This window comes from Paenisporosarcina sp. FSL H8-0542, from assembly GCF_038632915.1.
Lineage (GTDB): Bacteria > Bacillota > Bacilli > Bacillales_A > Planococcaceae > Paenisporosarcina.
Map to the genome: position 1 here is coordinate 3,578,187 of NZ_CP152050.1, position 51,046 is coordinate 3,629,232.

Here is a 51,046-nt window from a genome sequence, read left to right on the forward strand (position 1 = left end):
CTTATAATAATAAATTATCCGACAGAATACAAATGTATTTTTCAGGAAAACACTGGTATAATCAGTATCTTTCGACTATATTTAAAACAGTAACTATGTTAGAAATAAAATAATTTTTATTTCTAAATAGTAATAATATTATACAGATTCTTTCTATTGTATTCTTTCCCTCGATAAATATCTTTTCTTTATTGGATAAAAAATCAAACTTAAAAAATATATTGAATTTCACTTTCAGTAAACAGACATAGCTCCAGAGTTGTCGGAATCATTGTAGTTATTTTAGCTAAAATAAAAAAGGGGAAGGCTTAGTATATCAAGCCTTCCCCTTTTTTATTGTTTTTAAATGCTATGTTAAAGAAAGTATGAAAATTCCATATCCAAAATTAACTTTAGACTTGTTCTTTTTCACTTAGACCAAGCTTCTCTGCTATTGAAATATTTATTTCGTGCAGAAGCTCTGGATTTTCCATTAGTGACACGCCATAAGAAGGAATCATTTCTTTGATTTTTGGTTCCCATTCTTCCATATGTTGCGGGAAGCATTTTTTAATTACTTCGAGCATAACGTGAACTGCCGTAGAAGCACCGGGAGAAGCCCCTAGTAATGCTGCAATCGAGCCATCAGCAGCACTAACAACTTCCGTACCAAATTGAAGCGTTCCTTTGCCTTCAGAAGTATCTTTGATCACTTGTACACGTTGACCAGCTACAACTAAATCCCAATCCTCGCTCTTGGCGTTCGGGATAAACTCTCGTAACTCATCCATACGCTGTTCTTTCGATAACATAACTTGCTGAATCAGGTATTTTGTCAATGACATCTCTTTTGCGCCTGCCGCCAACATGGTTAAGATATTATTCGGTTTTACAGAGGTCACTAGATCCAAATTTGAACCGGTTTTTAAGAACTTAGGTGAGAAGCCGGCAAATGGTCCAAATAACAACGATTTTTTATTGTCAATAAATCGTGTATCAAGATGCGGAACAGACATTGGTGGAGCACCAACTTTAGCTTTTCCGTATACTTTTGCATGATTTTGAGCAATAACTTCTGGATTATTACACACCATGAAGATTCCGCTTACTGGGAATCCTCCAATTTGTCTACCTTCAGGAATGCCGGATTTTTGCAGTAAATGCACGCTTCCGCCTCCGCCTCCGATAAAGACGAATTTTGCAGTATGGTGTTCCACGATACCGCTGTAGACATTACTCACTTTTAATTCCCATGAACCATCGCCATTCTGGTACAAATTATCTACATTGTGGTTATATTTGATACGGACGTTCTTATTCTGTAAGTGGTCAAACAACATGCGCGTTAAAGCACCAAAGTTAACATCCGTTCCAGAGTCGATTTTTGTTGCCGCTATGACTTCATCCGAAGGACGATCTTGCATAATGAGCGGAATCCATTCCATCAGTTTTGCTGGGTCATCAGAAAATTCCATTCCTTGGAACAGCGGATTTTTTGATAGCGCTTCAAAACGTTTCTTTAAGAACGCCACATTTTGTTCCCCTTGTACCATACTCATATGAGGCAATGGCATGATAAAGTCTTCTGGATTATTTATCAACCCGTTTTTTACAAGATGTGACCAAAACTGCGTGGACAGCCGAAACTGTTCATTTATTTTAATCGCTTTGCTAATATCAATAGATCCGTCTGGTTTTTCAGTTGTATAGTTAAGCTCACACAGGGCCGCATGACCTGTTCCTGCATTATTCCATTCGTTTGAGCTTTCCTCTCCTGCATTGTCGAGCTTCTCAATCACTGTAATTTTCAATTCCGGCGCTAATTCTTTCAAAAGTGTCCCTAAAGTGGCACTCATGACTCCGGCACCAATTAAGATAACGTCTGTATTAGTTTCTCTCATGTTCATTTTTACCATCCTTAGTCCCTAAAATTGCAGAAAGGATCTAGGCGCTCTTGCTTAGAAAGCATAATAAGCCAAGGCGAGACCTAGTCACACACCTTTTCTGTTTAAAATATATCCATATTATAGTGTAATACAATTATTTAAACATTAATATATATTTACTATTACCTAATAATTATAAGCTAAATAAAAGCAGGTTAACAGTGAGAAGTCCTTCCATAAGGCTATGGAACATCCCAGTGTGTGCTGCACTGAAAAAATTCTATTTTATATAGTTAATTATAGTGATTTACAGTTTGACTTAAATCGATTCATTCTATATGACACAAAAAAGGGAGAACGCTTCGTATAACAAGCATTCTCCTTCTTTTTTGATTTAACTTCAAGTTTAAATTACCTCTTTGAAAGATTACCTTGCTCATTCAATGAAGTATTAATTCACACCATCTGTTGCTAGTTTGCACAAAACCATCAAGATAAGTTAATTATTTTGCTCAAGACTTTGATAAACGGAAATCATGTCTTGTTTATCCAGCTCACGAATACGATTGAAAATAGGTATATCTTCCACACCATCTGTAAGTAATCTTTCAGCCACTACATCCCTTACTTTACCGGTCAGCCAGGTTTGTACGTCGAAGCCTTCGATGATTTCCTTCCGACCTTCATTATTGATACCACTAGCATGACAACTCACACAGGGCACCGACAATTTATACACGCCGTCATGAAGACCATCTTCGGAAATGACTTTCTTCCCTGCACAGAATGGACATTTATGACTTGCTTTAACTTTATTGATTTGGGTAACAATTTTTTTGTATCCAAACGCTTCGTACACATAAGTTAGCTTTTTATATTTTCCATTGGTGAAATACTTATCGATAATGGTTTCTCTCGTTTCGGTAATGTTGGCGAAATCACAGATTGTGATCTGGTTTTTACAGCTTATTGCTTCGATTTTGCTTCCAATACTGTCCCAGAATGGGAAAGCATTCTGTAAAACGATCTCGTAGTCAATAAAGCTTGCCTGCTCCAGTTCCAGCATTTTCAGTGCTACTTGCGTTCCCCTAGAAAGGAGGGAAACATCTTCAGTAAGCACCATATCGCCGCCAACAACCGCTTTTAGATTTTCTAGTTCCGGCAATTTCCCTACTGTTTTTATGACTTGATCGATCGGTTGTTGAATGAGTTCACGAATATCGATGTTACCAAACAATAGTTTTTTATGATGGTTCAGCACGGTTCCTTCACAGACAGGACAAGCAATCATCACTTTTGATTCCTTCATATGATCTTTAATGATGGATTTCGAAATAAACATATAACGGCCAATAATTAAATTAAAGCCTTCCCATGTTCTCGAAGCCTTGCCTGCTTTATCATAAAATGACTTTTCCCAATAACCATATAAAAAGGTGTGCTTTTCCGCTTCAGTCATCTCATTGAAGCTCTTGCTGATATCTTGTCCGAGTTCATTCTTTATCTCATCAAACAGGAATTGCAACTTTGGATATTGATAATATTTCAATACCTCCATCACGTCTGGATGTAATAAGCCATCCCAGAATGGCACAGTTTTTTCCTGAATGACCACATCAAAATTGAATTTCTCAATGACCCGACGCCCGGAACAACATGGACAATGATTTTCTTGATTATAGAAATCGAAGCTTCTTGTATCTTTATTGGTCGGATGGGCAGCAACAATATGGTTGATCAGCCCGCCCATTTCATAGAGGAAGCTATATTGACTATACAAGTGCCTTTCAAGATCAATGGCGATAACGGGTGCGATGATGTCGGATTCATATTCACCATAAATTAACCTTGCCATAGGTGAAAGGCTTTTTAGAATGCCGCCCTTATAGATATTTTCTGCATTTTTAAAGTAGACCAAATGATTTTCTTCTAAGTAGTGAATACCGTTTCGCTGCTTGAGTGTTGAAGAAATGTGCAATGGAGCAACTTCTTCACTATTTTTTTGACGGTAATACTCTTCATGACTGACAACATCAAGATGTTGAACAGGTGCAAGCTTTCTTTTACCAAAATCTACAATAAAATCAGAGCTTTCCAGCATATATGCATTATGTTCAATCATCATGATGGAGACAGATTCATTCTCTAGAATGACCCTAACACTATCAATAAATTGGTTTAAAATATTTTGAGATAACCCTTTTGAAGGCTCGTCAAAAATAAACAACGTATGTGGATTTTTGGCGTTCGTAAACAACTCAGAAACTAAATGAACACATTGAAATTCACCCGTTGATAAAGTTTGTGTTTTTCTTTCTAACGTCAAATAACCAAGTCCAAGTTTGATCAATAAGCTCAAGCGTTTATGAGCGATGTCTTCCTTAGGTAGTTCATCAATAATATCTTCAATCGAACGTAGAAAAATATCATCTATCTCGTCACTATATTTAGTGAGTTTCTTCTTAATATCAAGAAACGTCGCAACGGTTGACCGGCTCGTAATCGATTGATTCCGATCTTGCCCAACCATGACTAGTTTATCTTTTGGATATCGCTTCATAAAATCTTTGGTGATACACTCATTGACGAGAGTGGATTTACCACATCCAGACTCACCGGTAAAAGTGACAAGTCTATTTTTGGGAATTTGGATTTCATCTATTTGAATATTTCGGCAGTAAAGATCCTGGAATTGATAGTATTCTGTTGGCATAGCCTGATTTCGTTTCCAGATGATTGGTTTTGGACGTGGGGATTCTTCTACAATTTTGCCGCCATACTTGCCACTTCCTGGTCCAAAGAACAATTGCTCATCTGTTGCATCGAGTACCGTGTCAGAATGATCGATGAGCCAGATTTGATTCTTATACCCTAATTGTTTTATCTGTTCTAAAATTTTCAATAGTGTTTCGTGATCAAGGCCAACCGAGATTTCATCAATAATAATAACGGTATTTTCACTGGCTGCCATGAACTCGGCCAAGTAAAGCCGTGTTAATTCCCCGCCTGATAAAGTCCCCATTATCCGATTCAATGTTAAATAACCAATATTCATATTGATTATATTTTGGAGAATATGCTGCTTCGCTTCACTAACGTGCAAAACTTCAGCTAATGAGAGAATGGTTTCTATGCTTAAGTCGTTGAGTTCGGAAATACTATGTGGTTTTCCAAATAATTCAATCGTATATTGCTCAACTTCTTGGTTATAACGACTGCCCTTGCACTTTTTACATTCCACATTTTTGGTCGTGCCACGTCCTTTACAATCCCGACACCAGCCTAATTCATTATTAAATGAAAAAACTTCTGGAGAAAGATTAAATTTTTCAGCAAGGCGAACACGAATTTCTTTAAAAACGCCTGTATGGGTGCCAATGGTAGACCGCGGATTAGAAGAAATCGATGCTCTTCCGAGAAAAAGCACTAAAGGCATGTCTTCCATTTTGATGGCACTGAAATTTGTTTCCATAATTTTAGAAAACAAATACTGATATTCTGCCTTTGGCAATAATGAAACGAGACGCTTCTTGGACTCTTCACCAATGGTTTGACTAAAAGTGGTTTTTCCGGACCCAGACAAACCTGCAATTCCTAACGATTGATTTACTGGCAGTAAGGCATCTAATTGATTAATGTTATTAGCAATTAATCGATTTATTTTCATATGTACATCCTCTCTATTTATGTAAACTCAGTCTTTCCACGTTAGAACATCGACAAACTCTTTTGTGATACGGGTTCATCTTAATGGTCCAAAATAGTTTAACCACGTTTTTTATTTGATTTATAAAACCTACTTAAAAATCTCTGGAAAATACAAATGTAAACCACGCTCTATTAATCAGTTACTTCCTTCATTTAAATTTATCACTAATTATGGATTATTAAAATAACATCAGAGTTAAACTATGTGATAGCTATTTTGATAAAGGATGTGTATTATATGGATTTTTTTCAAGGCCAAGTAACTCTTACTACCTTTGAGTGGATTCTTCGAGCTATTGTTGCTTTTTTCTTCTTATTAACTGTTACTAGAGTATTAGGTCAGCGTGTCATCTCTCAATTAAGACCTCTTGATTTCGCTATTGCTTTAGTCATTGGAAACATTATTGCTCATCCACTATCAGATGAACAACTTGGGCTTAAAGGGTCTATCGTTACAACCATTGTATTGGATGTACCATTTACAAAAGGCTAATAACAGTGTAATATTACACTATTAGTGGAATTTAACACTGTTACATGGAGATGATGTTATTTGAATAAAGAAACTGTAATTGATTTGATTTCTAAGAATGTTCGACTAATTCGTCTTGAAAAAGGATATTCTCAAGAAAAAATGGCTACTGTTCTAGGGATTTCCAAAAAGACACTGGTTCAAGTTGAAAAAGAAAGAACATCAATTGGTTGGACGAATGCAGTCGTAGTTTGTGCCTTATTTAAGGATAGTCAAATCCTAGAACACATTTTAGGAGAAGAACCTTTTGAAGTAATTGAAACACTAGCTCACGATGGTATCAATACTCCAAAAGTAAAAACATTAGGAGGAAAAATGTTTTGGAATGAGATTGCGAAAAAAGGAAAATTTCGAGTACAACAAAATGTGATCAGCCAACATTATCGTATTTTAGATGGTAGTGATTATAGGTGGTATAGCACGTTTGAAGAAGAAGAAGTTATGAATCGTTTTTACGAATTAACTAAGGAGTAATTAAATTTTAAAGGAGAAATTACAATGGATAAAAACAAGAGAGTCATTATATTAAACAGTATATTAGTAGGAACTATCGTACTAAATCTGTTTATTTTTACTTCACGTATGCGCTTTTTCCCTTGGTTTATTGAAGATGCATGGGGATATTTAGGATTATTCCTAACTGCACCAATTTTAATAGGTATTTTTTTCATACTAAGACATTTTCACAAGCAACAACTAGTCACAAATATAAATAAGACAATTCCATTGTTTGTCGCAATAACATCATTGATTATTGTGTTTGGGCCGACAACTGACTTTTTAAATATTGTTGCCCTTTTAATTAACGTAGCTTCAGTATTTTTAGCAACAAATTTCCTATTCAATCAAAATGGGGGGAAAAATAATTATGGATTTAGTAGTAAAAAATTAGAGTCGAATCTCTAACAAAGCAGGAAATTAGACTCATTTTATATCGAAATTTGTTTAGCGTATATTTTCGTTAAAATGTGGGCGGGACTCCGTAATGGCACTAAGTGAGGGTATTGATGCTGTAAATTATGTTTAATAAATAGAAGGGCCCCCTTTACCTAATCATAAAATCAGACTATCCCTACGAATTGCTTCTGTACGGCAGACACTCTTTTCCTTGCCTAATGGTTGCTGTACCCTTCGTTGTTGTATAAGGCGGTGTTTTCGGCAAAACGTTCATGACCAATAGCCGGATTGAATGATCTTTATAAAATATTTCATCAAACGAAGGGGTTATGTGTGGATCCGTATTTTCAAATATCCTTTTTTGTAATTCTTCTATGTCTATATCAAATGGAATCCCTATTAAAACATTTTCTATTCCCTGAATTTTGTCGGCCACGCCGAAAACAACGCTGCCCCCGCCGCCATTTGCCATACAAACAGCGTATTTAATCATTTTATTGACGTTTTCCTCCACAGCACTAAAATTCCATTGTTTAAAGTCTAGGTCCTGTGCCTCAAAATCATCTGCAATATGATGATCCAATTGCTGAATGATCTCCATGATTTCGCTTTTATCTTCATAAGAATATCCTCCTTTCCAGCAAAATCGATCTATATACCTTGCAAATACGTTAACCAATGCTTATACAAAAAAGGCAGTCCCTTATTACAAATACACTTGTAAGAACTACCTCTTATTATATTTATATGTTTGTTTCGTCATGGCTGTTTATAAAGCTTTTTGAAATTGCACGCCGGCTCCATACTTGCATAAAGCCCCCGTGGTTCATTGATCCATTCAATCGGCTTCATCATACATTATTCAACACATGCAATTCCCAACTTTCTCCAAACCGACACCTACATTTTTCGCTAAAGTAATACTTTTGAATAGACTAATCCTTTGCTAACGTTATCAGTAAATGTGAAAACGGATTTATTATGTAAGGATTTCAAAGGAAGGCTTACGTGCCACTCCTCAATATCTATAAAAGAAGAAAGTTGATGAACAAACATGGAAACTTAAACATTTATCAATACTCCTTGCACAGGTACCTGAAATTTTGTTAAACAGATTAGAACCTCATTTACTTATGATAAGGTTCTCCGTGACTAATCTATTTGAGGATTATTCAAATTGTTTTTAGAATAGAATTTAACAAAAAAAGTAGTGCCATCTAATCCAGTTTGAATTTCAATTTTCGCATTATGACGGGCAGCAATGGCGTAACAAATGCCTAACCCCAAGCCAGTGCCATTATCTTTGGTTGTATAGAATGGAGTACCCAGTTTCTCTAATATTTCTTGCCTGATACCTTCTCCTTGATCCCGTACTGCAAGAACTACACAATTTTCATCTTCTATGTAGGTACTGATGGATAGCACTTTCCCTGTGCTCATCGCTTCTAAGCCGTTACGGTATAGGTTTATTACTAATTGCCGTATCTCATTACGATTTAAAAGCAATTCTGGGATGTCTTTAGTATCGAATTGAATAAGTTTATTTTGATTAAATGTATCAATCTTTATTAAAGGTGAAATATCATAGATAATTGAATTTAAATCTAACATCTGTAAATCAGATGTCCTTGTATTTCCCATTGAAAGAAATTCAGTAATAATGGCATTGGCACGGTCAAGTTCTTCAATCATTAAATTAAAGTGGTCATTATGTTTTTCAAATTCGTCCTCTTTTTTTAATAACTGTAAGAATCCTCGTACCGTTGTCATTGGATTTCTAATCTCATGGCTGATACCTGCTGCCATTTGCCCTATTAATTCTAAGTTGGAAAACCTTCTCAGTTCATTTTCATATTTCTTTTTTTCCGTTACATTTTTAAATAGGCAACAGATACCCTCGTCATACGGGTAAGCCACTACTTCGTAACAATAATCTTCAGAGGTTGCGGGAATATCGAAATGTACAGGAACTCTCTCTAACATCGCACGATGAAATTCTTTATACATGACGGTATCTATACTTTTCGGGAAGATCTCCCATATATTTTTGCCTAATACATCTTTTGCCGCTTTCTTTTGTGGTAAATATTGATGTTTATTTATGTAAATAAATTCCCATTCTTTATTCAAAGCAAAGAACCCATCCGTAATACTTTCAATAACACTTGTAACTTTTTCATTAGCAGCGGCTAGTTCCCTTGTTCGCTCTTCCACCATGTTTTCAAGTTGGTCCATATCTAACAAGTTTGAAAACGTAGGGGCTGTGGCATCAACTATAGATTGTGCCAGTTGAATTTGGGATTCATCGTAACTGTGAGTTTTTCTCACCAAATCCACAACTGTTATTACCCCTAATACTTCTCCCATTGAAACCAATGGAATCATAAGCAGCCCCTTTGTATCCTCACTTGGGATGTGAATTATATTTTTTGTTATAATAGCCTCTTGGATCATGGCTTCATAGCTATGGACCATTTTTATGTTATTAAGGGTTTCACTCCACTCTGCTTCCGTCCAATCACAGTCTTTACTTAACTTCGTTAATCTAATTGTTTTTTTTTCTAACGGTTCTAGGAGGTGGGCAGCAATATTTTTGCTATCTAAAATCTTTCCTAAGTAGAAAAAGCATTTATCAAGACTTTCCTGTATCGAGGAACACATCGATAAATCACGTGTAACATTAAGCAACAACTGCTTTTCGGCAATAAGGTTTTCCTTTTGTGTTAAATTATTCACGTTTTGAATTGCGACTGCAGCCATATTCACATAAGCTTCAACACTTTGAATTTCCGACTCTGTCAAGTTCATTGGCGTTCCATAATCAAATAAAAAAACTAGACCAAATAACTCTTGCTCAATTGAGATAGGCAGAACTAATAAGGATTTAATTTTGAAGGCTTCAACTGATTTCGGATCCGGCCGATTATCTTTTGAGGTATCCGGGATGTGGATGGTTTTTTTAGTTTCAATCACTTCTTTGGCTAGTAAGTCTATATCAGGATCAATTAGTTGCGTATCGAGCGCCATGCCATTCATGAGTTCAGGTTTTCCTGCAAATCCTCTAAATGTTCCATCTTTTTGAGGTAAATAAATACCAACGGAATTACATTGAACAATCTCTTCAGATATTGCACTCGTTACACGCTGTAATACTTCACGTAGTTCTAACTTTGTATTTATTATTTTTGTTATATTTGCAAGCCTAGAATATCTTGTTTGTTCCATTAACATTCACACAGTCTCCAATCAATTGGGTTAGCGTTTATTATTTACGTCTTAGTGATCTTTCAAAGGAAGGATCCAAATAGAAATAAAGAATACTATATTATTAATAAAAAAGATTCCATACTGAATATCTTTTTACATTGAGTAGGAATTTGGATTACTTATTTGAATCGATTAATGAAAATGTATATGTACTAGCAATATTGGACACAAGTTGGAACTCTTATAACAACTGTTACTTTATTGTACAGGAAGTTGATAGATTTAGGTAAAAAGGAGCATTCCATATACCTTGAACAAGCTCTAAATAGAATAGGCAAATCACCAGAAGATGTTACTCTCATCTTAGCAACCCACGGTCATAAGGATCATGTACAAGAAGCTACTATTTTTAAAAATGCTTCTTTTGAAGAACAAGATGTATACCTCTCCGTCCCTTCCAAACGATAGCCTTATCCTGAAAACATTATCGAATTGCATGAATAATAGCCTTGTTTTTTGTTCCATAAAACTCTTTATTTGAAATTGGTGTTGTTCCCTACGACCACATTAATTGGTAATTTCCAAACCAATATCGATTTCTTTAACATAGTAACTACTTCTTGGAGCCCTCCACATTCTCATTAAATATATATTCTTATTATTTCTTTTGATAAAAAAGTATTTATTAGAACAAGTGTCTACTCAAAACGAAATATATGAGCATATACATATTGAATATCCAATAATTTGTTACGTTTTCGATGTTAAGAAGATAAGTGTAACTTTATTACGCGAGACCATTATTTTCTTCCCTACTGAAGTTTAACCTCTCATTTTTTTGGAGAATAAAATGAATTCGATAAAGGAGGAATAGAAAAATGATGCATCCGAATACCGAAATTCGGTATGTAAATGAGAAAGTAGGAATTGGAGTTTTTGCAACAAAATTAATTCCTAAAGGAACCATTGTCTGGATTAAAGATGATTTAGATATTGTTCTTGATGAGTCATATATTGAAAGTCTTGATGATGTTCGAAAAGAGTATATATATAAATACTCATATTTAGATAATGACGGCGAATATGTTCTCTCTTGTGATCACGCAAAGTATATTAACCATAGCTTCAATCCAAATATAGTAGATACAGTATATGATTTTGAGTTAGCTGCGAGAGACATTCAACCTGGCGAACAAATAACATGTGATTATGCTGCATTGGGTGAAGATGAAGATTTTGAATGTATACCTGAAGAAGGCACTTCAAGAACAAAAGTGACAGCAGATGACTATCTAGTTTTATACGAAGAGTGGGATAAAATGGCAATAGAGGCGTTTAAGTATTTCAACAAGGTGGAACAACCTCTAAAACATATGATCAGTGAGCAATATACTGATAAAGTAAATGCGGTTGCTAATGGAACCGAACCACTAGATTCAATCCTTACTTTATTTATCGATGATGACGAAGACTGAGATTGAATTTTCGAAATTTGAATAACAGTTTTAAAGGCTTTAACAAAACACGACCTAAAACAAATTTTTGAACGCTACTATCGAGGTACAAATACCAAAAACGTTCGCGGCACAGGTCTCGGCATGGCTATTTCTAGAGATATTATTGAGGCACACGGTGGAAATGTTATATTGTCGAGTAAAGTTGGCATCGGCACAACCGTGGAAATTCGTTTAAGTGAGTAAAAGATAAAAGGGCTATCTTAGTTGGAAAAATAACTAGAAAAGCCCTTTCTTATTGAAAAAAACAGTCCAAGTAAAATAATTAAACTGTTTCCTTTATTACTTCCTAAACCTCATTTACTTATGGTAAGGTTCACCGTAGCAGGGCTAAATGAGGTTTATTCTCTTTTCCATTTTAGATAGCCGGCTGAAGGACCACCCAACTCTCTCCTACTCCAACAGCTCTTCCGGAAGCAGCTTAAATCCTTCAATCATCGTGTCTTCTTCCACCTCGATCAATAGACAGCGTTTGCCATTGTAATTGATCTGTTTGACATATCTCAAGTCTTGCGGGCTGATCGCAATATTCGCTACTTTCGTGCTGATTTTGATTGACTTGGACGCGTAGCTTGGAACGACATGGCTTGCTTTCATTTCATAGTTTTTGTCTTCAACCACCTGCTGAAAGGCCATTTCCACTTTTTCCGTACTCACATCTTTTACGCCGCTCGCCTTCAACACACGTGCAACCTCTATAGAATCCAAAGTAGGAGTACTCCCTACTTCGTCCTCACCCTCTTTTTCCACCAATAACATATTATTGATTTCATCATATACACCGGCGAGGGTTTTCGAATTTACTTCATCACCAATTACTGCTTTGACAATTTCTTCAAACACCGCTTTATCTTCCTCGGCAGTCATGATTTCATTGCCGTTCAACACATTCTCGATAAACTGGAAATCTGGTTTATTCGCTTTGCTCGCAGCATAAAGGACGTGATTGATGTCTGCGGCGTTGTCCGTGAAGCTAGGGAACAGAAATCCACCAATTGGAGTGGCAAGTTTAATGACGGGATCAGCCAGCAGACTGGACTTAAACTCTTTCTCGACAAAATCAAACACCAGTGAACGTTTCGGCAGTTCGGTTTGATTCATGCTACTGAGGATAAAAGGAGTGGTATACACTTCATCTCGATCGTCTATTTCCGTTTCATCGGGATGACGTTTCGTCGTTTTATAATAATTTCCACGAATGAATGTGATGACTATGTCCTTTTCATATTGGCTATCCTGAACCATCTTCAAGGCGATACGTTGCATACCCGCTTTCCATTCCCCGACATCATCTGCATGAAGCCCCTCAAATAAAAGTCGCTGCGTATGGTCCGTTTGCCCCTCTCCTTGACGCTGGAACTTCACATCAAACAGCTTCACATCTAGTTTCCCACCTAAAACCTTTTTAAAGTTGGCAAGGAACAGCTCTTGCTGCTCCCGGTCCAGCAAGGAAAATGTGCGGCTCTCTTCATAAAAGATATCACTGCTTTCCTGCTTGATGTAAACGTTATAAATGTCAGCGATTTTCAGTAAATCAGTATCCATCTTAAATTGTTTGCGAATCTCCGCTATATCCTTATTATTCATCTCTAATTCCAACTCCCTGGCAAGTAAGATCCGCGTTATCTACAAAAAAAGAGCATCCAAAGCTACAGTTTAGCTTCTGACACCCCTTTATTATAACAATATTTAAAATGAAGAAAGGAACACAGTCAATTTTGGATCGAGTGACTCCTGTGGGAGCAGCGTAGCGACGTGTCCAGTGAGGCCCGCGCGGAAAGCGTTTGCCTGTTTCTGTCTCTGCATCGCTGTGCTAGCTTCGAGACATGAAAAGGCGTTGCATCGCTGCGCTAGCTTCGAAACCTAACGAGAACCATCCCCTGTTTCATAAGCATTCTTGCTTCATCAAACACAAGAAATGTCCCCGTGTCTCAGTCGTAATAATCTCAATTATTTAAAAGGAATTTTATAGTATATAATGGACATATAATAAAAAAGAGAGAAGTATTGTAAGCACTTCTCCCCATGTAACCTCTACCGTCAGGGTGGTGGTTGTCATTGTGGATTATTTATGAGAACCACCCTTTTGCTTGCGACGGCGCAGGGTGGTTTTCTTGTCTTCTAGAACATTCTTCCGAAAAAAATATGCGCTTACTTCACGCAGAACTCCCTTCAGAACTTCTCTGAAAATTTCAAGAAATGTTTCCGTGATTATCACCTCCTTTCCTAACAAAGGAAAAGAAGATTGACAACCCGGCCACCCCAACAATATACAGCTAACAACTCCATTCTATCGTTTACTACCTATCTAAAAACCTATCAATCTTCGACAAATATCAGGGAGTGCCAGGAACGAATATTAGAACTTTCTAATTTCATCGACTGTCTTTCGATCTAATTGTTTAATAATTTTACGCTCTCCCGTTATACGATACGGAGGCAAAAAGAAAATAAAAAAGTTAGCTTTTTTAGTGATTAACAGTAATTCAATTGAGGCTCATGAGATACACCCTATAGAGCATTTCTTTGTAAAGAGGAATGTTTTTATTTTTGCCTTAATAACTTATTAACAATAAAAACATTATAAAAATAAATAAAAATTTATTGTTTATCGATAAATAAAATGTTAATATCTAAAAAACAATACTTATGAGAGGTGCTTTTCATGAAACCTGAGAAGACAGTCAAAGGTAAGAGAGTTTGATTAATAAACATTATTGAGGAAAGTGTAGGACTTAATATGACAATTATTAAGGGAGGTATAATCATGGACAGTAACAATTTAATTATTGAAAATATTGCTAATCCCCATGAGCTGGAGAGAATGTTTAGAAATGACCCCAAAGCCTTTAAAAAGTCATTCTCAGACGCATGGGAACAAAATCCTGATTCTCAGGTTCTTGGCATTTGGTATGAAAGATTGCATTTCAAGGAGACGGCACATTCAGAAAAATCTTCCTTGCTTCAAAAAGGTTTCTTATTCATGGGCATTTTAGCCATTCTGGCCGGGATAAGCACCAGAATCATTTTCCATTTTGTCGAACAAGAAGCAATTGCTCCAATTAACCTGGCTTTTGGTATTATTCCCTTTATTGCTGCCTATTTTGTTTACAATAATACTCCGAAAAAAAGTGTTATTTATTCCCTTGCAGCGTTGTTCCTAATTTCCGGGTTTTATCTTAATATGCTGCCATTAAATTATAAAGACAGTATTATCCTTGCTTATTTACACCTTCCCATATTCTTATGGGTATTGGTAGGGCTTGCATTTACAGGAAATGAATATTCAAAAGGCAGTACAAGATTAGCCTATATTAAATTTAATTTGGAATATTGTATTCTCTACGCCAGCATGGCAGTTAGCGGAATGGTGCTAGCGGCATTAACCATGCAGTTATTTAGCTTTGTTGGCTTGGATATAGAAGAATTCTATTTTAGTAATATCGTTTTATTTGGTGCTGCCGCTCTCGCTATTGTGGCTGCATACCTGGTATCAATGAATCTTAATCTTGCTAAGAATATTACACCATATATAGCTAAAATTTTTAGTCCTCTTGTTCTGATCACATTGTTGGTCTATCTTATAACGGTTATATGGGTCGGAAAAAATCCATTCTTGGACCGCAATTTCCTGATAGCCTTCAACGGAATACTCCTTGGTGTATTGGCCGTTACCATATTTTCTATTACCGAAAGCGACTCAGACGAGAAAAAGAACATTTCAGATTATATAAATTTTTCCTTAATTGTTCTTGCGCTTATCATTGACAGTGTGGCTTTGTCAGCCATCGTGTTCAGACTTTCTTCTTATGGCATTACACCAAACAGACTTGCTGTTTTAGGTGTAAACATACTTATCTGGGGAAATCTTATTTGGATTATGGTCTCATATATGCGTTTTCTACAAAACAAGACCGGACCTTCACCCATCCAAGATGCGGTCACTAAGTATTTGCCAGTTTACGGACTTTGGGCGGCTTTCGTTACATTTACTTTTCCTTTCTTTTTTAATTAGAAAGGCTATATTAATGTAACGGATGTTGATCTTCCTTATAAACACCAAAAATGAAAAAGTTATACTCATAACTTTTTCATTTTTGGCTTTTTATTTTTCTAAAAAAACCTCATTTACTTATGATACGGTTCCCCTTTAATAATCCGAAAAGCTCGATATACTTGCTCCACCAACACCAATTTCATCAATTGGTGTGGCAAGGTCATTTTTGAGAATGACAGCTTTTCATCAGAGCGCTTCATCACGTCTTCATGCAGACCGAGTGATCCTCCGATGACGAACGCGATTTTGCTGCGACCATATGTCATGAGTGACTGTAAATCATCCGCTAGTTGTTCAGATGATTTCATTTTGCCCTCGATTGCCAATGCGATGACATAAGTGTCCGTTCCGATTTTTGCCAAAATGCGTTCGCCTTCTTTTTTCTTGACGATTTCCATGTCAGCATCACTTAAATTTTCCGGTGCTTTTTCGTCTGCCACTTCAATCAAATCTATTTTTGCGTAACTTCCCAATCGTTTTGTGTATTCTTCAATACCCATTTTTAAGTACTTTTCTTTTAACTTCCCAACGGAAATTATTGCGATATTCACAGGTTATCCACCTTTACACTTTATTTACAAACACGCTATCCACAGAAGTTATACACATATCCACAACCACAAACTATATATAGTAGGCAATCATTCGTTCGCCACTAAATATATTGCAGCGACATCACAGTAATCGCATTTTGTGGATATCTTTTCTTCATCTGTGAGTTCCGTTAAAATCGGGAAGGTATTTTGCTCAGCCACAAACATGTCCAATGCATGTTCTATATGGGTTTGACAGCATTTAATTTTCATTTTTCTTCATCCTTTCGATTTTCGAACAATTCAATTAGTTATACACAATTCACACAACTTTATCCACAATCTATTTTAACAAACAAAAAGCGAGTAGGAAAGGTACGGGTTCGCACCTTCTACTCGCTGTGTAAATGTTTTGTTAATATAAAATTGTTATCCACAATTCTTTTTGGTCATCCACAACATTGACAAACCTTTTTATAGAGCTGAATTGTCTTTCAATTCTAAGGTCGCTTCTATCAGTTGACCTTTACGATACACTTTCAATTTCAAATCGTCACCGATTTCTTTTTCATTGTATAAGTGTTTACGTAAATCGATCATGTTCTCGATTTTTTCTCCATCCATTTCAACGATTACATCATATTGTTTCAATTCCGCTTTTTCCGCTGCTGATCCTTCTATTACTTCGTCAACGACCACCCCTGTTGAAACTTCTTCCGGTAAACGAAGTGTATCTCTCTGGTGGTAAGCAGAAACGTTGGTCACATCGACTAATGTTACACCCATTGAAGGACGTTTCATTTCGCCGAATTTTTCAAGATCTTCAATGACAGGAATGGCAGAGTTAATTGGAATCGCAAGGCCAATCCCTTCGACTGTCGCCTGAGATATTTTCATGGAATTGATTCCTATCAATTGACCAGCTAAATTGACAAGTGCCCCACCACTATTTCCTGGGTTGATGGCTGCATCCGTTTGCAATACTTCAGCCTGCCAATCAATTTGGTTATCTCCATTTAAATCAACCGGAATTGCACGGTCTTTACCGGAAACAACACCTGTCGTTACGGATCCTGAAAAATCCAGACCAAGTGGATTACCGATTGCAATGACCGTTTCCCCTTGTTTCAATGAATCTGAATTTCCAAATTCCGCAACTGTTGTCACTTTGGAAGCATCCATTTCTAAAACAGCTAAGTCTGTCCAAATATCGGCCCCAAGTAATTTGGCATCCACTTTGGCTCCGTCTGCCAATGTCACTTCTATTTGAGTTGCACCTTCAATAACATGATTGTTGGTAACAACGTATGCTTTATCTCCTGATTTTTTATAGATGACACCTGAACCTGTTCCCGCTTCTTGTTCTTCACTGGTTGGTCTCAAGAAATCTGACGTGGATTGAATGTTAGTCACGCCTACAACTGCGTTCGCTGCCTTGTCGACTGCAGATGTGACATCAGTAGTTATATCCGCAGATATTTGCTGATTAGTTGAAGACACAGCTGATGAGTCTTTGGCACTTAACTCGTTTCCACCAGGCATCATGCCAACGAGCGAAGGAAGCATCAGCCAAACGATTAATGCCCCAATCATAACCCCGATAAGACCACTGAAAAAGTAGCCACCTTTACTTCCTTTCCTAATAATCCTCGTTTGTTGTTCTTTTTGTGGATCTGATGGTATTTGATCGTAGTAACCCATAGATAATCTCCCTTTCTGTTATTCGATACCTTTACTTTACCAAGTCAACATTAAAATTAAATGAAAATGAATTTAAAACTTGCTCAAAATAAAGAAAAGCGTATAGTGCCACTCAAGCTCGAAGCCATGAAATGTGGAACAGGCCGTGAGTTGGCACTTGGTGCTAGACACTACTTAGTTAAAAAAAGCATCAAAAAACCCCACAAATTTGTGGGGTTTAGATAGTCACTAATTCAGTGGCTTTATTGGCATCTGTATCAAAAAGATTCAAATATTCACCGGTAATAATTCCGCATGATTCAAGTGTTTGAGTAACACTCATTCGTGCCAGGTCCTTCATGTTATTATCTTTACTCAAATGAGAAAGATAGATACGTGTTGGTTTTTCTTCGACAACTTCGCTCATTGCGACAGCGGCATCTTCGTTTGACACATGTCCTACGTCGCTTAAAATCCGGCGTTTGACCGACCACGGGTAACGACCCATTTGCAGCATTCCTACGTCATGATTGCTCTCGAACACAAATGAATCCGCACCTTTGATATGACCCTTCATCCGGTCACTGACATATCCAGTATCCGTGATTAACACCAGTTTACGTCCATTTTCATGAAATACGTAAAACATTGGATCCGCAGCATCATGGGATACAGCGAACGATTGAATGTCCAGTGAGCCGAATGTTTTTACAGTCTCCATATCAAAATGAAAACGTTGCTCGAGCGGAATGTTTCCGACAAGATGTTCCATTGCCATCCAGGTCTTGGCATTGGCATATATGGGAACTTTATATTTACGGGCGAGAATTCCAAGCCCTTTTATGTGATCACTATGTTCATGCGTAACCAAAATTCCGCTTAAGTTTTTCACATTGCGGTCAACAGAGGCGAACAACTCCTCCATTTTACGTCCACTAAGACCAGCATCCACTAAAAATGAATGTTCTTCGGTTTCAACGTAAATGGCATTTCCGCTACTGCCGCTTGCTAGAACACTAAAACGCATGATGAAAACTCCTTACTCTACTTCTTTTTTCTCGGACTCTTTGTTAAATTCGATAATCTTTCCTTCTACGGCATTTACAAAATAGTCTTCCTTCGAGCCATCTTGTAATTCTACACGAACTCGCCAAGTCGGTGCAAACACTTGTGTTTCCGTCAATTGAACGAGTGTGGAATATCCTAAACTGATTTTTGTAATCGTCGAATTTGGTTTCAATAAATTCCGTGTATATAATACTTCAACTGCTTTTTCATCCGGCAATAGATTTTCGGTTTGCTCAAAATCATCTTCCAACTTTTCGAAGGCCGTTTGTTCATATCTATATACTTCATTATCTTCATTCCAATAAATTGTGAGAAGCGCATTTTGGTTAAAGAAGATTTGGCGATTATTGATAGTTTGGAAAAACACTGCTTTTTTAGCTTTTGCATCAACCTCATACAAGTCGTATGACGAGCCTTCGAATACATGCGTATTAACAAAGTCCTTGAGTGTTGCCGGGTCTTCTAAACTTGCTAATACCACTGGTTTTTTAAATGTGGCTACAAGTTCAGTACGATCAAATATTTCAAAGGTTTGATTATCCAATGTTTTTAACTCTTCAGGAGAGTAGACACGAATGTTGCCGGAAACATATGATTCTTTCAGTGTATTTTCAGGCGCACTCTCATAACGAATGTTATCCGCTTGCAAACGTTCTTCAATTGTTGTTTCACCCAGCACTTCGACTTCCTGTGCTTCATTGTAACGATTTATATATAGTAAATACAAAAATACGTTTAAAATAGAAAACACGATAATGAAGATGGTTTTTGTTTTATTCCAATCCAAACTTCCCACCTCCTAAAACATCAGGTGAAATGCGAGACCACTGATTGTTTGATAAATAAAACCAGGATGGTTCCAATGTCAATAATCGTCTTTCGTCATCGCGTGTTAAATAGTAGCCCGTGGTAATTTCATCGATATTGTTAAAATCAAGTTCTTTCACGGTTTTCATGACACGTGAAGCTTTCTCACCTGAAGGCAACGTTGAAATCACGGTATCAAATGCCAACGACAGATCAAGCGTATAGTAAGGTCTCCGATAGCGATAAATCCCGGGGTCTCCCCAAAACGCCGTTATTTTTGTAGATGTTTCATCACTGAATACGGGATATCCCAACAAATACAATTGGTAATCTATTTGCTGCTTTTCCGGGTTGATACTTGCAAAACGAAATTCATCTGTCCAGCCCCCGTGTTCATTTACATAATCCAAGCTATCAAAAATCAACTTAGATGGCTCGGCTGGTACAAAAGTTTCAGCAGAAGGATTCACAAAACTTAATGTGCGTTCAAGCAAGTTCACATTCATTAATGAGGTTCCATCCGAATATTCTTCATTTGTTGCGCCTACAGGACTTTGACGAACTAGATTTGGGTCACTGAACAGGGCGTCCCTGAAGCGATTGGGATCTATTTCTTGCAGGTAATATGTGTAACGGATACTTTCCACATCTTTTGCTGTAACAAAAAGTGAAGACCTTCCTTTTCGTTCAATTTCCGTGAACTGTGTAAAATTAGCCGTCGGTGATACTACTTCTTGCTTCAATAAATTCATATCAACATTACCTGCAATTGCTGAATACAGTTTTTTGGATTTTGAACTGGCAAAGTAGATTTTCAGTTCATTATTATCAATACTATTCCAATTGACAATTAAGCGATCAAATTCATTTTCAGGTATGTTTGTCATCGAAAATGGCAAAATGATATCATATACCGGAAACGGCACATCATCCGGGAAGAATAGGGTAAAGCGATCAGGCGCATGAATCAGTTCATTTAAATCCATTTCACTTAAATTATTGTTCTCTAATTTCAACTCACTGACTTCCCAGCCCTTCATGACATTAATAACACGATCCAAGTCAAACGGAGACATAGAACCAGTCATTTTGTTTTCCCGACTCGCTATTATTTTATATGGTTTGATTACATCATCTACACGTTTTTGATCTGCAATTGATATATTGAGTACCGGTGCTTGTTTAATGGTTTCATAGTTCGGTGTATAGGTCCATATTGTAAACGTCAGTGTCACACTTAAAACGACAAGCAAGGTGAGGACAATCGATTTAATTTGCTCTACATACTTCAATCCCATTCACCTGCCTCATCCAACTCAAATGGCAACGTAAAGAATATCGTCGTCCCATGTCCTTCTTCACTCTCTGCCCAAATGGCTCCACCGTGTGCTTCAATCATTTCCCGGGCAATAGCTAGTCCAAGTCCTGAGCCCCCCATTGACCTTGCCCGCGCGCGGTCCACACGATAAAAACGGTCAAAAATTCGTTCTACATTTTCTTTTGGAATTCCCATGCCATCATCCGATACCATCACTTTTAAGAATCCTTCTTGCACAATAATGCCAAAACGAATATTACCGCCATCCGGCGAATATTTTAAAGCATTCGAAATGATATTATCAATGACTTGTGTTAATTTATCAGCATCGATTTCCACAAAGAATTGTGAATCTGGCAATAATCGTTGGAAATGAACTTGTTGTGATTTCGACATTTCAAAACGATCGATGATTCGATTGAAGAATTTAATGAACTCAACAAACTCTTTATTCAAATCGTAAGAACGGCTGTCCATTTTCGATAACTGTAACAGGTCATTAACCAAACGAATCATACGCTCAGTTTCCGTCTGCGTAACATTCAGGAATGAAGGTGCTAATTCCTGGTCTTGCCACGCGCCATCCGCAAGGGCTTCTAAGTAGCTGCGCATCGTCGTTAATGGTGTCCTTAGTTCGTGTGATACGTTGGCTACGAATTCACGACGCTCCATATCAATTTTCTCTTGTTCGGTATTGTCATGAAGAACTGTAATCAGGCCATTTACGAATCCTGTTTCTTTCTGAATGACCGAGAAATTTGCGCGCAGAATATACGGACGTTCTGGTGAACTGAAATCCAAGTTAATGGACTCTTTCATATGAATTAAATCTTCAAATGTATATTCCGCTTCTATTCCAAGAACGGATGAAATGGGACGATGCAATACCAGTTCTCTTGATACTCTCAACAGTCTCAGAGCTGGATCATTGATTAAAATAATACGCCCTTTTCGATCCGTTGCAATTACGCCATCCGTCATGTTAGAAAGGACTGACGCTAGTTTGCGTCGTTCACCTTCCGTAGTGGACTGGGCTTCTTGCAGACGGTTGGTCAAGTGATTGAAGGCAATTGCCAATTGCCCAATTTCATCATTTCCGTAAACGCGCACTTTACGGGAGAAGTTCCCTTTTGCCATAGCCTGTGCTTGTCTACGCATATCTGAAATCGGCCGTGTGATGGTCTGGGCAATCAAAATCCCCAAAATGATGGTGATGGCAAGTGACATCGCTGTGCCACCAGCAAGAATTCGGTTAATTTGATTCATCTGCTCAAAAACTGTTTCGATATTTGATTCCAAGTAAATCGTACCGAGTACTTCACCTTGATCTATTATAGGTGAAGTGAGAACCCAAATACGATCGCCTTTTTTTAATGAAATTTTATTGTCTGGTGTTTCAGAAGATATGGATCGACGGACCATCGCATCTGTTGAACGTTGACCAACAATGGATTGATTGGTCGTTTCGGATGTTGCTAGAATACGAAAATTGGGATCAATCACACTAATTTCATTAATATCTTCCGAACGGATACTGAATAGAACAGAACGTAAACTTTGCTCTAAAGTAGGGTCTTCTTCTCCCCGCTTCTTTATAATTTCTTCACGCACACTAAACTCCACCAAATCCACTCGTTCTTCAATGGATTTGGTGAAGCTTGCTTTAAGCGTTTGTTCTAATTCGCGCGCAAAATATATTCCTATGATTTCCATTGCCAATATAATAAGCAATATATAAACAAGGACAATTTTGACGTGAATTGATTTAAAAAAGCCAACCTTTTGCATTCTGTCTACTCCTGTTCAGGATTACGCAAATAATACCCTACGCCGCGACGTGTCACAATCCATGCGGGGTGACTTGGGTTATCCTCAATTTTTTCACGAAGGCGACGAATGGTTACGTCTACAGTACGAACATCTCCAAAATAATCATAACCCCATACAGTTTGCAGTAAATGTTCGCGTGTCATCACTTGACCGATATGTTTTGCCAAGTAATGTAGCAATTCAAACTCACGGTGTGTGAGTTCAATTGATTCCTCTCTTTTCAAAACTAAATACGCATCTGGCTGAATAATTAATGAGCCAACCGCAATATCATTTGACGCATCTTCTGCATCTTCTGATTGTACGGTTTGATGGCGACGCATATTGGCTTTCACACGGGCAATCAATTCACGAGTACTGAACGGTTTAGTTACATAATCATCTGCACCTAATTCCAAACCAAGAACTTTATCAATTTCCGAGTCTTTCGCTGTCAGCATGATAATAGGAAAATCGTGTTTTTTACGAATCTCACGACAGACTTCCATTCCATCCCGGTTTGGTAACATAATATCCAGTAACATCAAATCGGGTTTGATTTCTTCTGCTTTTGCTAAAGCTTCATCACCGTCATAAGCACAAACGACATTGTAGCCTTCTTTCTTTAAATTGAATTGTAGAATGTCCGCAATCGGCTTCTCGTCATCTACTACTAAAATTGTTTTACTCATTGTTCGTCATCCTCTCTTGCCATCTATCTATTTAAATATGAATTGACCTCTTTATACTACTTACTCTATCACGCTTTACTATGTTACGCACCTATCGACTAGAGGAATCAGAATGTTGAATATTTCCCGGGTAATATTTCGACAAGATTCTTAGATAAACTAACACTCCATTGTCGATGAATATAAAAAAACGGCCAACTCTGTCGAATTGACCGCTTCCGCGTATATTATTTGTTTAAAAACTTAAGAGGATTTACGTTTACACCATTATGTTCTACTTCAAAGTGTAAATGTGTTCCAGTAGATCTACCTGTTGACCCCATTACACCTATTTTTGAACCGACAGGAACAGTTTGTCCTACGTTAACATTAATTGATGCTAAGTGAGCATATGTTGTTTCATAACCATTTTGATGATCAATAACTACTTTGTTACCGAATGTACCATCTGCTCCAGCAAATTTCACAACGCCGTTATCAGCTGCTTTAATTGCAAAGCCGTCAGGACGTGCAATATCGATTCCACGGTGCATTCGTCCCCACCGTTGTCCCATCCCACTAGATATGTAGCCACCTTCTGCCGGCCATGCGAACATACCTGACCCACGAGATGGAACGACTTTAATACCTTTTAAAATAATATTGTTTTTCACTTCTTTTACTACTGCTTCATCTTTAATTGATTTGCCCACGCGTGTCCCGTTATTCTCACGGATAACGTATGTCATTTCTTTGGCACCATTGCTGCCTTCTTGAATGACTTTGGAATCCCCTTTAAGCATATCTTTCGATTCGCGTACTTGGTTTTCAAATTGAATTGCTTCTGTCACTCTTTTCTCGCGAACAACTTCAATGTTCACTAAAGGTTTTAAAGCTGTTACCTTCAATTTCTCTCCAATTTGAAGAACGCTATTTTCGTTGACACTTTTGTTCAGCTTTGTTAAATCCGCTGTAGTCAAATCATGGTTTGCTGCTATTTTGCTGAATACATCTCCAGATTGTACGGTATATGTTTTCTCTTCCAAAGCACCTTTTTGAAGGTAATCTACTGCTTGATCAACAGTTAAAACCTTTTCTGGTTTTGCTTGTTTCGTAACACCTGAAATTGATTCTTTTAAATTAATATCCAAAACTCGTGTTTCATTGTTCTTTAATGGGGGTAAAGAATTGTTAGAATCTTTTCGATTTTCCAATTCGGTGAGTTCTTTTTCAGAAACGGTCTGAAGTTTCAGTTTGCGGATTACTTCATGATATGCTTCCAAGTCTTTGACGTAGACGGCAATCTCGTCATTGACCGACAAGGCAAATGCATCCGCTGTGACAGTTACCAGATTGTCCAGCTTGTCTAATGTTTCCTTATCATTTGTTTCTGCATTAAAAACTTGTTCTGAGATGATGGATAAATTGGAGCCACTTAGATTTAGATCTTTGTATTGGGAGCTTGACTCAGTAATTTTTTCATTAACAAGCTCTTTTACTGCTTTTTCATCTGAAACCGTACCTACATATTCGTCATTTGCATATATATGAAAAATTTCCTGTAATTGACTGTCCTCTTTGTCTTTTGCAAAACTGATATTAAATGTAAAGCTTGAAGCAAGCACTGCTGTTATGGCTGCTTTTTTCATTATATTTGATGTGCGGTTTGGCTTGCGGTCGGATGAAATCTTATCCCCATCACCAGTATTCCTTTTCAAATGCATGATAAAGCCCCTCTCAAAATTTCATCCGTAAAACGAATGGTTCTTTTTATTGTGAAAAATTTCACGCCCCTTTAATTTAACATATCCTTTTTAACACTGGTAAAGAAATGTCATTTTGTAAAGAAAATGACTCATTCTTACCATCAATTGCATTTAATTGTTTTATTTTGTAAGTTTACACGGGCTTTTCTCTTAAATCAATTGAAGATTCAACATATTTTTTCTATCTTTCGACCCTTCTCATTCATATTTCATGTACTTTTTTGTCATTTTTGTAATAATAATAGCGTTCTTCTATCGAATATCCTTAATATAGGGTAAAATAAGAGTATTCAAGGCGAAATGAGGTATCCCATTTGACAGACGAACAACAAGAGAGAAATGCCAAAATAAAAACCGCATACGTACATCGTCGGGCTTCCAAAACCGTAATAGCGAAGCGCATCTTCATGATTATTATTGGTGCCGTATTTATGGCAATGGGAATTGAGTTGTTTTTGGTACCAAATCATTTATTGGATGGTGGAATTGTCGGTATATCCATTATCTTGTCTCACCTGACTGGACTTCAAATTGGATTATTTATTTTCCTATTAAACATCCCCTTCTTTTTTTTCGGGTATAAACAAATTGGGAAAACATTTGCCCTTTCTACTGTATTAGGAATTACGGTTCTTTCTATTTGTACATACTTTTTACATCCAGTTGCACGTTTTACTGATGACTTGTTACTTGCTACCGTCTTTGGCGGCATTGTACTTGGCATTGGTGTCGGTCTTGTCATTCGCTACGGTGGCTCATTGGATGGAACTGAAATTTTAGCTATTTTGTTCAGTACGAAAAGCGTTTTTTCCGTCGGGGAAATCATTATGTTCTTCAATTTGATAATCTTTACTGTCGCTGGTTTTGTCTTTACTTGGGAGCAAGCTATGTATTCCGTACTCGCTTATTTCATCGCTTATAAAATGATCGATATTGTCATTCAAGGCTTTGATGAATCCAAGTCGGTTTATATTATTAGTGATCTTGTAGATGAAGTCGGCGAAGCGATTATGGATCGTCTCGGTCGTGGAGTCACTTATTTACATGGAGAAGGCGCATACACAGGTGATGATAAAAAAGTTATTTTCACCGTTATTACACGTCTGGAAGAAGCAAAATTAAAAACAATCGTGGAAGATATTGATCAACAAGCGTTCGTCGCCATTGGCAATATTGCTGAAGTACGCGGTGGACGATTCAAGAAACGTAATATTCACTAATATGCACTCTATATAAAAATGCGCTGCCCAATATTGGGACAGCGCATTTTTTAATTGGGTCATTCCATTGGATATACCCGTCCCTGGTCGGGTGGGAAGGTTTTCTGTAGATTACGGAGAGTGATAATAAACGCGACATGAACACTGAGCGTCAACACAATAATAGCTACCGCAACTGTAGACTGAACATCCTGTTTCATATTAATTAAAAACGACTGAATAAAAGTTGAAGTGAGTGTTATGGTCATATAGACAATCATAATTTTTTTAATGCCATTCTGTTTTTCAGCCGCTTCAATCGGATAATCCACTTCATGTATCAGCATTCTGAATACATAATACATCAAAATTAAGTCAATCAGCGTGACACTAAAGCCATATACCAGCCAAGATGTACTGTTAACTTGCATTTGAGTGAGTACTTCTCCTGATAAAAACAGTGTAGGAATGGATAGAGCCATTAGGACAAAAGCAGTTATTACAGCTTTTTTAGCATTCGGCTTTCCTGCGGCAAGTTGATGAATGCCTGATGCGATCATCATATATCCCAGTGGGTCAGGAAGAAAATCGAAAAAAATATGAACGTCCAGCAAAACCAATAAGAACCCGGCAATCATATACTTGAATGCTCTTCTATTTGCCATCTTTCACCACTTTCTCCAACATGCTCCGTAGATCTTCATCTGAAAGCTGTGGAATATGATGCAAGGGAAATGAAGCCGTAAAAAACTGTCCAGCAGCCGTTTCCCCTTCCCATGGAATCCATGCATCGATTGCCTTATTATTAGTCGACTCTATTTGTATGTATAAGCCGACACTACCTTGTGGTTCCAATACGATGGGCCAATTGACGTCTTTGGCAAGAGGTTGTTTTACATCGCTCCAATTAGGCATAACTTCTGCTTGATAGATAGGATCGGGAATTCGGGCTTCTTCTCCTTCATAATGTACTTTCACTTGAACATCCTTCGCAATATTTTCAGGCACAACGAATTCTTTCATTTTTAACTGTTCTTCTGCAGAATATATGCTGGAATGAAGACCGTCTGAAGTACTTCCAGTCGATATGCCCTTCAATTTAGGATCTTGTCTGAGCGTTGACGGCGTGATTCGAATTTCTCCGATGTCAAAATGTCCAGCCGTTCCGTCACTGAATTGTAGGAATACATTGGTCCCTATATAGGACTTATCTTCTTCGCCTTCAAGAGACAGCATGGATGGGTCAAATTCAGCTTTCAGTAGAAGATGTTGATTGAATTCCTGGACGATATTTGCTGAGTTGTATATCGAATTCTGGTTTCCATGTAACCACATGTCATTGCTCGGTGAGACGTTCGGGAGCGAGAATCCATCCACTTCAATCGTTTGGAGAATTGCCGGATTGTTTTTATTGGTCAAATAGTAAATGTTGAATAGGTGTGTCTGGTCCATTGGTCGTTCGATATAATGTTCCAGAACAATGGGTTCATCCAAAAATTTCGCCTCGTAAGTGGTTATATTAATCGTCCAAGCCACAATGATTGCCAGCAGTGCTCCCCAAAACCAAAATCTCTTCATTTATTTTCAACCCCAAATCGTATGAAAATTCACATTACTTTTACATACGAAAAAGAACGGGAAAAGATTCCTTTTCCCGTTCAATAAAATTTAGCGCCAAACGCTCGCAATGATATTTGTTTGATTTCGATCTGGTCCTACTGAGAAAATCGAAATTGGAACACCAGTTAATTGTGAAATGCGTTCCAGGTAGTGTCGTGCATTTTCCGGAAGCTCATCGAGTGATTTACAAGATGTCACATCTTCGCTCCAACCTGGCAATTCTTCATAGACAGGTTTACAGTCAGCCAGCATACGTAAGTTTGCTGGGTATTCCGTAATCAGTTCCCCGTTGTAACTGTAAGCTGTACAAATCTTCACTGTTTCCAAACCAGTTAACACATCAATCGAATTGACCGTTAGATCTGTTAAACCACTCACACGACGTGCATGACGTACAACTACACTGTCGAACCAACCGATGCGACGTGGACGACCAGTTGTTGTCCCATACTCTTTACCGACTTCACGAATTTGATTGCCGACTTCGTCAAACAATTCCGTTGGGAACGGACCGTCTCCAACACGAGAAGTATATGCTTTACATACACCAACCACATGGTGAATTTTCGTTGGTCCGACTCCGGCACCGATTGTAACGCCACCCGCTACTGGGTTAGATGATGTTACAAAAGGATAAGTACCTTGGTCGATATCAAGCATAACGCCTTGTGCACCTTCAAACAGTACGCGGCGGCCTTCATCCAATGCATCGTTCAATACTTTAGATGTATCTGTTACGTACTTCGCAATTTCTTGCCCGTAGCCGTAATACTCTTCAAGAATTTCTTCTTTTGTAAAACCTTCTGTCTCATAGAACTTATCGAACAAACGATTTTTCTCTTCTAGATTACGTTCAAGTTTTTCTTCAAATACTACTTTATCAAGTAAGTCGGCCATACGAATACCTACACGTGCTGCTTTATCCATGTAAGCCGGTCCGATTCCTTTACCTGTAGTTCCAATCTTATTTTCACCACGACGAGCTTCTTCCACTTCGTCTTGCTTCAAGTGGTAAGGTAAAATGACGTGTGCGCGGTTAGAAATACGTAAGTTTTCTGTCGTTACCCCACGTTCATGTAATCCTTTTAACTCTTTCACTAATGCTTTAGGGTCGACAACCATACCGTTACCGATTACTGAGATTTTGTCTTTATAAAAAATACCTGATGGAATCAAGTGAAGCTTATACGTTTCTCCACCGAAAATAATGGTGTGTCCAGCATTATTCCCACCTTGATAACGTGCAATTACTTCTGAATTCTCGGATAGGAAGTCGGTAATTTTCCCTTTACCTTCGTCTCCCCATTGTGTTCCTACTACTACAACTGATGTCATAATCAGCACCTCCGTCAGACGCTGTCACGCGTCCTGAATCAAACAGTGTTATTGTATCAACTGAAACGGCTGAAGTCAACCAAAAACAAGAAAAAACACGAACGGAAAAATGTTTTCAGACATTTATCGTTCGTGTTTTTGCATCAATCACAATTTAAAGATATTTGCTGCTAGGCTTTTCTAGTAATCCGGGGTAGGTTGCTGGTGCTGGCTCCAGTCAATGTTAACGAATTTGTTGAACTCTTTAACAAAAGCCAGGGTTACCGTCCCTGTCGGACCATTACGTTGTTTTGCGATGATGATTTCAATCATGTTTTGATTCTCGGTTTCTTTATCGTAGTAATCCTCACGATATAGGAACGAAACAATATCGGCATCTTGCTCAATACTTCCGGATTCACGTAAATCGGACATCATCGGACGCTTGTCCTGACGTTGTTCCACACCACGGGAAAGCTGTGACAAGGCGATAACTGGAACTTGGAGCTCACGAGCAAGGGATTTTAATGAACGGGAAATTTCCGATACTTCTTGCTGACGGTTTTCTTTCCCATTCCCGCTTCCTACAATCAGTTGCAAGTAATCAATCAAAATCATGCCAAGTCCATACTCTTGTTTCAAACGACGGCACTTCGAGCGGATTTCATTAATCCGAATACCCGGTGTATCGTCAATAAAAATACCTGCGTTGGATAAACTCCCCATCGCCATTGTTAGTTTGCGCCAATCTTCAGCAGTTAATGCACCTGTACGTAAAACTTGGGCATCAATATTTCCTTCTGCACACAGCATACGCATGACAAGCTGCTCAGCACCCATCTCCAAACTGAAGATGGCTACGTTCTCTTCTGTCTTCGTTGCTACGTTTTGCGCTACGTTTAACGCAAACGCTGTTTTACCAACAGACGGACGTGCGGCTACAATAATTAAATCGTTCCGTTGGAAACCGGCTGTTATACGGTCTAAATCACGGAATCCTGTGGGAACCCCTGTTATATCGCCCTTACGTGAATGGAGAAGTTCAATGTTGTCATACGTTTGAACAAGTACATCTTTAATGTGCCTGAAATCACCCGCATTTTTTCGATTGGAAACTTCCATCATTTTCTTTTCGGCTTCAGATAACAAGGCTTCGACTTCGTCTTCACGCGTAAAGCCATCTTCGACGATATTGGTCGCTACGCGAATTAATCGTCGCAGTAACGCCTTTTCTTCAACAATCCGTGCATAATGTGCGATATTTGCGGCAGTTGGTACTGAATTTGCAATTTCCGATAAATACGAAAGTCCACCGACATCTTCAAGTTCTTTTTTCGATGCCAACTCTTCCGTCACTGTTACAACGTCAATTGGTTTTCCTTGATCACTGAGGCGATTCATCGTTTGGAAAATCTTCTGATGTGCCACGCGATAAAAGTCTTCGTATTGTAGAATTTCTGCTGCCGTAATGAGCGCTTGAGGCTCTAAAAAGATGGCCCCTATCACGGACTGCTCGGCTTCTTGGTTGTGAGGGGGTATCCGGTCCATCATGGGCTCGCTCATTAACGTCACTCCTTACGCTTCTTCTGTTACGTGTACTTTCAATGTTGCTGTTACTTCTTGATGTAATTTAACTGGAATGTTTGTATATCCAAGTCCACGAATGGCATCGTCCAATTCCATTTTACGTTTGTCGATTTTAATACCTGTTGTTTTCTGAAGTTGTTCCGCGACTTGTTTCGTTGTTATCGAACCAAACAAACGGCCACCTTCACCTGATTTTGCTTTTAGTTCTACCGTAATTTGCTCTAACTTCTCTTTTAACTTTTTCGCTTCTTCATGCACTTGTTCTGCATGTTTATCTTCTTTACGTTTTTGACCATCTAATGCGCTGATTGTCGCTTGATTAGCTTCAGTCGCCAAATTGTTTTTCAATAAAAAGTTATGCGCATAGCCATCTGCTACATTTTTGATTTCGCCTTTTTTCCCTTTGCCTTTAACATCTTTCAAGAAAATTACTTTCATGTTATTTGGCCTCCTTCGACAATTTCAATGATTGCTAATTTTAGTTGTTCAATGGCACTTTCAATCTCTTTATCATGAATCTGACAAGCAGCATTGGTTAAATGACCACCGCCACCGAGCTTCTCCATAATTAATTGGACATTGATTTCACCCATAGAACGGGCGCTGATGCCAACGTCTCCATTATTTTTTCTTGCGACCACAAATGATGCAGAAACATCCTTCATTGTCAGTAAAATATCTGCGGTTTGTGCTATAAGCACCTGGCTATAGGAATTTGTTTCTTCCCCATGTGCTATCGCAATGCCTTCTCGGAAAAACTCAACTGTCTGGACAATTTTAGAACGTTCAATATATGTTGCAATATCTTCTTTTAGTAAGCGCTGAACTAGCACCGTGTCCGCTCCGTTTGTACGTAAATACGAGGCTGCTTCAAACGTTCGTGCACCCGTTCGAAGGGTAAAGCTCTTCGTATCGACAATTATACCGGCAAGCATTGCAGTTGCTTCTAGCATCGTTATTTTATCATGTTTCGGTTGATATTCGAGCAATTCCGTTACAAGCTCTGCTGTTGATGATGCATATGGCTCCATGTAAACAAGCATTGTATTCGAAATAAATTCTTCTCCACGGCGATGATGATCAATCACTACTACTTTTTCAGCTCGATTCAACAGTTTTTCATCAATGACCATACTTGGTTTATGCGTGTCCACGACCACAAGCAATGTACGATCGGTTAATTTAGATAAAGCTTCTTCAGGTGAAATAAAGCGTTCAAATAATTGTGGCTTGTTTTTCACTTCTTCCATCAACCTGGTCACACTTTGGTCGAGTTCATCAAAATTGATGACGACATAGCCATTGATCTGATTCATCTCTGCCATTTTCCGTACGCCGACAGCTGCACCGATTGCATCCATATCGGGCAATTGATGCCCCATGACAAACACTTGGTCACTATCCTGAATTAAATCACGCAGCGCATGTGAAATGACGCGTGCCCTAACTCTCGTTCTTTTTTCAACCGGGTTGGTTTTTCCGCCGTAAAATTTCACTTTTCCACTTGGTTGTTTAATGGCTACTTGATCTCCGCCACGTCCCAATACCAAATCCAGACCCGACTGCGCAAGTTGGCCAAGTTCTACCAATGAGGATGACCCGGCACCCACACCGATACTCAGTGTTAATGCCAAATTCAATTTGGAGGTTGCTTCTCTAATATCATCCAAAATAGAAAACTTCGTTTTTTCAAGTTCCAGTAATATGGATTCATTCAATACAGCTAGGAATCGGTCAGATGAAATTCTTTTGACATAAATGCCGTGTCCCGCTCCCCAATTATTGACGAGCGACGTTACCAAACTATTTAACTGACCGCGCGTCTGGTCATCCATTCCTTGTGCCAGCTCATCGTAATTATCAATGAACAGCACACCAATTACGCTGCGATCTGAATAGTAAAGCGTCTCAATTTCTGTTTGCTCGGTGATATCAAAGAAATAAAGAAGTTTTTCTTCTTGTTTGTAAAATACTTTAAATTTCTTACCGGACAAGCTGACGGTCTGCTCTTTATTATCTTCTTGCTTTACAAATGAATGGAATTCATCTGACAACGTAAATAAATCTTCACCAATGAGTGAATCAAATTCAAGCTCTCTCGACATGTACGGGTTCGCCCATTCAATGGTCCAATTTTCATTGACCAATATTATTCCTATGGGCATTTCAAGTAATGCTTCTTCGCCAACCCGTTTCATGCGATATGAAAGTGTTTCAATATGTTTTTCGGTCTCTTCGTATAAACGTTTCTCCATTTGCCAGCCAATAACCAAGACAATGAGGAAAAGAGCAGCAACAATGCTTCCTATCCACATTTGCCAGTATAGGAGCAAAAAAGCGCTTATTAGGCCGAGCACTGATAGAAAAAATAAAGGGACACGAATGGGTCTTTTTCTAAAGAATGCTGACATTTGTTCAGCTCCTTACTTTTTGTTCTTGTCTTTGACAAATGAACGAATGTTGAAACCTAAATCGAATATGCCTAATAACACCGTTAACGATTGTAAAGGGAACGCTAAAAATGTTGCAACAATTGCAACCCATTTCGGCCATCCTTTTTCATGGATGTAAAAATGGATGAAAGATATTCCCTGTAAAGTAAGCATTACACGGAGCATCATAGTTACGTTGGCTAATACCATAAAAGCAAATGTTCCCTGAGTTAATTCAACAAATAAAGTTACGACCATGACAATCATGTAGTACCATAATATGGATTTCGGTAACCGCATGTGTCTAATTGCCGGAAACTTTGGTACGTCCAAGCCTAATTTTCGCAAAACTGGCAACTGGATATTGATGAATACAAATACAAAGCAGAAAATTCCAAGTATCAGGAGAGTTGGCATGACAGTTTCGAACATGAATAAAACATCCGAAATGGTCTGATCGTAATTTTTAGGTAAAGTATTATATTGTTCCAGGAACGTACCCAATTGATCATATTGATCTTTCGTGTATACTAACATTTCTTTCACAGGATTGAATTTGAAGAGCAGTACAAGGATTACATATTCAATGACGATGCTTACTATCAAGACAATCGCCGAAGCCATTAACATGAACAGCTTACTTTTCTTCAAACGAATCGTATCTCCGATAATAAAACCGAGCAAGACATGAATCAGAGCAAAAGGTATGGCCATTAACCCTCCAACGAAATAGGAAATACCCATACTTAGTACAACAACATAAATAGAAGCAGCCCGACTAAATTTCGCACTATACCAAGCTATTGGCAGAGCGAGGAAGAGTATTGTAATCAAATTCAGCACAGGCACATAAAAAGAAACAGCCAACAAAATAGAAAACAGCGCAATTATCATTGCACCTAATGTCAGCTGTTTCGCTTGTTCATTCGGCATTCAAGATCCTTCCTAACTTAAAAAACATGTATTCACTATCAGATGTCCCAATCACATAGTCATTATCAAAGCTGTTTTACTACTTATCTAATTTTTCAAGAGAATGGACAACTATATCTTCCTATTGTATCATGTCGGTCCAGTTGCAACAAAAGTTCCAAATGAAATGATTTTGGCACATAAGAAAAGCTCAAAGCGCCATGTCGTTGTGCTCCTGCGGTTACTCGTCGCAGAGGAAAACCTTGCTCCTGCGGTTACTCGTCGCAAAAAGCTTCTTTTCGCAACGCCTTTATGTCGACCCACCTGTGCCCAAGCTTAGATGCGAGCTGGCGACCGGAGCTAGACATAACGTATCTTGAAAGAATAAGAAATATTGTCAAAAATTCATACTTTCTTATAATATAAAAAAAGACCGGTTTCCCGGTCTTTTAAGCGTTCAAAAGCATTTCTTATCTCTCTTCAGTAGAGAATGGAAGTAATGCCATGATACGTGATAATTTGATTGCTGAAGTCAGTTTGCGTTGGTATTTCGCGCTTGTTCCAGTAACTCGACGTGGAAGAATTTTTCCGCGTTCTGATACGAACTTTTTAAGCAAATCAACATCTTTATAGTCGATATGCGTAATATTGTTAGACGTGAAATAGCAAACCTTTTTGCGTCTTTTGCCTCCGCGACGTGGTGCCATATCGTTTCGCCTCCTTAGTGTTTGGTTTTATTTTGGGTGTGCGTTAAAGTCAATTCGCTATCTGGTAATGTCTAGCTCCGAAGGCCAGACCGCACCTCCGTTTCACCATCTCATTCGAAAACGAGTTTTCGATTCGTTGGTTCCAACGTCGGAGTCGGTCTTTCATGGCCTTCTACGCTTTTCTAATTAGAATGGTAAATCGTCGTCTGATACTTCGATTGGGCCGCTTCCAGAAGAGAAAGGATCTTCATCTACACGTGTATAGTTTTGCTGATTTGGTGATTGATTCTGTTGATAAGATGGATATTGATTGTTTTGGTTTGAACCGCCACCATAAGGTTGTCCTTGTTGTGGACGATCTCCGCCAGAACTATTACGTGGTTCAAGGAATTGAACACTATCAGCTACAACTTCAGTCGTGTAAACACGCTTTCCATCTTGGCCTTCATAGCTCCCAGTTTGAATACGCCCTTCTACACCTGCCAAACTACCTTTTTTAAGGAAGTTTGCTGTGTTTTCAGCTGGCTTTCTCCAAACAGTACAGTTAATAAAATCCGCTTCCTTTTCACCTGACTGGTTAGAGAATGAACGATTTACAGCTAGTGTAAAACGCGCAACTGCTACACCACTTGGTGTATAACGAAGCTCCGGATCTTTTGTCAGTCTTCCGACTAATACGACTCGGTTAATCATCAGAATACAACCTCCCTCGTCTGCAAGTTGTTTCGAGTATACTCGATGCTAAATTCTTATTTATCTTCTACGTTGACAGCTACAAAACGAATAATATCTTCGTTAATGTTAGCAAGACGGATGTATTCATCGATTGCTCTTGAATCAGCGTTTGCTTTCACGATTTGGTAGAAACCTTCGCGGAAGTCATTGATTTCGTAAGCTAAGCGGCGTTTGCCCCACTCTTTAGACTCGATGATTTCAGCACCATTCGTAGTCAAGATTTCGTCGAAACGAGCTGTAAGAGCTTTTTTCGCGTCATCTTCGATTGTTGGTCGAATGATGTACATTAATTCGTACTTTTTCATCTTTTTGCACCTCCTTATGGACTTAGGCCTGACTGTTGACAGTAGGCAAGGAGCAAGTAACGTTCATTACTCACATCAATTGATTGTAACACACACAATGACCACGTGCAACTACTGATTTGGTAGACAACTTAGGCTTTTCAGCTATACTACCTATTATGAGGTGAGAATAATGAATGATTTCGATACACCCACTAAAATCATTGATTTGGACATTCAAAAAATCGGCAAAACAAGCTTAGTATTAACGGTCGTCTTAAGCGTGGTACTTTTGCTATTAACTAGTATTGTGCATCAAGATTTTGCATTTGAACCATCCTGGCTCGGATTGCTCCTATTCATCATTGGCTATATCCTATTAATCATTTTGCATGAAGCAGCACATCTAGTCGGCTTTGTCATATTTGCTAAAGTTCCATGGCGTTCGCTTGACTATGGCTTTAATTTGAAACTGGGTGTTGCCTACGCGACAACTACTGAACCTGTTCAAAACAAAGCGATGAAAAGAGTGTTAATCCTGCCATTTTGGACAACAGGTGTATTACCGGCCGTCATTGCTATTTTCCTTAATAGTCCGCTTCTCGCATTACTAGGAGCCTGGCTGATTGCTGGTGCCGCTGGTGATTTTGCCATGATTAAAGAATTACGGACTGTACGCGATGATGCTTGGATCAAGGATGACCCAGAACGACCAAAATTATATGTGTTTGAACAACAATAAAGCTGCTTCCATTTGAAATGGAGCAGCTTTACTTTATTTCTTGAGATTTACGATAAGTAATCCAGTCTCCGGATGAAATTACAACTTTCTTCATCGTTTCATCACATACAGTGTACACAATGGCTTCTAAGATGCTATCTTTTGTTTTTATATTCACCATTTGTTTCGTATACAGATCCATTTCAGGGTCCCCTGTATAACCTTCAAGCTCATCTAAATCCACCCACATATGATCGGGTACTTCGTAAACATCCCCTATTACTATTGATTCCTGAGCTAGCTCGATTGCAGGATAACCATCTCCTGTATCATACATAATCGCCGGAAGCGTAACCTTCTCATATAAAAGTTGTGCACCTTCGAGAACATGATGATTCTTTTCTCCATAAAGCAACGTCCCATATGCAAATAACTTCATACGACATTCCCCTTTTGTCTCTATAATTCAAAAAAGGGTCAGCCGACAAGTCGACTAACCCGAAAATATTTTATACGTTGAAACGGAATAACATAACGTCGCCGTCTTGTACGATGTATTCTTTACCTTCCAAACGCACTTTCCCTGCTTCTTTTGCAGAAGCCATTGAACCGTTTGTAACCAAGTCATCATAAGAAACAGTCTCGGCACGGATGAAACCACGTTCGAAGTCTGTATGGATGACGCCTGCACATTGAGGTGCTTTCATGCCTTTACGGAATGTCCAAGCACGAACTTCCTGCACGCCTGCTGTAAAGTATGTTGCAAGTCCCAATAATTGATATGCGGCTTTTACAAGCTGATCCAGACCTGATTCTTTAATCCCCAACTCGTCAAGGAACATCGCTTTCTCTTCCTCGTCAAGCTCAGCCATTTCTTCTTCAATCTTCGCACACACAACAATAACTTGTGCATTATCTACTTTAGCGAATTCACGAACTTTTTGAACATATTCATTTTCATCTGCATTCGCAATTTCGTCTTCTGCCACATTTGCTACATACAGCATAGGTTTGATTGTTAATAAATGAAGACCTTTAACAACGCGTAATTCTTCTTCTGTAAATTCAACAGAACGAGCTGGTTTCTCTTCTTCAAAAGCATCACGAAGTTTGACCAATACTGGCTCTTCAACCATAGCATCTTTGTCTTTTTGTTTCGCCATTTTGCCTACACGTTGCAAACGTTTTTCAACGCTTTCCAAGTCAGCCAAAATTAACTCAAGATTGATTACTTCGATATCTGAAATCGGATCTACTTTCCCTGCTACGTGTGTAACATTCTCATCAGCAAAACAACGTACCACTTGGCAAATTGCATCTACTTCACGAATGTGAGCCAAGAACTTATTTCCTAGTCCTTCACCTTTACTGGCACCTTTTACAATCCCGGCAATATCAGTGAACTCAAAAGCTGTAGGAACAGTTTTCTTTGGAACAACAAGTTCTGTTAATTTATTTAGACGCTCATCCGGCACTTCTACAATTCCAACGTTTGGATCAATTGTACAGAATGGATAGTTTGCAGCTTCTGCGCCTGCTTTAGTTATTGCATTAAATAGAGTAGATTTACCGACATTCGGCAAGCCCACGATTCCCGCTGTTAACGCCATATTAGTTCCCAACCTTTCATAACTTACGAGTTCTATATTCATGTGTGTATAGTCATTTTCAACGCTTGATTGAAGCTTTTACTTTTCATTTAACTAATCTATTATAAATTTTTGTCAACCAAAAGTCTATTCCTCTGTAGAAGGCTCAGCTGCTTTAATCACTTTTTTCATCTTTTTCTCGAATTCTCTTCTTGGAATCATCACACTATGCTGGCAACCTTCACATTTTATCCGCACATCTGCGCCTGTGCGAATGATTTTCCATTCGTTCGTTCCACAAGGGTGCTGCTTTTTCATTTCAACAATATCACCCAGCTCAAAGGATTTCGTGTTCATCAGACTTTCCCCTTATCTTCAGACTTCACAGGATCTCCAGTACCCGAATCAACCGATCCCGTTTTCTTTTGGTACATCACCATTTTCGGATATGGAATTTCGATTCCATGTTCGTCCATGAATATTTTCAGGTCACGACGGATTATTCGCGCTACTGCGAAATGTTGCATCGGCTTTGTTTCCGCAGTAATACGCATGACCACTTCAGAAGCAGCTAGATTTTGAACACCCAGTAACTCAGGTTCTTTAACCAATTGCTCGTATTTTTCAGGAAGACTCGATAAAAACTCTCCAATAAGCTCTTCCGCTTTTGGAATATCCGTTTCAAGTGCAACACTCACGTCGACAATCGCAATTGAATTGTTTAATGAGTAATTGATAACTTCCACAATCGTTCCGTTAGGGAAAATGTGAATCTCCCCGTTTAATCCTTTTAATTTAGTTGTTCGCAAACCAATCTCTTGTACAGACCCTTCTGATGCACCGATTCGCACATAGTCTCCGACAGAAAATTGATCCTCAAAAATAATAAAGAATCCCGTGATGACATCACGAACTAAGTTTTGTGCGCCAAAACCAACCGCCAAACCGAGTACCCCTGCCCCAGCCAGCAAGCCTCTCACATCAATCTTCAATGCGGAAAGGACTGCCAGAAGCGCAGCAAAGTATACAACATACGCAACTACATTTTCGAGTAATTTGAGTAATGTATTCTGTCTGCGTTCCGAGTAGCGCAAGGGTGATTTCATACGGACTTCAAATACTTTACGAATGACCACTTTAAATATTTTCACAAAAATTCCTGCTAAGAACATAATGAATATTACTTTTAGCGTAATAACGCCAGCAGCAATCCATATTTTCTCATCTAATAGAAAATCTTTGACACTTTCAAACGTCTTGTTAATGTGAATGTTCACTTGATAACTACCACCTTTTTGAATAAAGCCCATTTCTAATACGTATACTACGAAAAAAGAGAGTGAGCTAACCTATGTTTGCATTTTCGTCTCAATTACATTCGGAAGATTTTTCCTATCAAGATTCAGGTGTTGCCTGGCGCTTAAGCTCGCTTTTTCTTCAACTTATACCATTTGATAAACCGAATCTCACTTTTTGTTGCATAGGCACCGACCGGTCTACTGGAGACTCTCTAGGACCATTAATCGGAACTTGGCTTCGCGACCATCCTACATTTCCGTATGAAGTAATTGGTACTTTGCAGCAACCTTTGCACGCTTTGAATTTACAACAAACAGTCGAGTCACTTCAAGCGAGAACATTAACTCCTTATGTAGTTGCCATAGATGCTTGCTTAGGGAAAGTTGAAAAAATTGGACATATTGTTATCGAAAAAGGTCCTCTTTTCCCCGGCAAAGCAGTAAAAAAGGAATTGCCGCCTATTGGAGACCTTTCCATTAAAGGCATTGTAAATGTTGGTGGTTATCAGGAATATACCGTCTTGCAAAACACTAGACTTCAATTACCTTATGATATGGGCAAAGTTTTGTCCCGTGCTCTTCTACTCGCTTGGCAAAGGCACCAAATGAAAATAGTACGCAATAGCCATGACGATAGCTACCACGAGAATGCCTGGCAGTAAATTGGCTACTCTTATCTTGGTCAAACCAATCATATTTAAACCAATTGCCACGATCATGATTCCGCCGGTTGCAGTCATTTCCTGAATATATAAAGCGAGTGCTTCTTGTGGAATAACACGGCTGATTTGAGTGGCAAAAAGTGCGATCGTGCCTTGATATAAAATAACCGGAACGGCTGACAAAAGAACACCAATTCCCAGAGTGGTAGCCAATATGATCGAAGTAAACCCATCTATCAACCCTTTTACAATTAATAAATCATGATCATTTCGCAGTCCACTATCTAAGGCTCCAATGACTGCCATCGATCCAATAACGAAAATCAATGTAGCTGATACAAAACCCTGTGCAATACTTATATTTTCGCCTTTTTTGTTTTTGCCAACTTTCGATTCCAACCAATGGCCAAATCGATTGAGTTGATGATCTAAATCAATCCACTCTCCAATGACTGCACCAACAACCAAACTAATAATAACGATTAAGAACTGACCGCTTTCAAAACCCATTTGAAGTCCTATAACAGTAACAGCAAGCCCAATGGCATACATCACTGTTTGCTTCATATTTTCCGGGATGTTTTTCAACAATCTTCCAATGATTGTTCCCACAATGATGAGAAGCGCGTTAATCAATGTCCCTAATAACACCATACGGAACTCCTCATTTCAGCTAAAAATAGAACCTATCCCCTCAAAGTTAAATCCTTTAAGGGAATAGGCAGTTTAGTCTTCTAATAATTCTAAAATACGTTCAAGATCATCTTCAGAGAAAAACTCAATTTCGATTTTCCCTTTGTTTTTCGATTTCTTGATTGAAACGGTTGTGCCGAAATATTCACGCAGTTGTGATTCTTTTTCTTTAATAAAGATATCTTTGTTTGGAACTTTTGATGTTTCACGTGAAACATCTTCATTCATTCTTTGAACGAGTGATTCAAGTTGACGAACATTCAAGTTTTCTTTCATCACTTTTTCAGCAATTGAAGGTATCAGCTTTTTACGCTTTAATCCAAGCAATGCTCGCCCATGTCCCATTGATAGTTTATTAGATGAAATTAGCTCTCGCACAACATCAGGTAATGAAAGCAGACGGATATGATTGGCAATATGAGGACGACTTTTCCCTAAACGAAAAGCTAATTGCTCTTGTGTGAGGCTCAGGTTTTCCATAAGGTTTTGGTATGCATCTGCTTCTTCAATCGGTGTTAAATCTTCACGTTGTAAATTTTCAAGAATCGCAATTTCCATCATTTGTTGATCTGTGAATTCACGAATTACAGCAGGAATCTCTTTCAAACCGGCAGCTTTTGATGCTCGGAAACGACGTTCCCCTACAACAATTTCAAATGACTTATCTCTTCTTCTTAAAATAATCGGTTGTAAAACACCGTGTTCTTTAATGGATTCAGTTAACTCAGCTAATGCTGTTTCATCAAAAATTTTGCGTGGTTGATATGGGTTTACTTTAATATCTCTTACAGATACTTTTTCAACACTTTCCATTTGATTGATTGATTCTCCTGGAAATAGTGCATTAATTCCTTTACCTAAGCCTTTAGACATTACGAATCACTTCCTTCGCCAAATCTAGATATACTTCTGCACCACGAGATTTTGGATCGTAAATAATAATAGGTTCTCCATGACTTGGCGCCTCGCTTAAACGAATATTACGAGGAATAATCGTTTTATACACTTTATCTTGGAAGTATTTTTTTACTTCTTCAATTACTTGGATTCCGAGGTTCGTACGTGCATCAAACATTGTCAATAAAACTCCGTCAATAACAAGTTGATTATTTAAGTGTTTTTGTACTAATCGAATGGTACTCAATAACTGGCTGAGACCTTCCAATGCGTAATACTCACACTGCACTGGAATTAAAATAGCATCTGAAGCCGTCAATGCATTGATCGTCAGCAAACCTAGTGATGGGGGACAGTCTATGATGATATAATCATATTCTTCTTTCACTTCTTGAAGGGCCCTTTTTAAACGCACCTCACGAGAAATGGTAGAAACTAGTTCAATTTCAGCACCCGCCAATGAAATTGTTGCAGGAACTACATGTAAATTTTCAACTTTAGTTTCCAAAATCACTTTCTTTACGTCTATATCATCTATTAGAACATCATAAATACATTGTTGTACGTCACCTTTATTAACGCCAACTCCACTTGTAGCATTTCCTTGGGGATCCGTATCCATTAATAATACTTTTTTCCCTAAGTACGCAAGGCATGCGCTCAAACTTACAGATGTTGTCGTTTTACCCACGCCGCCTTTTTGATTGGCGATCGCAATGATTCTTCCCACGCTTGCACCTGCTTTCCTCTAGTTGTCGCTTCTCAGCATTTCTTCCCAGATAGTTCTAGCTTATCAGAACTTTCCGCTTTTCCTTTCATTCTAACAAAATTTTGATTAAAAAAGGATTATATTCTGATTACAAACAAAAAAACTCTTGCCATTTTCAGAGCAAGAGTTCACGATTTCGTAATATCAAGATTTCTTTTTCGGGATTTTCACAGTAATTTGGTAGAAATCCTCAAGTTCTTCTTCTTCCGTTTCCATCTTAATTCCCGTTTTTGCAACCATCGCAAATGACTGTCTGAGTGTATTCAGTGCAATCCTTACATCACGACTAACCGTCTTTCTTTTCGGCTTTTCTTTTTTACCTTCAACGACTGGTGGGTTTAACAGGTCCTCCACTTTCTTTTCCAGTTGCTTCACATTATATTGTTGCTCCACTACTTCCTGGAAAAGTGCGATTTGCTGTTCTTCTTCTTTAATGGGCATGAGTGCTCGTGCATGACGCTCTGAGATTTCACGCTTCAAAATTCCATCCTGAATCACTTGTGGTAGTTTCAGCAGTCTTAATTTGTTGGCAACAGTTGATTGACCTTTGCCTAAACGTTGAGCCAAAGCTTCTTGCGTAAGTTCATGAAGTTCCAACAACTTTTGATAAGCCAATGCTTCTTCAATAGCTGTTAATTCTTCGCGTTGTAAATTTTCAATTAAAGCAATTGATGCTGTTTCTTTATCACTTAAATTACGCACGATAGCAGGAACTTCTTCCCACTCAAGCTTCGTCATCGCACGGAAACGACGTTCCCCCGCAATAATCTCATATCGTCCATCTTCCATTTGACGAACTACGATTGGTTGAATAACCCCGTGTGTATGAATGGTACGAGCCAATTCTTCAATTTTGGACTCATCAAAAACAGTCCGCGGTTGAAAACGATTCGGAACAATCGATTGCAAAGGGATTTTCATTACTTCTTCATATTGTTCAACTGTTTGCTTTGTAGCCGCTATCTCTTTTTCGCCACTCCCAAAAAAACGTGAAAAAGGACTTTTCATCCCCTGGCACCACCTTTAAGAAACTACCTACTTGTATTAATTCGAGACAAATCTCTTCAATCCTTTATTAATGTTTCACGTGAAACACAATATTACAATGGAGTTTTATTTGGAACTCCAGGTTTTCTTGGATATTTTTTAGGAGTGCTCTTTACTTTATTAAAAACAAACAATGATCTTTCACTATTTTCTACAGGCAGTGTGAAAGAATATTCTTGAATTTTTTCAGCACCCAAAATTGTTAAAGCTTTTTTTGCATCATTTAGTTCGTCTTGAGCCGCTGCAGCTTTCATCGCCACAAACTGACCTCCGACTTTAACTAATGGTATGCAAAGTTCCGACAATACAGATAATCTCGCTACCGCTCTCGCTGTGACAATATCATACTGTTCCCTGTAAGTTGGATTTTGTCCAAATTCTTCTGCTCGGGCATGTACAAATTGAACATTGGAAAGTCCCAATTGCTCACTTAAATGTGTGAGAAATTGAATCCGCTTGTTCAATGAATCAACAATAGTTACATGCAATTGAGGGAAACAAATTTTCAAAGGTATACTTGGGAATCCCGCTCCTGCACCTACATCACAAATTGATTGGCCTTTGGAAAAATCCACATAAAAAGCCATGCTGATTGAATCATAAAAATGCTTTAAGTAAACGGATGGTTGATCTGTGATTGCAGTTAAGTTCATTTTTTCGTTCCACTCAACAAGCAGTTCGAAATATTTATGAAATTGTTGAAGTTGTTCAGGGGTTAAAATAATCCCTTTTTCTCTTAGTGCTTCAACAAATTGTTGTTGGTTCATATTGGACCCCTTCCGTATATGAAGAGTGGCTAAATGCTGAATTTAGCGAATAGCCACTTTTATACTTATCCGGATATTTTCGCTATTCTACCTTGTTCAATATACACCAGAAGGATAGAAATGTCAGCAGGATTTACACCTGATATTCTAGATGCTTGTGCAATTGATAAAGGTCTAACTTCTTTCATCTTCTGCTTCGCTTCAGTAGCGATACCAGAAATGGCATCGTAGTCAATTAAATCCGGAATTTTTTTATCTTCCATTTTCTTTAATTTCTCTACTTGTTGAAGTGCTTTTTCGATATAACCTTCGTACTTAATTTGAATTTCGATTTGATCCTTCATTTCATCTGTTAAGTCGATTGGTGAAGGAGAAAGCTGTGCAATATCATCATACGTCATTTCAGGGCGTTTTAGTAAGTCCTGACCTTTTATTCCGTCTTTAAGTTCAGTGCCGCCTTTAGAACGGATAATTTCTTGCGTTACTTCATTCGGCTTAATAATCGTTTTTCTTAATCGGACGATTTCTTCATCGATCAATTTCTTCTTCGCTTCAAAACGCTCGTAACGTTCCTCCGAAATCAATCCTGCTTCGAATCCGATTTTGGTTAATCTCAAGTCTGCATTGTCATGACGTAACAATAATCGATATTCTGCTCTCGACGTAAGTAAACGGTAAGGTTCATTCGTTCCTTTTGTCACTAAATCATCAATTAACACACCGATATACGCATCCGAACGGCTTAAAATGATTTCTTCTTTATTTAAAGAACGAGCCGCAGCATTCATACCAGCCATCAACCCTTGACCAGCTGCTTCTTCATAACCAGATGTTCCGTTAATTTGACCAGCAGTATATAAATTACGGATTTTTTTCGTTTCCAACGTTGGCCATAATTGGGTAGGTACCATTGCATCGTACTCAATCGCATATCCTGCTCGCATCATTTCAGCTTTTTCCAACCCTGGAATGCTTTCTAGCAACTTACGTTGTACATGTTCAGGTAAGCTTGTAGAAAGCCCTTGTACATATACTTCACGCGTATTGCGCCCTTCAGGCTCCAAGAAGATTTGGTGACGTGGTTTGTCATTGAAACGTACCACTTTGTCTTCAATGGAAGGACAATAACGTGGACCTGTACCTTTAATCATGCCTGAATACATTGGTGATAAATGCAAGTTTTCATCAATTATCTGGTGAGTGCGTTCATTCGTATACGTCAACCAACAAGGCATTTGATCCATGATATATTCAGTCGTTTCATAACTGAATGCTCGTGGTAAGTCATCGCCTGGCTGAATCTCTGTTTTGCTGTAATCAATCGTTTTACTGTTTACGCGTGGCGGTGTTCCTGTTTTAAAACGTACCAAATCAAAACCTAAATCTCGAAGATTATCTGCCAATTTCAATGAAGGTTGTTGATTATTTGGTCCACTTGAATATTTCAAATCACCAATGATAATTTCACCACGTAAAAATGTTCCAGTTGTTACAATCACTGTTTTTGCACGGTAGATTGCCCCGACTTGTGTAATAACACCTTTTATTTCGTCGTCTTCAATAATTAATTCCTCAACCATTGCCTGATGGATAGACAAGTTCTCTTGTTCTTCCATTAAGCGTTTCATCTCAGCTTGATATAACACTTTATCAGCTTGTGCACGTAAAGCACGTACAGCTGGGCCTTTACCTGTATTCAACATTCTCATTTGAATATGCGTTTTGTCGATGACTTTCCCCATTGCGCCTCCAAGGGCGTCAATTTCCCGGACAACTATTCCTTTAGCCGGGCCTCCGATAGATGGATTACATGGCATAAATGCAATCATATCTAAATTAATTGTTAAAACGAGTGTTTTTGCACCCATTCCCGCTGCCGCTAATGCTGCTTCAGAACCGGCATGGCCAGCTCCAATAACAATTACATCGAACGAGCCCGCTTCAAATTTCTGCATGTTCGTTCATTCCTTTCGTTTATCCTATTTTTTATATTCAAGCTTTCCGCTCTTTTATGTCTAGCTTCATGCGCCAGCTCGCACCTAAGCTTCAGAACCTCAGGCGAAAGCAGGCTTTCGCACCGCATTCAACTTGGGCCCACAGGATGTGGGTCATGAAGGCGTTGCCGCAAGGACGCGGCGAACTTAGCCTTCGTTCCACTTATTTCCCTAAACAGAATTGGGAGAACAGTTGGTCAATCAAACTTTCTTCTACTGTATCTCCAGTAATTTCACCTAAAATTTCCCACGTTCTGGTGACATCGATTTGGATCATATCGATTGGCACGGCAGCATGGGCTGCGTCTATTGCATCTTCAATCGTTTGTTTTGCCTGGTGCAATAAAGCAATGTGACGAGCGTTTGAGACATACGTCAAATCGCCACTTTCCAGAGATCCTTCAAAGAATAATGAAGCAATTGCTTCCTCGAGCTGATCCACTCCTTCTTCTTGTAATAAAGAAGTGGTCACGATTTTTCGGTTCCCTGCAAGTTCTTCTACACGTTGACTATCGATTTTCTTCTCTAAATCGGTTTTATTGATTACCACAATAAAGTCCATGCCTTCGATTGCTTCAAATAAACGCTCATCCTCAGGTGTTAGCTCGTCCGAATGGTTCAGTACCAAAAGAATCAAATCGGCTTGTTTAAGAACTTGTCTGGAGCGTTCTACACCGATTCGTTCAACAATGTCTTCTGTTTCCCGAATCCCGGCAGTATCAATGAGCTTTAACGGTACGCCACGGACATTTACATACTCTTCAATAATGTCACGTGTTGTCCCCGCTACATCGGTAACAATCGCTTTATTTTCTTGCACTAAACTATTTAATAAAGAGGACTTCCCTACATTCGGTCGACCAATAATGACAGTAGATAAGCCTTCTCTTAATATTTTCCCTTGAGATGAAGTACGCAATAACCCTTCAATTTCTTGTTTCACCCAAGATGACTTTTCAATAATCATGGGCAATGTCATTTCTTCCACATCATCATACTCTGGATAGTCGATGTTCACTTCTACCTGTGCCAACGTTTCTAACAATGCTTGTCGCAAACTGGCAATGAGTCGTGATAATTTTCCATCCATTTGACCTAGTGCAACATTCATTGCACGATCGGTCTTGGCACGAATTAAATCCATAACAGCTTCTGCTTGAGATAAGTCGATACGTCCATTTAAAAATGCACGTTTCGTGAATTCTCCCGGCTCCGCTAATCGAGCACCATGTCTCAGTACTAACTGCAACACTCGATTTACGGTAACGATACCTCCGTGACAATTTATTTCAACTACGTCTTCTCGTGTAAAGGTTTTTGGACCTTTCATTAAAGACAACATGACTTCTTCTACTACGTCGCCTGATTCAGGCTCTATTAAATGTCCATAATGGATCGTGTGTGATGCTTGACTACTTAATTTTTTTTCTCCAGGCGAACGAAAAATTTGATCAGCTATGGAAACTGCTTCTGATCCACTTAATCGCACAATCGCAATTGCTCCTTCACCCATTGGTGTGGATATCGCAGTAATCGTATCGAATTCCATGATCGCCCACCTCCTGTCTACTAGTTATCCACATGTGGATAACTGAAAAAACGGTCATGATTCTCTAACATACAACAATAGCATAAAATCACTAAAATCGAAAGTCGCAAACGTCATTTCGACAACAAGAAAACGGACCTTTTCGTCAAGTGACGTCAAGGTCCGCTGTCCATTACTTTAATGGTTCAATTACGAGATAACGATTAGGATCTGTTCCTACTGATACGGTCTCAATATCCAACCGTCTGGATAAAGCGTTGTGTATCACTTTTCTTTCATAAGAAGGCATTGGTTCAAACTCTACTTTTTTTCCAGTTCGGATTGCTTTATCCGCCATACGTTCGGCTAATTGTTCCAAAGATTCTTGACGGCGCTCGCGGTAATTTTCTACATCAAGTTGAATCATCAAAAAATGGTTAGCATACTTGTTTGCAACTAATTGTGATAATTGTTGCAAGGCGTTTAACGTTTGCCCTCGTTTTCCAATAAGTACAGCTGCTTTTTTACTTTCCAGTCGAAGCGTAACATATTTACCGTTCTGCTCCGTATGAATCGTTAAATCGTCAATTTTCATTTCTTTTGCAATAAGGTTTATATATGCTTTCGTTTCTTCAACTGCCTCGCCTTGAGTGGACTCGACATTCTTAGAAACTCCTTTTTCTTGCAATGGCGCTACTGTTTTTTCTGTCGCATCTTCTAACGACTCAACAGTGACAATTTCAGTCTCTTGCACAACGGGTGGTGCTTCCTTTACTGTAACTTGCACTTCTGCAAGTTTGGAGCCAAAACCTAAAAATCCTTTTTTACCTTCAGTTAAAACGTTAATGGTGACTTGATCTCTGGTTGTCTCAAGTTTAGCTAATGCAGCAGATATCGCTTCTTCAGTTGTTGAACCCGTTTGCGTAATCTGATTCACTTTTTAGCCCCTCCAGTTTTAGCAGGTTGAAGTGTACGTTTTTTCCATGGTTTGTAAATGACCATGTTTTGACTCAATGAAATGATATTTCCGATTACCCAGTACAATGTTAAGGCTGAAGGTAAGAAAATACCGAACCCGATAATCATAATAGGCATGAAATACATCATGATTTTCATTTGAGGGTTGTTCATTGCTTGACCAGTACGTAATACCAGGAACTGCATGATTCCTGCAAGAACCGCAAGAATAATACTTGGTTCAGCAAGCTCAAACCATAAGAAGCTGCCTAAGTTAATTTCTGGCGTATTATTCATGCGACTAATCGCATGATAGAAACCGATTAGGATAGGCATTTGAATGACTACCGGCAAACAGCCCGCAGCTGGATTCACACCTTTTTCTTTAAATAACGCCATCATTTCTTGTTGATACTTCTGTTGGGTAGCCGCATCTTTTGAGCTGTATTTTTGCTTGAGTTTAGCAAGTTCAGGTTGAACATCTTGCATATTCTTTGCACTCTTTGTTTGTTTGATCATTAAAGGAAGAATCGCCAAACGAATTATTATTGTCACCATGACAATACCTAATCCGTAAGATCCGAGTAATTCCTTGAACAATGTAATGAAAGAAACAAGAGGCCAAACAATAAATTCGTTCCAAAATCCTTTACTGCCCTCATAAATCGGTTGATCATACTCTGTACATCCACTAAGTAATAGCGTGACAGAAACAAGCATGAGGATAATAAGTAAGCGTTTGTTCACCCTTCTTCCCCCTAAAACGACATTCCATTTCTTCTATATATATATACATGAAAAACTTCTTGTCTTTATTACTTAATCTTTTGAATCATTTTAGCGATTTTCAAAACGTGCTGCAAACTTTTCTTTGTTTCATGAAAATCTAAACTGGCCGCCTGATTTCTGGCGATAATGACATAATCCATGTTCGGGTTGATTTCATCTTTCAGTTCCAAGAAAGATTGTCTGATATAGCGTTTGATTTGGTTGCGGACGACTGCATTTCCGACTTTTTTACTCACGGATAGGCCGATGCGAAACTCCTCTTGTCCTTCTTTCGGTAAGAAATATAAGACAAACTGGCGATTCGCAAAGGATTTACCGCGTTTAAAAATCTTTTGAAACTCTGCATTCTTCTTTACACGTTGACGTTTATTCATGCTTCACCTTCTCCACCTGATCATTCGCTTCTAATAGGTAAAGAAAAAAAAGACCACTGATGCGGATCAGTGGGCTTAAGCTGATAATACTTTTCTTCCTTTACGACGACGTGCTGCTAATACGCGACGGCCGTTTTTAGAACTCATACGAGAACGGAATCCGTGAACTTTACTATGTTTGCGTTTATTTGGTTGGTATGTGCGTTTCATCTATGTGACACCTCCTGAAAAATTGAAAGTCGATTTATCTCTTATAGACAGTCTTGGATATTATATATAGTTTGACCCCTAAATGTCAATAGCATTTCGAAATATCGTTCTCTTATCGTTCTCTTTCAGTGTAAATTCATCTGGTTATAAGTTGTCCACATATATGAAGTTTTCTACACACAGTGCTGTGGATAACGAATTTGGGGCATTTTTTCTATCCACACCACTTATCTACAACTTTTTAACAAACTCACGGCCTGTGGACAACAGCGGTGTGCATGAATATGCATTTTGTGGATAACCATCGAGAACGCTTGTAATTTCTAGTTATTTTTGATACGATGTTTGTGTTTTACTCTTCAAAACCGAAAATCAGTATTCGTTGTTATCCACAACTGTTGATAATCTGTGGATAGCTTATCCCAAGGCTCTGATTAACCTTTATCCACAACTTGTGGTTTTGTGCATGACTATACATATTATGTGTAAGATTGTCGATAAAAAATATTTTAAAGAAGGAGGTACGTTG

The 51,046-nt window shown here is 38.4% G+C and carries 46 protein-coding genes and 2 pseudogenes; 9 read left to right on the forward strand and 39 right to left on the reverse strand.

Annotation, left to right across the window (positions count from 1 at the left end; translation table 11 throughout):
- Nucleotides 1-392 precede the first annotated feature (392 nt).
- Nucleotides 393-1,886: a malate:quinone oxidoreductase gene (locus MHH33_RS17880; RefSeq protein WP_016428892.1), complete on the reverse strand. Its 1,494-nt coding sequence runs from the start codon at nucleotides 1,884-1,886 to the stop codon at nucleotides 393-395.
- 478 nt (nucleotides 1,887-2,364) lie between these two features.
- Nucleotides 2,365-5,532 carry an ATP-binding cassette domain-containing protein gene (locus MHH33_RS17885; RefSeq protein WP_342542574.1) on the reverse strand — a complete coding sequence of 1,056 codons (3,168 nt, stop codon included), beginning with the start codon at nucleotides 5,530-5,532 and terminating at the stop codon, nucleotides 2,365-2,367.
- A 279-nt stretch (nucleotides 5,533-5,811) separates the two neighbouring features.
- Between MHH33_RS17885 and MHH33_RS17890 the strand changes: the two are divergent.
- The 3 genes and pseudogenes from MHH33_RS17890 to MHH33_RS17900 all read left to right on the forward strand — a co-directional run.
- Nucleotides 5,812-6,048 (forward strand): annotated as a pseudogene (locus MHH33_RS17890) (hypothetical protein); the annotation flags it as partial.
- Nucleotides 6,049-6,126: 78 nt separating this feature from the next.
- Nucleotides 6,127-6,579 (forward strand): helix-turn-helix transcriptional regulator, encoded by a 453-nt coding sequence (locus MHH33_RS17895; protein ID WP_342542575.1) that lies wholly within the window; start codon nucleotides 6,127-6,129, stop codon nucleotides 6,577-6,579.
- Between the two features lie 24 nt (nucleotides 6,580-6,603).
- On the forward strand, nucleotides 6,604-7,011 hold the full coding sequence (locus tag MHH33_RS17900; protein WP_342542576.1) for a hypothetical protein: 408 nt from the start codon (nucleotides 6,604-6,606) through the stop codon (nucleotides 7,009-7,011).
- Nucleotides 7,012-7,177: 166 nt separating this feature from the next.
- Here MHH33_RS17900 and MHH33_RS17905 read toward each other — a convergent pair whose 3' ends face one another.
- Together MHH33_RS17905 and MHH33_RS17910 are read right to left on the reverse strand one after the other, a co-directional pair.
- The gene (locus MHH33_RS17905) at nucleotides 7,178-7,603 is read right to left on the reverse strand and encodes an ATP-binding protein (protein WP_342542577.1); all 426 of its coding nucleotides are present in this window, start codon (nucleotides 7,601-7,603) and stop codon (nucleotides 7,178-7,180) included.
- A gap of 551 nt (nucleotides 7,604-8,154) precedes the next feature.
- Complete coding sequence (locus MHH33_RS17910) at nucleotides 8,155-10,233, reverse strand: GAF domain-containing protein (RefSeq protein ID WP_342542578.1); 2,079 nt, start codon at nucleotides 10,231-10,233, stop codon at nucleotides 8,155-8,157.
- Between the two features lie 854 nt (nucleotides 10,234-11,087).
- On the opposite strand from MHH33_RS17910, the gene MHH33_RS17915 reads away from it, so the two are divergent.
- Together MHH33_RS17915 and MHH33_RS17920 are read left to right on the forward strand one after the other, a co-directional pair.
- A complete protein-coding gene (locus MHH33_RS17915) occupies nucleotides 11,088-11,684 on the forward strand; it encodes an SET domain-containing protein (protein ID WP_342542579.1) in 597 nt (198 codons plus the stop codon).
- A gap of 51 nt (nucleotides 11,685-11,735) precedes the next feature.
- Nucleotides 11,736-11,909: pseudogene (locus tag MHH33_RS17920) on the forward strand (sensor histidine kinase); the annotation flags it as partial.
- Nucleotides 11,910-12,116: 207 nt separating this feature from the next.
- Here the strand turns inward: MHH33_RS17920 and MHH33_RS17925 are convergent.
- On the reverse strand, nucleotides 12,117-13,310 hold the full coding sequence (locus MHH33_RS17925) for a DUF4317 domain-containing protein (protein WP_342542580.1): 1,194 nt from the start codon (nucleotides 13,308-13,310) through the stop codon (nucleotides 12,117-12,119).
- A gap of 1,180 nt (nucleotides 13,311-14,490) precedes the next feature.
- On the opposite strand from MHH33_RS17925, the gene MHH33_RS17930 reads away from it, so the two are divergent.
- Nucleotides 14,491-15,738 (forward strand): DUF4153 domain-containing protein, encoded by a 1,248-nt coding sequence (locus tag MHH33_RS17930; protein ID WP_036659591.1) that lies wholly within the window; start codon nucleotides 14,491-14,493, stop codon nucleotides 15,736-15,738.
- 113 nt (nucleotides 15,739-15,851) lie between these two features.
- On the opposite strand, the gene rlmH is transcribed toward MHH33_RS17930, so the two are convergent.
- The 9 genes from rlmH to MHH33_RS17975 form a co-directional block, all read right to left on the reverse strand.
- Nucleotides 15,852-16,331: a 23S rRNA (pseudouridine(1915)-N(3))-methyltransferase RlmH gene (rlmH, locus tag MHH33_RS17935; protein WP_016428904.1), complete on the reverse strand. Its 480-nt coding sequence runs from the start codon at nucleotides 16,329-16,331 to the stop codon at nucleotides 15,852-15,854.
- Between the two features lie 90 nt (nucleotides 16,332-16,421).
- Nucleotides 16,422-16,586 carry a CxxH/CxxC protein gene (locus MHH33_RS17940; RefSeq protein ID WP_016428905.1) on the reverse strand — a complete coding sequence of 55 codons (165 nt, stop codon included), beginning with the start codon at nucleotides 16,584-16,586 and terminating at the stop codon, nucleotides 16,422-16,424.
- Nucleotides 16,587-16,787: 201 nt separating this feature from the next.
- Nucleotides 16,788-18,014 carry a trypsin-like peptidase domain-containing protein gene (locus MHH33_RS17945; protein ID WP_342542581.1) on the reverse strand — a complete coding sequence of 409 codons (1,227 nt, stop codon included), beginning with the start codon at nucleotides 18,012-18,014 and terminating at the stop codon, nucleotides 16,788-16,790.
- 217 nt (nucleotides 18,015-18,231) lie between these two features.
- The gene (locus MHH33_RS17950) at nucleotides 18,232-19,020 is read right to left on the reverse strand and encodes an MBL fold metallo-hydrolase (RefSeq protein WP_342542582.1); all 789 of its coding nucleotides are present in this window, start codon (nucleotides 19,018-19,020) and stop codon (nucleotides 18,232-18,234) included.
- Between the two features lie 12 nt (nucleotides 19,021-19,032).
- Nucleotides 19,033-19,848 carry a two-component system regulatory protein YycI gene (gene yycI, locus MHH33_RS17955; protein WP_342542583.1) on the reverse strand — a complete coding sequence of 272 codons (816 nt, stop codon included), beginning with the start codon at nucleotides 19,846-19,848 and terminating at the stop codon, nucleotides 19,033-19,035.
- Nucleotides 19,835-21,166: a two-component system activity regulator YycH gene (gene yycH / locus MHH33_RS17960; protein ID WP_342542584.1), complete on the reverse strand. Its 1,332-nt coding sequence runs from the start codon at nucleotides 21,164-21,166 to the stop codon at nucleotides 19,835-19,837. Before yycH ends, yycI begins: the two co-directional genes overlap by 14 nt.
- The gene (gene walK, locus MHH33_RS17965; protein ID WP_342542585.1) at nucleotides 21,157-22,974 is read right to left on the reverse strand and encodes a cell wall metabolism sensor histidine kinase WalK; all 1,818 of its coding nucleotides are present in this window, start codon (nucleotides 22,972-22,974) and stop codon (nucleotides 21,157-21,159) included. Before walK ends, yycH begins: the two co-directional genes overlap by 10 nt.
- A 5-nt stretch (nucleotides 22,975-22,979) precedes the next feature.
- On the reverse strand, nucleotides 22,980-23,687 hold the full coding sequence (yycF, locus tag MHH33_RS17970; protein WP_016428911.1) for a response regulator YycF: 708 nt from the start codon (nucleotides 23,685-23,687) through the stop codon (nucleotides 22,980-22,982).
- 227 nt (nucleotides 23,688-23,914) lie between these two features.
- Nucleotides 23,915-25,390 carry a peptidoglycan DD-metalloendopeptidase family protein gene (locus MHH33_RS17975; RefSeq protein WP_342542586.1) on the reverse strand — a complete coding sequence of 492 codons (1,476 nt, stop codon included), beginning with the start codon at nucleotides 25,388-25,390 and terminating at the stop codon, nucleotides 23,915-23,917.
- Nucleotides 25,391-25,839: 449 nt separating this feature from the next.
- Between MHH33_RS17975 and MHH33_RS17980 the strand changes: the two genes are divergently transcribed.
- Nucleotides 25,840-26,652, forward strand: coding sequence for a YitT family protein (locus MHH33_RS17980; protein ID WP_231391145.1), 813 nt, complete (start codon nucleotides 25,840-25,842; stop codon nucleotides 26,650-26,652).
- Nucleotides 26,653-26,711: 59 nt separating this feature from the next.
- Here MHH33_RS17980 and MHH33_RS17985 read toward each other — a convergent pair whose 3' ends face one another.
- The 10 genes from MHH33_RS17985 to rpsF all read right to left on the reverse strand — a co-directional run bounded on the left by MHH33_RS17985 (nucleotide 26,712) and on the right by rpsF (nucleotide 36,243).
- The gene (locus MHH33_RS17985) at nucleotides 26,712-27,296 is read right to left on the reverse strand and encodes a hypothetical protein (RefSeq protein ID WP_342542587.1); all 585 of its coding nucleotides are present in this window, start codon (nucleotides 27,294-27,296) and stop codon (nucleotides 26,712-26,714) included.
- Entirely contained in the window at nucleotides 27,286-28,209 is a 924-nt protein-coding gene (locus tag MHH33_RS17990) for a hypothetical protein (RefSeq protein ID WP_342542588.1), read from the reverse strand. Before MHH33_RS17990 ends, MHH33_RS17985 begins: the two co-directional genes overlap by 11 nt.
- Nucleotides 28,210-28,299: 90 nt before the next feature.
- Nucleotides 28,300-29,586 (reverse strand): adenylosuccinate synthase, encoded by a 1,287-nt coding sequence (locus MHH33_RS17995; protein WP_016428916.1) that lies wholly within the window; start codon nucleotides 29,584-29,586, stop codon nucleotides 28,300-28,302.
- Between the two features lie 180 nt (nucleotides 29,587-29,766).
- The gene (gene dnaB, locus MHH33_RS18000; RefSeq protein ID WP_016428917.1) at nucleotides 29,767-31,128 is read right to left on the reverse strand and encodes a replicative DNA helicase; all 1,362 of its coding nucleotides are present in this window, start codon (nucleotides 31,126-31,128) and stop codon (nucleotides 29,767-29,769) included.
- Between the two features lie 12 nt (nucleotides 31,129-31,140).
- A complete protein-coding gene (rplI, locus tag MHH33_RS18005) occupies nucleotides 31,141-31,590 on the reverse strand; it encodes a 50S ribosomal protein L9 (RefSeq protein WP_016428918.1) in 450 nt (149 codons plus the stop codon).
- Complete coding sequence (locus MHH33_RS18010; RefSeq protein WP_342542589.1) at nucleotides 31,587-33,563, reverse strand: DHH family phosphoesterase; 1,977 nt, start codon at nucleotides 33,561-33,563, stop codon at nucleotides 31,587-31,589. Before MHH33_RS18010 ends, rplI begins: the two co-directional genes overlap by 4 nt.
- A gap of 12 nt (nucleotides 33,564-33,575) precedes the next feature.
- The gene (locus tag MHH33_RS18015; protein ID WP_342542590.1) at nucleotides 33,576-34,517 is read right to left on the reverse strand and encodes a DUF2232 domain-containing protein; all 942 of its coding nucleotides are present in this window, start codon (nucleotides 34,515-34,517) and stop codon (nucleotides 33,576-33,578) included.
- Nucleotides 34,518-34,966: 449 nt separating this feature from the next.
- Nucleotides 34,967-35,203 carry a 30S ribosomal protein S18 gene (rpsR, locus tag MHH33_RS18020; RefSeq protein ID WP_016428921.1) on the reverse strand — a complete coding sequence of 79 codons (237 nt, stop codon included), beginning with the start codon at nucleotides 35,201-35,203 and terminating at the stop codon, nucleotides 34,967-34,969.
- A 186-nt stretch (nucleotides 35,204-35,389) separates the two neighbouring features.
- Complete coding sequence (ssb, locus tag MHH33_RS18025; RefSeq protein WP_016428922.1) at nucleotides 35,390-35,896, reverse strand: single-stranded DNA-binding protein; 507 nt, start codon at nucleotides 35,894-35,896, stop codon at nucleotides 35,390-35,392.
- Between the two features lie 56 nt (nucleotides 35,897-35,952).
- Nucleotides 35,953-36,243 carry a 30S ribosomal protein S6 gene (rpsF, locus tag MHH33_RS18030; RefSeq protein WP_016428923.1) on the reverse strand — a complete coding sequence of 97 codons (291 nt, stop codon included), beginning with the start codon at nucleotides 36,241-36,243 and terminating at the stop codon, nucleotides 35,953-35,955.
- A 172-nt stretch (nucleotides 36,244-36,415) separates the two neighbouring features.
- On the opposite strand from rpsF, the gene MHH33_RS18035 reads away from it, so the two are divergent.
- On the forward strand, nucleotides 36,416-36,964 hold the full coding sequence (locus tag MHH33_RS18035; RefSeq protein ID WP_342542591.1) for a DUF3267 domain-containing protein: 549 nt from the start codon (nucleotides 36,416-36,418) through the stop codon (nucleotides 36,962-36,964).
- Nucleotides 36,965-36,992: 28 nt separating this feature from the next.
- On the opposite strand, the gene MHH33_RS18040 is transcribed toward MHH33_RS18035, so the two are convergent.
- The 4 genes from MHH33_RS18040 to MHH33_RS18055 form a co-directional block, all read right to left on the reverse strand.
- Entirely contained in the window at nucleotides 36,993-37,382 is a 390-nt protein-coding gene (locus MHH33_RS18040) for a gamma-glutamylcyclotransferase (RefSeq protein ID WP_342542592.1), read from the reverse strand.
- Nucleotides 37,383-37,452: 70 nt separating this feature from the next.
- Nucleotides 37,453-38,553 carry a redox-regulated ATPase YchF gene (gene ychF / locus MHH33_RS18045; protein WP_342543801.1) on the reverse strand — a complete coding sequence of 367 codons (1,101 nt, stop codon included), beginning with the start codon at nucleotides 38,551-38,553 and terminating at the stop codon, nucleotides 37,453-37,455.
- Between the two features lie 126 nt (nucleotides 38,554-38,679).
- Nucleotides 38,680-38,889, reverse strand: coding sequence for a DUF951 domain-containing protein (locus MHH33_RS18050; RefSeq protein WP_016428927.1), 210 nt, complete (start codon nucleotides 38,887-38,889; stop codon nucleotides 38,680-38,682).
- Entirely contained in the window at nucleotides 38,889-39,809 is a 921-nt protein-coding gene (locus MHH33_RS18055) for a mechanosensitive ion channel family protein (protein ID WP_342542593.1), read from the reverse strand. The genes MHH33_RS18050 and MHH33_RS18055 overlap by 1 nt, the downstream gene beginning before the upstream one ends.
- Before the next feature lie 74 nt (nucleotides 39,810-39,883).
- Between MHH33_RS18055 and yyaC the strand changes: the two genes are divergently transcribed.
- A complete protein-coding gene (gene yyaC / locus MHH33_RS18060) occupies nucleotides 39,884-40,492 on the forward strand; it encodes a spore protease YyaC (RefSeq protein WP_016428929.1) in 609 nt (202 codons plus the stop codon).
- Here yyaC and MHH33_RS18065 read toward each other — a convergent pair.
- The 11 genes from MHH33_RS18065 to rpmH all read right to left on the reverse strand — a co-directional run bounded on the left by MHH33_RS18065 (nucleotide 40,412) and on the right by rpmH (nucleotide 50,517).
- Nucleotides 40,412-41,146, reverse strand: a complete 735-nt coding sequence (locus MHH33_RS18065) for a DUF554 domain-containing protein (protein ID WP_342542594.1) — start codon at nucleotides 41,144-41,146, stop codon at nucleotides 40,412-40,414. The genes yyaC and MHH33_RS18065 overlap by 81 nt on opposite strands.
- Nucleotides 41,147-41,218: 72 nt before the next feature.
- On the reverse strand, nucleotides 41,219-42,058 hold the full coding sequence (locus tag MHH33_RS18070; protein ID WP_342542595.1) for a ParB/RepB/Spo0J family partition protein: 840 nt from the start codon (nucleotides 42,056-42,058) through the stop codon (nucleotides 41,219-41,221).
- Nucleotides 42,051-42,812: an AAA family ATPase gene (locus MHH33_RS18075; RefSeq protein WP_016428932.1), complete on the reverse strand. Its 762-nt coding sequence runs from the start codon at nucleotides 42,810-42,812 to the stop codon at nucleotides 42,051-42,053. The genes MHH33_RS18070 and MHH33_RS18075 overlap by 8 nt, the downstream gene beginning before the upstream one ends.
- A 183-nt stretch (nucleotides 42,813-42,995) precedes the next feature.
- Nucleotides 42,996-43,859 (reverse strand): nucleoid occlusion protein, encoded by an 864-nt coding sequence (gene noc, locus MHH33_RS18080; RefSeq protein ID WP_016428933.1) that lies wholly within the window; start codon nucleotides 43,857-43,859, stop codon nucleotides 42,996-42,998.
- Nucleotides 43,860-43,951: 92 nt separating this feature from the next.
- Nucleotides 43,952-44,665 (reverse strand): 16S rRNA (guanine(527)-N(7))-methyltransferase RsmG, encoded by a 714-nt coding sequence (gene rsmG, locus MHH33_RS18085; RefSeq protein WP_016428934.1) that lies wholly within the window; start codon nucleotides 44,663-44,665, stop codon nucleotides 43,952-43,954.
- A gap of 65 nt (nucleotides 44,666-44,730) precedes the next feature.
- Nucleotides 44,731-46,620, reverse strand: coding sequence for a tRNA uridine-5-carboxymethylaminomethyl(34) synthesis enzyme MnmG (gene mnmG / locus MHH33_RS18090; protein WP_342542596.1), 1,890 nt, complete (start codon nucleotides 46,618-46,620; stop codon nucleotides 44,731-44,733).
- Between the two features lie 202 nt (nucleotides 46,621-46,822).
- Complete coding sequence (gene mnmE / locus MHH33_RS18095) at nucleotides 46,823-48,208, reverse strand: tRNA uridine-5-carboxymethylaminomethyl(34) synthesis GTPase MnmE (RefSeq protein ID WP_016428936.1); 1,386 nt, start codon at nucleotides 48,206-48,208, stop codon at nucleotides 46,823-46,825.
- Nucleotides 48,209-48,380: 172 nt separating this feature from the next.
- Nucleotides 48,381-49,124 (reverse strand): RNA-binding cell elongation regulator Jag/EloR, encoded by a 744-nt coding sequence (jag, locus tag MHH33_RS18100; protein ID WP_016428937.1) that lies wholly within the window; start codon nucleotides 49,122-49,124, stop codon nucleotides 48,381-48,383.
- Nucleotides 49,121-49,891, reverse strand: a complete 771-nt coding sequence (gene yidC / locus MHH33_RS18105) for a membrane protein insertase YidC (protein WP_342542597.1) — start codon at nucleotides 49,889-49,891, stop codon at nucleotides 49,121-49,123. Before yidC ends, jag begins: the two co-directional genes overlap by 4 nt.
- 68 nt (nucleotides 49,892-49,959) lie before the next feature.
- On the reverse strand, nucleotides 49,960-50,307 hold the full coding sequence (rnpA, locus tag MHH33_RS18110; RefSeq protein ID WP_016428939.1) for a ribonuclease P protein component: 348 nt from the start codon (nucleotides 50,305-50,307) through the stop codon (nucleotides 49,960-49,962).
- A gap of 75 nt (nucleotides 50,308-50,382) precedes the next feature.
- Nucleotides 50,383-50,517: a 50S ribosomal protein L34 gene (gene rpmH, locus MHH33_RS18115; RefSeq protein WP_016428940.1), complete on the reverse strand. Its 135-nt coding sequence runs from the start codon at nucleotides 50,515-50,517 to the stop codon at nucleotides 50,383-50,385.
- Between the last annotated feature and the right edge of the window lie 529 nt (nucleotides 50,518-51,046).

Bases quoted from the DNA above. Each gene is read 5' to 3' on its own strand.
- MHH33_RS17880 (WP_016428892.1), bottom strand. From the start codon at position 1,886: ATGAACATGAGAGAAACTAATACAGACGTTATCTTAATTGGTGCCGGA.
- MHH33_RS17885 (WP_342542574.1), bottom strand. From the start codon at position 5,532: ATGAAAATAAATCGATTAATTGCTAATAACATTAATCAATTAGATGCC.
- MHH33_RS17900 (WP_342542576.1), top strand. From the start codon at position 6,604: ATGGATAAAAACAAGAGAGTCATTATATTAAACAGTATATTAGTAGGA.
- MHH33_RS17905 (WP_342542577.1), bottom strand. From the start codon at position 7,603: ATGGAGATCATTCAGCAATTGGATCATCATATTGCAGATGATTTTGAG.
- MHH33_RS17910 (WP_342542578.1), bottom strand. From the start codon at position 10,233: ATGTTAATGGAACAAACAAGATATTCTAGGCTTGCAAATATAACAAAA.
- MHH33_RS17915 (WP_342542579.1), top strand. From the start codon at position 11,088: ATGATGCATCCGAATACCGAAATTCGGTATGTAAATGAGAAAGTAGGA.
- MHH33_RS17925 (WP_342542580.1), bottom strand. From the start codon at position 13,310: ATGAATAATAAGGATATAGCGGAGATTCGCAAACAATTTAAGATGGAT.
- MHH33_RS17930 (WP_036659591.1), top strand. From the start codon at position 14,491: ATGGACAGTAACAATTTAATTATTGAAAATATTGCTAATCCCCATGAG.
- MHH33_RS17940 (WP_016428905.1), bottom strand. From the start codon at position 16,586: ATGAAAATTAAATGCTGTCAAACCCATATAGAACATGCATTGGACATG.
- MHH33_RS17945 (WP_342542581.1), bottom strand. From the start codon at position 18,014: ATGGGTTACTACGATCAAATACCATCAGATCCACAAAAAGAACAACAA.
- MHH33_RS17950 (WP_342542582.1), bottom strand. From the start codon at position 19,020: ATGCGTTTTAGTGTTCTAGCAAGCGGCAGTAGCGGAAATGCCATTTAC.
- yycH (WP_342542584.1), bottom strand. From the start codon at position 21,166: ATGGGATTGAAGTATGTAGAGCAAATTAAATCGATTGTCCTCACCTTG.
- walK (WP_342542585.1), bottom strand. From the start codon at position 22,974: ATGCAAAAGGTTGGCTTTTTTAAATCAATTCACGTCAAAATTGTCCTT.
- yycF (WP_016428911.1), bottom strand. From the start codon at position 23,687: ATGAGTAAAACAATTTTAGTAGTAGATGACGAGAAGCCGATTGCGGAC.
- MHH33_RS17975 (WP_342542586.1), bottom strand. From the start codon at position 25,390: ATGCATTTGAAAAGGAATACTGGTGATGGGGATAAGATTTCATCCGAC.
- MHH33_RS17980 (WP_231391145.1), top strand. From the start codon at position 25,840: ATGATTATTATTGGTGCCGTATTTATGGCAATGGGAATTGAGTTGTTT.
- MHH33_RS17985 (WP_342542587.1), bottom strand. From the start codon at position 27,296: ATGGCAAATAGAAGAGCATTCAAGTATATGATTGCCGGGTTCTTATTG.
- MHH33_RS17990 (WP_342542588.1), bottom strand. From the start codon at position 28,209: ATGAAGAGATTTTGGTTTTGGGGAGCACTGCTGGCAATCATTGTGGCT.
- MHH33_RS17995 (WP_016428916.1), bottom strand. From the start codon at position 29,586: ATGACATCAGTTGTAGTAGTAGGAACACAATGGGGAGACGAAGGTAAA.
- dnaB (WP_016428917.1), bottom strand. From the start codon at position 31,128: ATGAGCGAGCCCATGATGGACCGGATACCCCCTCACAACCAAGAAGCC.
- rplI (WP_016428918.1), bottom strand. From the start codon at position 31,590: ATGAAAGTAATTTTCTTGAAAGATGTTAAAGGCAAAGGGAAAAAAGGC.
- MHH33_RS18010 (WP_342542589.1), bottom strand. From the start codon at position 33,563: ATGTCAGCATTCTTTAGAAAAAGACCCATTCGTGTCCCTTTATTTTTT.
- MHH33_RS18015 (WP_342542590.1), bottom strand. From the start codon at position 34,517: ATGCCGAATGAACAAGCGAAACAGCTGACATTAGGTGCAATGATAATT.
- rpsR (WP_016428921.1), bottom strand. From the start codon at position 35,203: ATGGCACCACGTCGCGGAGGCAAAAGACGCAAAAAGGTTTGCTATTTC.
- ssb (WP_016428922.1), bottom strand. From the start codon at position 35,896: ATGATTAACCGAGTCGTATTAGTCGGAAGACTGACAAAAGATCCGGAG.
- rpsF (WP_016428923.1), bottom strand. From the start codon at position 36,243: ATGAAAAAGTACGAATTAATGTACATCATTCGACCAACAATCGAAGAT.
- MHH33_RS18035 (WP_342542591.1), top strand. From the start codon at position 36,416: ATGAATGATTTCGATACACCCACTAAAATCATTGATTTGGACATTCAA.
- MHH33_RS18040 (WP_342542592.1), bottom strand. From the start codon at position 37,382: ATGAAGTTATTTGCATATGGGACGTTGCTTTATGGAGAAAAGAATCAT.
- ychF (WP_342543801.1), bottom strand. From the start codon at position 38,553: ATGGCGTTAACAGCGGGAATCGTGGGCTTGCCGAATGTCGGTAAATCT.
- MHH33_RS18050 (WP_016428927.1), bottom strand. From the start codon at position 38,889: ATGAACACGAAATCCTTTGAGCTGGGTGATATTGTTGAAATGAAAAAG.
- yyaC (WP_016428929.1), top strand. From the start codon at position 39,884: ATGTTTGCATTTTCGTCTCAATTACATTCGGAAGATTTTTCCTATCAA.
- MHH33_RS18065 (WP_342542594.1), bottom strand. From the start codon at position 41,146: ATGGTGTTATTAGGGACATTGATTAACGCGCTTCTCATCATTGTGGGA.
- MHH33_RS18070 (WP_342542595.1), bottom strand. From the start codon at position 42,058: ATGTCTAAAGGCTTAGGTAAAGGAATTAATGCACTATTTCCAGGAGAA.
- noc (WP_016428933.1), bottom strand. From the start codon at position 43,859: ATGAAAAGTCCTTTTTCACGTTTTTTTGGGAGTGGCGAAAAAGAGATA.
- rsmG (WP_016428934.1), bottom strand. From the start codon at position 44,665: ATGAACCAACAACAATTTGTTGAAGCACTAAGAGAAAAAGGGATTATT.
- mnmG (WP_342542596.1), bottom strand. From the start codon at position 46,620: ATGCAGAAATTTGAAGCGGGCTCGTTCGATGTAATTGTTATTGGAGCT.
- mnmE (WP_016428936.1), bottom strand. From the start codon at position 48,208: ATGGAATTCGATACGATTACTGCGATATCCACACCAATGGGTGAAGGA.
- rnpA (WP_016428939.1), bottom strand. From the start codon at position 50,307: ATGAATAAACGTCAACGTGTAAAGAAGAATGCAGAGTTTCAAAAGATT.
- rpmH (WP_016428940.1), bottom strand. From the start codon at position 50,517: ATGAAACGCACATACCAACCAAATAAACGCAAACATAGTAAAGTTCAC.